This window comes from Maribellus maritimus (assembly GCF_022267315.1).
GTDB classification, from domain to species: Bacteria; Bacteroidota; Bacteroidia; order Bacteroidales; family Prolixibacteraceae; genus Draconibacterium; species Draconibacterium maritimum.
The window spans coordinates 1-57,671 of the sequence record NZ_JAIKLE010000016.1; the positions used below are offsets into that span (position 1 = coordinate 1).

A 57,671-nucleotide genomic window follows, 5' to 3' on the forward strand; every position below is an offset into this window, starting at 1 on the left:
GTAATAGAAATGCAACCCGAAACCATAATGTCAATAACCGGAAACAAACACTATCTAAAAATTTTCAATGCGGCATTTTGTATTTAAAATGGTATCAGAACCTGTTGGAGGAATTAAGTCACAACTTATTGATTCACAACGAACGACAGGCTAAACGAATTAAAAATCTAATTATTAGCCACTTATAATACAATTCAAGCAACGCATTAACAGGAATTATTGAACAAAACTTATGAGAACATTAAAAATTTTCATTCGCGGATTAAAAAAAGACAGTCGTTTAAACCTGCTGAATATTGCTTCAATGGCAATTGGGATTGCTGCTGCAATAATTGTTTTGGGATATGTTTACCAGGAATTTAATTACGATTCAGGATATGAAAATTCAAATCGCATATTTCATGTCCTGACTCAAAATGACAAAAATGAAATATCAGGGGCTGTAACTTACGGGCCAATGGCTCAGAGTTTGAAATCAGATTTTCCTGAAATTGACGATGCTACTCGCGCAAACTTTTATTGGGGGTATCTGGCTTTTACTGCAGGTGATAATATGTTTAACGAAACCAGCATCATTTTTGCCGACCCAAATTTCTTCACTTTGTTTTCATTTCCACTGATAAATGGTGATGCAGCCAAATGTCTGGAGTCACCAAACTCGATAGTTTTATCGGAAAATGCAGCAAAAAAATATTTTGGAGAAACCGATGTAATTGGCAAACAAATAAAAATTGGTGAAGACAGATTATTTAACGTTGGAGGAGTTTACAAAGATTTTGCAGCAAATTCCAACTTTCGCGGAGATATTATTTTACCGCTGGAAGTAATTTCAAAATTAACTCAGGTTTGGATTGAGCCATCATGGAATTATCCAACAGATATTCATACTTTTATTCTTGCTCAAAACCAAACCGAACAGGAAGCTATTTCTTCAAAAATAACAAACTATCTTTTGGAACACGTAGAAGAAAATCCCGAAAAATTATTGCTTCAGCCCTTAAAAAATGTCCATACCAAAGTATATCCCGATTGGGAACTGACACCACAAACAAACAAAAGCTATTTGTATTTGCTGGCTATTGTTGCCTTTATAATTCTTGCCATGTCGGCAGTTAATTTTCTTTTGTTATATGTGGGTATAGCATCAAAAAGAGCGATAAAAACAGGAATTCAAAAGGTATTCGGGGCTTCCCGTGTATCTTTATTTCATAGTCATCTTAGCGAAGTATTGTTCTTTATCTCTTTGAGTACAATAATTTCAATAATAATAGTTATCCTTTACAATTATATTTTAGCAGAAAAAATCTCCTTTCTTCCCTCTATTAAAGAGATTGATAGAATGTTGTTTCTTATTTTGTCAGGAGTAATTGTCGGGTTTACCCTTTTAACATCGATTTTCCCCGCCGTTTTTGCTTCACGCCAGAAGTCTCCGGAAATATATAAGAGAGATGAACAGTCGTTACAAAAACAACCACGGATTATCAATATTATGGTAACCGGACAATTTGCAATCAGCATGGCACTTATAGCGGTTACCACACTGTTTTACAAGCAAATGAATTTTCTGGAAAAACACAATCCCGGATTTGCTCGGGAAGAACTGCTGACCATTCCTTTAAACATGCATATCGGACATGGTATTTACAATGAAAACATGGACGTCTTTTGCCAGGAGTTGAAAAAACAATCGGGTGTAAAAAATGTTACTTTTTCCTATTCTTCTCCAACCAATATTCAAACATCAACCGAAAAATTCTATTGTGAAGGTATGCCTGAGGGAGAGACAGTTAATATGCAATGGAACTCTGTTTTTTATGACTACTTCGAAACAATAGGAGTTAATCTGGTGGCAGGACGTAGTTTTAGCCCTGAATTTCAAAGCGATAAAGTGGATTACGATAATGAAGGGAAATGTACTTATGTAATCAATGAAAAAGCGGCAGAAGAAATGGGAATCGATAATCCGGTTGGAAAAATACTCCATGCCTATCATGAAGGAACAATAATAGGTATTGTGGAAGATTTCAATTTTAGGTCATTACACAGCAAAATAACTCCCATCTGTTTTAATATTGATCCTATTTATTTTAACGAAATTATTATCCGAACCAATCCCGGTGTGCCTACAGTACAAAATCAAATAAAATCCGTGTGGGATAAGTTTGTCCCGGATTATCCTGTCGAATTCCATTATGTCGACGACCAGCTTCATCAATTATATGAATCGGAGGGTAAACTCACTGCCTGCTTAAATGTATTTGCAGGAATTGCCATTTTAATTGCTTGTATGGGATTGCTGGGGCTGACCATATTATCGATGCAAAAACGCACAAAGGAAATCGGCATCCGCAAAGTAAATGGTGCCAGAGTATCTGAAATTCTCACCATGTTAAATAAAAACTTTGTAAAATGGGTTATTATCGCATTTGTAATAGCAACACCTGCCGCGTACTATACCATGAACAAGTGGCTTGAAAACTTTGCCTTTAAAACAACACTTAGCTGGTGGATTTTTGCATTAGCGGGACTGCTGGCATTGGGGATTGCTTTATTAACGATTAGCTGGCAAAGCTGGCGTGCAGCAACCAAAAATCCGGTAGAAGTATTGCGGTATGAGTAGAAGCCCCTCCTAACCAAACTCTTTGTTTCCTTTAGATTAGGGAAGAGGCAGGTAAAACCAGATTAATCAATTTAAACTTTTGTTTACTTTTTGCTTGTTCTTTTGATGGGGTGTAAACGGCGGTGCATTTTATTAATACCTTTGCGTGGCCTATTGGAACAGAGCAGTTAATATTCGCTTTCCGGTATGCATTTTAATCAGTTAAAAATGAAAACAATTAAAACATTAATACTATTTCTGGTATTTGTATCTCTTTTTGCGTGCAGTAAAGATGACAATGAAGATTTCGATGTGGATTTTAGTGTCCTGGGTATAACATCGGTTACAGTTAACGGACAACAATTTAATATTAGTAACAATACAATGCTGGATATTGAAGGTAATGACACGATTGTAGTTACGGGTACTCAAACAACAATGTCGGTAAAACATATGCAAATTGACTATGCAGTACAAACAAATTCTACAGCCACATTTTCAGTGAACGTTAAAAGTGATTATCCGGATGTTTCTGTTGTTACAAGCGAGGAGACAAACAACAACTTTAAATCCGTTGTTGTCGTTATTTACAGAACCGGATACGACGAACAACTAACATATAAGTTTACTCCGTTTACGCTTTAATTATTGCATTAACAGAGAAGTGTTACGGACTCTTTCTTAAGTGCTACCACCCCTGAACAGCAAGTATCACAGCTGCTTAATCTGTTTCCTGAAAAAGCAGAAATACAAAATGTCGTTTATGAAGAATAATTATTTTATAGAGAGGAGCATCGTTTTTATTATCGGACTATTTATTATGGCTTTGGGCGTTACCTTATCGGTAAAAGCCAACCTGGGAGTTTCTCCAATTTCATGTGTACCCTATGTTTTCAGTATGCAGTTTCCTTTAACATTGGGACAAACAACAATCATTATGAATGTTGTACTTATTCTTCTTCAAATTGCCCTTTTAAGAAAAAATTATCAGCTGCTTCAGTTGGTACAGTTTCCGGTTGTTTTGCTTTTTGGTTTTTTTATCGATTTGACCATGCGTCTGTTTTTGTGGCTGGATCCAACTCATTATTTCGGACAAGCTCTTCTCTGCTTGTTAAGTTGTATTGTGCTTGCACTGGGTGTATTTTTTGAAGTAAAAGCAAAACTTACTTATCTCCCGGGAGAGGGGCTGGCTATGGCTATAACCAAAACATTTAATGTTGAGTTCGGAAAATCAAAAATTGGCACCGACAGCTCAATGGTATTGATTGGCATTATTAGTTCGTATGCATTTTTATCGGGAATAGAAGGAATTCGGGAAGGGACAGTTGTTGCAGCCGTTTTGGTCGGCTATGTTGTCCGTTTTTATAACAAAAGGATTAAACTTTTTGACAAATGGCTTATTACAGAGAACGTTGATACCAAAGCTGTAATACAAAAAAATCAATTGAGTAAAGGGAGTAGACTGGTTATTACCATTTCACGCGAATATGGCAGTGGCGGGCATGAAATTGGAAAAGCTGTGGCTCATAAACTCAGGCTTCAATTTTACGATAAAGAGTTGATACAGCTAACTTCGGAACAAAGTGGTTTTACCAAAGAATATATTCATCAGCACGAACAGAAACTGGCCCATTCTTTACTATACCAGCTTTACGAACAAAATTACGCTTACATTAACGAACGAAAACCACCATTGGATGCTTTGTTTTTGGTTCAAAGTAAAGTTATTCATGATGTCAGTCAGAAAGAATCATGCGTGATTGTAGGGCGTTGTGCTAATTTCATTTTAAAAGACCAACCCGGATGTTTCCATGTTTTTATTCATGCGGATAAAAATTATCGGGCACAACGAATTACACAAAAATTTGGAGTCGCCAGTGATACCGCATCCAGAGAAATGGAAAAGATGGATCGGGAGAGAGCGAACTATTGCCGGCATTATACCGGAAGAAATTGGAAGGATGCTGTCAATTACGATTTGACAATAAACAATTCTTTGCTGGGAATTGAAGAATCAGCAGATTTGATTATTTCAACTGTGTTACAGTTAAACAATAGGCAAAATGAAAATAAAAAGGCTACTCAACCAAAATTAAGCCCGGACTACAACCGGTAATGCAACGTCCGCCTTCAGGAGTAACTACAAATGTATTCTCAATACCAACCATTCCGACCCCTTCAATACCTTTTTTAGGCTCAACAGCAAAAACCATATTTTCTTCCAAGGGGGCTTTAAAACCTTTGGCTAGTACCGGGTATTCGTCAATCGTTAATCCAATACCATGTCCGAGAAATTTCACTTGCCGGTTGCCAAAGCCCATAAAATTTTTTAAAAACTCCGGGGTAAGCCCGTTTATGATGTTTTCATAAATAGATTCTGGGGTATTACCTGGTTTCAGTATTTCTGCAACTTCATTTTGAATACCGACACATTGGTTATGCAGGGACTGCACTTCCTTATCGAGTGGTTCGCCAAACATATAAGTCATGGTTTTATCGGAATGATATCCGTTTACTGCAACCGCTACATCCACAAATACCAGGTGCCCTTTTTTCAATTTAATGTTGCGATTTCCAAAGCTGGGAACAGCGGGGCTTACTCCCAGGTTACCCCCGGGGCCGTCAAAGCTGGTGGGATACAATGAGCTTTCTCCAAAACCCAGTTGTCCCAATGCCATTTCAGTATCGTGCATACCAAAACGTACACTTCCCTGATGTCCTTCCTGTACCATAATCGGGAACATTTCTGCTGCGAATTCAGCTTCCGACATTCCTTCCCGTAATAACTCAGGAACACGTTCTTCCAATACCCGCTGATGGATACCCGCAGCTTTTTCAATGAAGTTCAATTCCCAGACACTTTTTACGGCACGGATTTGGGCAATTTGAAAATCAATGGATTTATATGTAGAGAAAGGAAAGTGTTTTTGAAAACGCTGAAACATCGCCAATGGGACAAATTCGGTTTCAAGATATATTTCGTTGGAAATTTTTGGATAGGAAGGCGCAGCATCGCGGTAACTGCCCATGGGCATTATTGCCGGAAATTCCGATTCTTCCGCCGCACGCTCGAAGCCACGTCGTGCCCACAAGGTGGCATCCTTTTCCCGTTCGATAATTAACATTCCCTCGGGCATCGACCCTGCGAAGTACAACAGGTTTATTCTGCTAAAAATAACTGCCATTTTCCAATCGGGATGCTGTTCGTTCATCACCCGTCGAAACTTATTTATTCTTAACTCCAGCTCCGAAGCCGGTACTCTGTCATTCATATTCTTCTGGTTTAAGTGACAAAAGTAACAGAACCAGCAAAAAACAACGGACTATCAAAGGAAAGATCCACGAAAGTTAGCTCAGTGTAAATTTTTCAGCTTGATTATTGAAATGTTTGTTAAGCAACTAATAGAATTTCAGCAATAAAATAGCAACACATGTAACGAATCAATTTTTTTTATGTCTTTACATTATCTGTTCAGAGCAATAGATTAAAACCGAACTTCAAAAAAACACTCGTTATGCTTTTTAAAAATCTACGCATTGGCTGGAGAAACATCAAAAAAAACGGTATATTTTCAATCATCAACATTACAGGATTATCATTGGGAATTGCTGTAGTAACCCTTATTCTGTTTTGGGTAGTGGATGAAATAAATTACGACCGGTTTCATAAAAACATCGACCGTATTTACACCGTTTATGAACATCAGCAATATTCCGAAGGACAAGAGTTGTTTACGTATTGTACGCCGTTTCCGCTGGGAAAAGAATTCATAACAAATTTTAGCGAGGTTGAAAATGCCACAACATTTGCAAACGCTGGAGAACAACTTATTCGTTTTGAAGACCGGGAATACAAAGAAGGCCCTGTTGTGTGTACTGATAGTGAATTCCTGAATATTTTTTCTTTCGAAGTCGTTCAGGGCGATAAAAATGCGTTGGAAGCTCCCGACAAGATAGTCATTGATGAAGAGCTGGCTGCTGTTTTGTTTGGAAATGAATCTGCCATTGGGAAGATAGTAAAAATTAACGACAACCTCTCCTATTCGGTAGGCGCTGTTGTAAAAACCGAGAAACTCAATACAACCATCAATTTTAAGATTTTGGCTCCGCTAAACCTGGCAGAAAGTTTTGGTGCCGACCTCACACGTTGGGGGAACAACTGGCCGCGCACAAGTATACTTCTCTCTCAAAATGCAAACATCGGTGAGTTAAACTCTAAAATCACAAATTTTTTAAAAGAAAAAGGACAGGAAAACACAACGCTGTATCTTTTCCCTTTTCAAAACGAAAGACTTCACTCCTATTCAGGAAAAAACAACAGGATACAGTACATCTACCAATTTCTAGGAATTGCTTTTATCATTATCCTCATCGCTTCGATTAATTTTATAAATCTGTCAACCGCAAAAGCTGAGCAACGCCGCCCCGAGGTGGGTATACGTAAAGTTCTGGGAGCCAACAAAGTTTCTATATTAAGCCAGTTTTTGCAGGAAAAAGGAATTATGATTGTTTTGAGCTTGCTGCTGAGCGCTATTCTGGTTTTAGCTTTTACTCCGGCATTTCGTTCGGTCTCCGATAAGATAGTCACTTTTAGCCTTCTCGGGAACAAATATATGCTCCTCATGCTGCTTGGAGTTATCAGCACGGTTTTGGTTTTGTCGGTGGTTTATCCGTCGTTGTATATTTCATCGTTTAATCCTGCCCAGGCGATGAAAAAAACAAGGCTAAAAAAACAAGGAAAGGTGGGGGCAAAAAATTTGCTTGTAATTGTTCAGTTTGTTCTGTCGGTAGTCCTTATCAGCAGTACACTAATTATTACCAGACAGCTAAAATACATTAATAACTATGATTTAGGCTACGACCAGGCAAACCTGATTTATATTCCTTTGAACGGCGAGGCTAAAAACAATCATGAAGCTCTTCGACAAGAATTGACAGGTATTTCCGGAGTGGTAAGTTTAACCCGTTCCAGTCGCGTTCCTTTTTATGGAGGAAGTTCATCCTGGGGATACGACTGGGAAGGAAAAGATCCGGAAAACAGAGTACTCATCTGCTCAATGAATGCGGACAGGAACTATTTTGAAACACTGGGAATTCAGTTTGCCGACGGGAATAATTTCCCGGAGAATTACTCCGAAGTACTTGATTATGAAAACACACCGTCGCCACAAGTTATTTTAAACGAAGAATCCATTCGAAGGATGAAAATAAAAAATCCGGTTGGTAAATATTTTGGACGCAACGGAGGAGAAGAACGGGGAGTGATTGCCGGCGTAGCAAAAGACTTTCATTTTCAGTCGTTGCATAACGGGGTTGAACCAATGGTTATTATGCCCCTGTTTGAAAATCCTGGTTACATCATAGCCCGGATAAACCCGGAAAATTTTACGGAAACGATAAACGAAATAAAAAAGTCATGGGCGAAAGTGCTTCCGCAATCCATTTGCGAAATCAAATTCTTTGATGATAGTTTAGAGTCGATGTATAACTCGGAAGTTAAAATCTCAGCTCTGTTTAAGTATTTCTCTTTTATTGCCATTTTTATTTCCTGTATCGGTTTATTTGCTTTGTCGCTTTATATTATTGAGCTTCGCAAAAAAGAAATAGGTGTAAGAAAAGTAAACGGTGCAAAAATTGGCGAAGTAATCTTACTTTTAAATCAGGACTTTATCCGCTGGGTTGTAATTGCGTTTATAATTGCTTGTCCCATTGCCTGGCTGATAATGGATAAATGGCTCGAAAATTTTGCATTTAAAACCAACCTTAGTTGGTGGGTATTTTTGATTGCCGGTGCGCTGGCTTTGATAATTGCAATGGTTACGGTTTCCTATCAATCGTACCGGGCTGCGGTGCGAAATCCCGTCGAAGCATTGAGATACGAATAGTAAAGAAATGCAGAGGCCTTGGTTACTAATGATTGACAAACTTCGTTAAGAGTAGAGACTCTCAAAATCCCGGGAGAAAAAAATCAAAAATATTCTGTAAAAATAAATCGATTTCGAATCATCAGGAAGCAGTCATTTGGCATCAAAGAAACCGCCGTTTAGCCATTCTTGCGACCCGTTTCCAGTTTAGCATTTACTTCGCGAACCACACGGGAATGAAGTCTATCCTGATATTTCACGAGAAAATCTTCGACAGCCGGCTTGTCATTCTTAGAGAGCTCGCGCAAAGCCCACGACAACGCTTTTACAATTAAATCGTTGCGGTCGTCTATCACCTTTTCGCACACCATCAACGTTCGTTTTGTATCGCCCGTTCCTCCTTTTGAACGCAGATTTAGCGAAACTGTACAAACCACAGCTACACGTCGTAACCAGTGATTCCCGCTTTTCAGCCATTCCAGGATTTGAGAATCGGGCAATGTTCCTTCACGCCAGTGCCAGCCCGCAATCATTGTACTGTAGCTATCAACCGAAACCCAGTTGTCAAGCATGTTTCCAAGTTCCAAAATCTGCGTTTGATTTAATTTGGCAAGCGCTCTTTTATTCTTCCAAAGCAATTCATATGATAAAACCTGAGCTTCAAATATTTCTTTTCCAGCAAGTTCAATACACAAACCAATCCATTGCTGTGCTGAAAAATCATACAAAACCTTGCTCCAGTCATTAACAATCTTTTTTATTTGAGGTGAACTCACACCTAATCGTTTCATATTGGTTGTAAATCCCGGCACACCTAAAGTATTGTGTTTAAATGCGGCAGATTTTTTTAAATCCTCAACCATTAAATCAATTATTTCGGAATTTGTCATTGGCCGATTTTCTTAAATTTCGCTTATGTAAAAATAAAAAAGATCCAGAATGCCTATCGATTCCACTATTGTTCTAAAAACAAAAAAATTATTCTAAAAATATAAAAACCAAATAATTACATATAACATTCCATTGAGCTTAACATTATTGTATCCATTTTTTAATCTTTGGTAATCAAAATGTGAGGTCAAAGTGTTTATTTTGTCTAGAATTACTTTATTAACTAAAATTAATTTATTGTTCAGAATTAAAGAAACAAATCAAACAAATGAAAAAAGTTATCTCTTTCCTGGCTATGACAGTGATTTTCTTTTCCTTTTCAAAAGCACAAAATGATTCAAACCCTAAGTTGGCGTTTGATTCCAACGGAAAATTAAAAATCCTTCAGTTTACCGACATTCATTTTAAATACAATTCCTACCGTTCTGACAGTGCTTTAATGTTGATGAAAACAGCAGTTGAGGAAGAAAAACCTGATTTGGTTGTATTAACCGGCGATGTGGTTTGCTCGAAAAACACAAAAAAAGCATGGCTGGCTTTGGCAAAACCGTTTATCGATGCCAAAGTTCCATGGGCTGTAACGCTTGGAAACCATGACATTGAGTACGAACTGACCAGCGACGAAATTATCGAAACCATCAGCGAACTTCCATACAATCTCACCCAAAAAGGGCCAAAAGAAATTTCGGGTAGCGGAAATTATATTTTGGAAGTTAATGGTTCGAAATCAAAAGACACAAAAGCCATTCTTTATTTTTTTGACTCACATTCCGGCCTTCCAAAAGAAAAAGGTTTGGGAAGTTACGACTGGATAAAATCGGATCAGATAGAATGGTACCGAAACCAAAGCAAAAAACTTACCGGGGAAAACAAAGGGACGCCTTATCCTGCTCTGGCTTTTTTCCACATTCCTCTTCCTGAATACAATGAGGTTTGGGGTAAGGAAAAAACTGTGGGTGTAAAAGAAGAAAAAGTTTGTTCGCCTGATATTAACTCGGGAATGTACAATGCTTTTCTGGAATCAGGAGATGTTATGGGAATGTTTGTAGGGCATGACCATGTAAACAATTACATTGGCACTTTACGAAATATTGCAATGGTTTACGGTCAGGCAACCGGACGAGAAACCTATGGAGACATAGGAAAAGGATATCGTGTGATTGAGCTGCATGAAGGTCAGCGAAAATTTGATACATGGGTTCGAATAAAATATAATGCCGACCGTGATAAAGATATCTGGGAACCAACAAAAATTGCGGAAAAACAAAACTTTGTTACCTTCCCTGATTCATTTGCCGAAACAAAATAACTGCGAATAAATTTATTCAATAAAAAGAATGCAGTCCCAAAACCGGAGACTGCATTTTTTTACCCGTCAGCATGCTTTTCGTGCATTTTTTTACGTAATTCTTTTCGTTTTCCCTGATAAGTTTCAAACTGTATATCAGTCAATATTTCTTTCAGTTTTGTATCTTTTTCTTCTATAATTAGACGAGCCTTTTTGAGCTTGTTCAAACGTCCCGGCATACTTCTAATTTCTTCCATTTTCAAGGCATATTTTAGATTGAGTGAATCAATCACTCCCAACTGTTGTTCATCCAACTCAAGGTTGTCCTTCATCCATTGGGTTTGAAATTGCGCTCTTTCCTGGGGTGTACGCCCATCTCCTGCATTTTGAGAAAAGCTATCTACTACAAAAGCCAAGGCAACGATACTGAGCAAAATAATTCTTTTCATTTTCTTTCTTTTTTGTTTCTTATGTTCCGCTTTAAAAATTCCAGACCCTACTTTTTGATTTGACTTTCTATTTACCTTCAAACTCGCAAACCAAAAGCAGTACATAAAAACGGTAGGTTTCCGGTTGTGCGTCCACTTTTTTTTAAAAAAACAAGTAACTTATTTAGCTGACAAAAATTTATACACTTTGTGTAAAAAAATTTTACAGTAACTTAAACACAAATCCCAACAAATATCTGATAATATCACAGTTACAAATGAGGCATCAGATTTGGGGAATATATAAAGAAACCTTTTCTTTAATTGTTAATCATGAAAATCAAAACTGTTTTCAGAAGCCTTTTCCGATTTCGTTTAAACTCATCAATAATTATCGTAAGCCTGGCCATTGGAATTGCCTGCATGAATCTCATCACAATTTTTATTATCCGGGAAAACAACGCCGATGGATTTCAAAAAAATAAAAAGAATATTTATGCCCTGCAAGCCGACGACCCATTTCGTAAAGGCCAGAAAATGTATTACATCCGACAAGGGGCAGCAGAATACATGAAAGATAATTTTGCCGAAGTGAAAGATTTCTGCCGGATTATAAATGCCAGTCCATCGAAAGTAAACGCGAATAGCCAGGATTATTTTGACGACAAAAAAACAATTGCTGTTTCACCCAACTTCTTCACGTTTTTTTCCTATAAACTTATTTCAGGGAATCCGACACGAGTGCTGGAGACAAAACAAAATGTTGTTATTTCAGACAAGCTGGCAATGAAATATTTTGGAACGCTAAATGTGATTGGGCAAAAACTATTATTTCCCGACGGAGACAAAGACACTGAGATGTTTATAAGCGGCGTTTTTGAAAAGCCGGAAGAGAGCACGCAGCTGGAATTTGATATGGTAAAACTGATTGGAGAAAACGACTCGCGTTGTTACCTGCTTTTAAATGAAAATACCAATATTGCGCGATTGGAAGATAAGTTTGCCCAAAACAAGGAAAACATCCCGATAGTACACGACGGAACCCCCGGCACACATTATCTTAAAAATTTGAAGGCAGCTTATTTTGACACTTCCCGACGACAAACCATTGAAAACAGTCGTGAAAAAAACGATCTGATAGTTGCACTGGTAATCGCTTTGATGATTCTTGGAGTCGCTCTTTTTAACTATCTCGGTTTAATTAATAACCGGCTAATGGAAAAAAATCGCGAATATTCAATCAGAAGGGTAAACGGAGGATCAAAATCAAACCTCGTAGCCGGTTTTATGACGGAAACATTTATTTTGATTGGTATAGCTTTTACTTTTAGCCTTATTTTGATGATCTGGGCCGTTCCGTTTTTTAATCAGCTAACGACTACTTCGATAACAACAGCTTTTCTTTTCAGCCTGAAAAATATTCTTCTGCTTTTGGGAGTGCCCGTTTTAATAATACTGGCTTCCTTTTTATTCTCTCTTTTAAGAATGAACAAAAGTGTAAAAACAGAAGCCTTGAAAACAGGGAAACTACTGCTGCCCGGCAAATTTCAAATACCGGCATTTAATATCGTACAACTGGCCATTTCAGTAGTTTTAATTGTTGGTTCGATTATTATTCTGAAACAGATAAATTACATTACCAACAAAAATATCGGTATCGACAAAAATGTGCTGGAAGTAAAAATCCCGATGCAACACAAAAATCTCTCCCAGGTATTTAAAGCTGAACTGGAAAAAAGCCCGTCGATTGAATTGGTTTCGCTGGCAAATGCGTCGCCGGTTTTGGAACATGCGATGATTTTGTTGCACTACGATGAAAATGGTGTTGACAAACAATATACTCCGGCGCTTTTTTGGGGCGACGAAAACTATCCGAAAGCCCTGGGAATTGAAATTGTAAAAGGCGACAATTTTTCAGAAAATGCAGATGCCAACCAAAATAAATGTATTGTAAATGAATCTCTGGCGGCTCTTTTTCCTAACCAGGATTTAGTCGGGAAAAAACTACCCGGTACTGAAAATGACATTGTTATTGGCATTTGTAAAGATTTCCATTACGGAAGCTTAAAACAAGTAATTGAACCTGCCTACATTGCATTTGGAAGCGATGGATTTTTCCTTATGGTTAAACCCATTGCAAATCAGACTGCGCAGGCCCGAAAAGCAGTTGCTGACACATGGAATGAGCTCATTACAGAGTTTCCGCTAAATATGGAATCAATAGGTGATCGCTATGAGTGGATGCACCGCGAGAATAAAAACTATGCAAAACTCATTGGAGCATGCTGTATCATCAGTGTATTTTTATCTATGATAGGGCTGTTTGCTGTTTCTTTCCACACCAGCCGCAGGCGGATAAAAGAAATTGGAATCCGCAAAGTAAACGGGGCAAAAACTTCTGAAATACTGGCATTGCTAAATAAAGATTTTCTGATTTGGGTAGCCATTGCAACCATTATTGCCTTACCGGTGGGCTGGTATTTTATGCACAAATGGCTGGAAGGTTTTGTATATAAAACCAACTTAAGCTGGTGGATATTTTCCCTGGCAGGAGTTATCGCATTGACAATTGCACTGGTAACCGTTTCCATTCAATCTTGGAAAGCAGCTAGCAGGAATCCGGTGGAGGCATTACGATATGAGTGAGACAAAGGGTAAAATTACGGAGGATGAAGACACCCGGATATGAATAACAAAACCTAACTGTAGCTTCAGAGTCAAAGCACAGAGTATAAACAATGTAATTTTAAAAAAAACAAATACAATGTTTAAGCACCAGTTAAAAGTCAGCTTGCGAAAAGCGTTACGTAACAAAGTTTATTCCGTCATAAATATCGCAGGATTAACTATCGGGATAATTTCAACGCTGTTTATTTTTAACTATGTAACACATGAATTGTTAACTGATACTTTTACGAAAAATACGCAGAACACATACCGGGTCCTCTCCACTAATCCCAGGCTGGATTACCGTTCGTCAATGACAGCATTACCGATGGGTCCCGCTTTAAAGGATGCATCTCCGGAAGTTGTTGAATTTGCACGAATTGAATATATATCGCCTTCTTATCCGGTAGAAATTCAAAAAGGAGAAACCGTAATAAAAGAATCAAACTTCGTTTACGCCGACCCGCAAATCGTTAAAATATTAAATTACGATGTTCTTATGGGTGATATCGAGAGATTGGAGAACACTCCATTTGCTGTCGCAATCACTCAATCAACCGCAAAAAAATACTTTGGAAATAAGAATCCTGTTGGTGAATACCTGACTCTGAACCATAACATTTACGAAATTCAAAATCAGCCAATGTTGGTTGCGGCAGTAATTAAAGACTTTCCGACCAACTCCAGTGTATGTTACGATTTTATTGCCAATCTGCCCGAAGAAGAAAAAACATCAAATAATTGGGGTCAAAACTGCATAGAGTTACTGTTAAAACTAAATACACCAATTGGTGCAGCACAGGTTGAAAAATTAATCCCAGAAGTATTTCAAAAACATACTGGCCACGAAACGAGAAGTCGCTATCAGCTTCAAGCATACAAAGACATCTATTTTCACTCGGCTGATGTTAACGACCTGAGAAAAAAGGGATCTTTCCGTTTTATTCTCATCTTATCAGCAATTGGGTTAATAATAGTTTTCCTGATAATTTCCAACTATTTGGTTTTAAACACCGCATTAATAACCAAATATGTGAGCGATTTTGGAATTCAGAAAACACTTGGCGCCGGGAAAAAGCAACTTAAGAGTATAATTTATACCGATCTGTTTTTTCATTTGATTGTAGCAGTTGTTTTCTCAATTTTGCTAAGTAATTTATTCATTGAAAAATTTTATGAAATTATTGATCCCGGGAAAATAATTTCGTTCAAAGTAAACTTGTATTTATTCCTGCTCTTTTTCATTTTTATTGTTCTTACAGCCTGGTTAACAGGGACAGTTCTACTCCGGTTTATATCCGGAATTCAAACGGGAAAAATACTCAAATCCGGTTATCTGTCCACCGCAAAAATTTCAAATATCAGAAAGTCATTATTGGTTGCACAGATGTCTGTTTTTATCGCACTTATACTTTGTTCAATATTGATAATCAAACAACTCAATTACATCAAAAACAAAGACCTTGGGTTCGATTTTCACAATGTTGTAAATGTATTTATTCCCGAAGACGAAGAATTTAAACAAATAGCTGTTGAAATGGACCAATCTCCATTTATTTCTTCATTTAGCAACGGTGAGCTTCTGCCTCTTAAAAAATATAATCCTTATGAAATAAGCCTCTCAAATGGAACAAAAACAGAAAGTCAGATTATTACCGGGGATGACAAATTTATAAATACATACAATATCAAATTGGTGAAAGGAAGCAATCTGAATCCCATACTTTTCCCAAAAACTCTTGATGGTTTTTATGAAAACAGAGACAAGCGGGTGGTTGAAGTTTTGGTTAACGAAGAATTTGTAAAAAGAGCCAAAATCAGTAATCCCGAAGGCGAACTACTTAAAATTGGGAAAACACGTGCACGAATTGTTGGAGTGGTAGAAAACTTCAATTTTCTTTCGCTATACCAATCAATAAAACCGGCTATTATCGTTTACGATCTTCCCTCTTCCTTATACGGATACATAATTAAGCTAAATAGCAATAATTATAATAAGGGGATGGAGATGCTCAATAGCTTTTTCAACGAAAACCTGCCCGGATATCCATTTTACCCGGAAGAATACAGCTACAAAAAAGAATATCAAACCGAAATTGTACTTCGAAAAATGATCAGTTTATTTACGGCACTGGCTATTTTTATTTCATCTATCGGTTTGTTTGGACTATCTTTTTTTATGTCCAGACAAAGAACCAAGGAAATCGGCATCCGCAAAGTGAATGGAGCCAAAGTTTCAGAAGTAATGGTGATGTTAAACAGAGATTTTGTAAAATGGGTAGCCGTTGCATTTGGACTCGCAGCCCCGATTGCCTATTACTCAATGAACAAATGGCTCGAAAACTTTGCCTACAAAACCAATTTTAGCTGGTGGATATTTGCAATAGCAGGAATATTTGCGATGGGAATTGCCTTGCTAACCGTAAGCTGGCAAAGCTGGCGGGCCGCTGCAAAAAATCCTGTTGAAGCATTAAGATATGAATAACAAAACCTAATAAGTTTTAATCGTCATGTTAAAAAACTACCTCACATCAGCACTCCGTTTTCTACAACGAAATAAACTTTTTGCCGGAATCAACATCCTCGGACTTTCGCTTGCCCTGGCAGCATCATTTATAATTCTGCTGTTTGTTATCAACGAATTGAGTTACAACACCAACTTCAAAAACCGAAAACAAATTTACCGGGTTTTAGAACATTCTGTTGAATACAAAAGAACCAGTGCCCATACTCCATATATACTGTCAAAAAATATAACAGATGAATTTCCACAGGTAAAACATGTCGCGTCTGTTAGTGGCGCGGGAAGATTTAGCGTTAAATTGAATGATGAGCTAATCCCTGTACCTAATGCGATGAGTGCCAATTCAGATATATTTAAAATTTTTAATATTCCCTTTGTTGGTCAACAGAACAATATCCTTGACGAACCAAATTCAATTGTTCTTTCACGAAATTTGACTCAAAAATTATTCCCCGGCGAAGATCCGATTGGAAGGAAACTGATTACTCAGATAAATGAAAAAGAGGAAATTTTTGTGGTTAAGGGGATTTTTAATGATATTCCGGTTAATTCAACTATCAAGGCTGATTGTTTTTTCAGTTCAAAATACCTGATGAAGCGACTCACCCAGGGCATTAAAGACGAGAATTCTGAAACGAACTGGCATTCCAATTTTTGGATGACCTGGCTTTTACTGGACAAAAATGCAAATGCGGCTTCACTTGATGAACCGTTCAGAGCACTGGAGAAAAAGGCTTTTGGCGCAGAGCCTAAATACAATTTTTCTCTGCAGAATTTATCCGATGTGTATTTGCATTCACAAGGAATTGAATATAGCGGCCTGACAGGTAATTTGAAAAACATCCGTATATTTTCGGCTATTGCCCTACTTATTATTATTGTTGCTGCTTTTAATTACGTTATTCTTTCAACCGCCGTATCAACAGGCAGAACGAAAGAAATCGGAATTCGGAAAACCAGTGGCGCCAGTGTCCAATCTATACGAAAACAGTTGTTAAATGAATCCATCGTTTTTGCTATGTTGGTTTTACCTATCGCTTTATTTTTGGCTACACTGGGAAAACCTTATGCCGAAGACCTATTCCAAACGAAACTTTTGATTGTCAGATCAAACATTATTATTTATATCGTAGTTTATGTGGTACTTACACTGACCATCGGATTGGCGTCAGGATTATATACCGCTTCGTTTTTATCCAAATTAAATGTAATCAGCATTTTAAAAAATTCGGCACAAACCGGAAGGCGGAAATCCCGGGTTCGTTTTGCCCTGATTGTGGTGCAGTTAATCATATTTTGCTCTTTTGTATCTAGCACTTTAATTATTCGTTCACAATACAAATATGCACTCCAAAAGGATCCGGGGTATTATAACCATGATATTCTGTTTATTAATATGGGAAGAGACCAACAAAATTCAGCAGCATTTATAAATAGTATCAAAACTTACCCGAATATTATTTCAGCAGGTGGTTCATTGGATGCCCTTCCTCTGCCTTACCAATTTCAACACTTTAATATTGAACATTTACAGGACTCGGCAAAAAAAGTAACCGTTGAACTTTTTGGGGTTGATTATGATTTTATTGAAACCATGGGAATTCAAATTCTTGAAGGAAGAAGTTTTTCTCATGAGTTTGGCAGCGATGAAAGCAGCTCATTCCTCATAAACGAAGCAGCGGTTAAAGCACTGGGAATAACCGAGCCGATTGGAAAGCCGTTAAGCGATGGAAAAATTATCGGTGTAATGAAAGATTTTAATTTTCACCCTTTATATAGTGAAATTCCACCTTTAATAGTAGTTGCTTCAGACAACTATGTTTCGCAGGTAGGTGTTCATTACAAACCGGGCACACTCGAAGATCTTCTGCCTCTTATTAAAAGTGAATGGGAGAAAATTGCTCCCACACAGCCGTTCAATTATAAAACCATTGAAGAGTTTTTAAAAGAAATTTATATTAACGAGAAAAACCTAAGCGTAATAATTTCAGTTTTTGCGCTGTTTTCACTTCTAATTGCATCATTCGGATTGTTTGGATTAACACTTTTTATGGTAAAGAACCAGACAAAAGAAATTGGAATAAAAAAAGTTATTGGAAGTTCGGAGAAAATGATTGTATTTTCTTTCCTGCGAAAAAATTTGTTTATGGTAGCTCTTGCCAGTTTTTTGTCGATTCCTCCTACCATTTTTATTATGAATCGTTGGCTCAGCAACTTTTCTTTTAAAACCAATATTGAATGGTGGGTATTTGCTTTGGCTTTTGTAACTGCCGCACTTGTAGTGTTAGGTACAGTATTTTATCATTCTTTCAGAGCTTCTCGCGTTAACCCGGTGAAGGCATTAAGGTATGAATAAAACAAAACCTACTTTGAATAATTTTTTAATGTTAACGAACAAAAATATGCTTTCAGCGAAAAAGAATGAAAGCAAAATGAAAAGAACTTACATTTGAATAAAAACAATAATAAAATATAAACCAATGTTCAAAAACTATCTAAAAACCACCTTGCGTTTTTTAAAACAAAATAAACTTTTTGCAGGAATTAATATTCTTGGTCTTTCACTGGCACTGGCCGCTTCTTTTATTATTTTGTTGTTTGTTATCAACGAGTTCAGTTACGATCAGGGCTATAAAAACCGGAAACAGATTTACCGGGTGCTTAATACTTACCATGAATTTAAAACAACACAGTTAGGAACTCCTTATGTTTTAGCTTCGGCGCTGAAAAGTGACTTCCCGCAAATAGAGCATGCTGTAAGGGCAAGAAATATGCGGGGATTCAGCTTAAAAATGAAAGACGAGTTTATTTCTGTTTATCGAGCTGTTGCCACCGATTCGGAGATATTTGATATCTTCGATATTCCTTTAAACGGTGCTCCAAAAGGAATTCTGGACAACCCAAATTCTATTGTTTTATCAAAAAAACAAGCTGAAAAATTTTTCCCGGATCAAAATCCGGTAGGAAAAGAGATCATTGGTATTGCTAATGGTAAGGAACAATTGTTTGTAGTAGAAGGCGTTTTTGATGATATTCCTGTAAACTCTACGTTACAAGCCGATTGTTTTATCAATGGCAAATGGACTCTCGAACCTATCAACCAAACTTTCGGGGTTACAAATGCTGATGTAAACTGGGATCTGGACTTCTGGACCACATGGGTACTGCTAAAAAAGGGAATAGAGCCAGCCTCGGTTGAAAACCAGTTCCGAAATCTGGAAGTAAAAAATATAAGTGAAAACCCACCAAAAAGTTATTCTCTGCAAAATCTTACGGATGTTTATCTCCGTTCCAACAATATAATGAACTCAGGAATGAAAGGAAATATGAAAAATATCCGGATATTTTCGGCCACTGCCTTCCTGATTATTCTGGTCGCCGCTTTTAACTACATTATTCTTTCAACGGCAGTTTCTTCGGGTCGCACAAAAGAAGTTGGGATACGAAAAACCAGCGGGGCTGAAGTAAAAGCCATCAGGAATCAACTGCTTGGCGAGTCGGTTTTCCTTTCGCTCGCCGTGTTGCCTCTCGCTGTGGCCTTGGCTTTAATCGCAAAACCTTATGCCGAAAAATTATTTCAAACCAAACTTTATATTATTTCCACCAATATTCCTGTTTATATCCTGATTTACCTGCTGCTAACTGTCGTTATCGGTTTAGCTTCGGGACTATATACTTCATCATATTTGTCGCAGTTGAACATTATCAGCATCCTGAAGAATGGCTCTGTATCGGGGAGAAGGAAATCGCTTTTAAGATGGTCATTGATTGTGATTCAGCTGGTTATCTTCTGTTCTTTTATTTCAGGAACTTTAATTATCCGCTCGCAATATAAATTCGCCCTAAAGAAAGACTTAGGATATCAAAACAAAAATATTCTTCTGGTAGATTTAGGACGAAATTTCAAGGATTACACTGTTTTTATCAACAGCATAAAATCGTTCCCGAACATAAAAATGGCTGCAGGTACCATGGATGGCCTGCCGATGATGGGTTCTATGTCTTCTATGATTCCAAATTTCCAGGATCAGTCGCAAAAAATAAAGGTAGAAGGCCTGGCTGTTGATTATAATTTCTTGGAAACAATGGGAATTCCGGTGATACAAGGCCGAAGCTTTTCTGAAGAATTTGGAGCCGATCTGGAAAACTCAATAATCCTTAATGAAAAAGCAGTGGAACAGCTAGGAATTACCGACCCTGTTGGAAAGAAAATTGGCAACGGAACAATTATCGGAATAGTAAAAGATTTTAACCTGCATTCCATTCATTCCGATATCCCACCGTTGATGATAAATATGACCGACAGATACATTCAACAAGTGGCCATAAATTATACACCGGGAACACTTAGTAACATACTTCCCATCGTTGAAGGAGAATGGAAGAAAATAGCCCCCGAGCGTTCTTTCCAATATCAAACCATCGAAAATCTTATCAAGGACATTTATGCATCAGAAAAGAATCTGAGTATTATAATTACCATCTTTGCTGTCTTTTCGCTGCTCATTGCTGCTTTTGGCTTATTTGGGCTCACATTGTTTATAGCCAAAACCCGTACAAAAGAAATTGGGGTGAAAAAGGTTCTGGGAAGTTCAGAGAAAACAATTATCTATTCTTTTCTGAAGGAAAACATCGTTATCGTTTTTATTGCAGCTTTGCTCGCAATACCGGTGACATATTATTTTATGAACCGATGGTTAAGTAATTTTTCGTACAAAGTCAGTATTAATTTTTGGTTCTTTGTTATCGCCTTTATCATTGCAAGTACAGTTGTATTATTTACGGTTTTGTTTCACTCTTACAGGGCATCGCGGATTAACCCGGTTGAAGCTTTAAAATATGAATAACATCCCAGGGATGCGAGTGTAAAAGCAAGCATCCCTGTCAATTTTTTTTACACTTTTTGTCAATTTTTTTTACACTTTGGGTAATACATCAGAAACTATTAAGTTGAAAATCTTTAACTTGCAAAACAGGCACCGGATTTGAATCCCTGTCAACCAATAAAGGTAGAAATATGAATATTACCGACATAAAAATTGCTTTTCGAAATATTTTAAAAAATAAAATCGAGTCATCAATCAGCATCTTGGGATTGGGAATTGGCCTGGGCTGTATTTTTATTTTGGGAGTTTTAATTATTCATGAACATTCTTACGACCGTTTCATTCCCGACCATAAAAATGTGTACAGAGTTGTTGAAGATACCGATCCAAGAACACCCTATCCTTTAGCGCCGTCGATACAAGATAACATCCCCGGAATTCAAGACTTTTTCCGGTTTTATCAAACGAACCATGTTCAGATTAAAAACTCCGGCAACCGGGTTATTGAGGAAGACCTTTTCGCTTTTGCTGACAACAACTTCTTTTCCCTTCTGAATACAAAATTTAAATACGGAAAAGCTGCTGTCTCTCCTACCGAAATTGCCCTTTCTGAAGATATGGCCAAAAAATATTTTAAAACTCAAAATGCATTGGGTGCCTCCTTGAATGTTAAATTGAAAGACAATTTTTTACCCCTTACAATTTGTGGAGTTTACGAAAATTTCCCGGGAAACTCAACGCTTCACCCTGAATTTGTTGGCAATATAGAACTTTCAGAACAAGTTTTGGGGTTGTCGCAACGTATGTTTGGTGAATATGGTTCAACTCAAAACGACTATCAAAACTGGGATAACAACTATTTCTACAGCTATCTGTTTTTAAGCCCGGGCACTCGTCCTGAGACGGTAAGTTCAAAGATTAAAAACTTTATGGTTTCGTTTGATACGGAAAAGTACAAAGAAAAAGAATATCATTTACAACCGGCAACCGATATCTATTTAGATTCCAATAATTTGACAGGAAACATCTATAGCCGGACGGGAAATGCCAACGAACTCAAATATTACATCGGAATTGCACTGGTTATTTTATTTATAGCTATTCTCAATTATATTTTTCTGACCAAGGCAAAAATACTAAGTCGCCTGACAGAAATCGGGGCAAAAAAAGCGTTGGGAGCTTCAAATAATATTATAAGAAAACAGGTTTTACTTGAATCGAATATGATTTCTGCTTTAAGTCTGATGCCGGCAGCAATTATTATTATCATCGGTATTCCTTTTATAAATTCAACATTACAGAAAACTGTCGGAGAAGAAGTTTTTGGGATGTGGCAAACCTGGGGAATGCTCGTTGCTGTAACTTTACTTACCGGTACGCTTTCAGGAATATTTATAGGAACTAATATTTCCAGAACTTCAGCAGTAGTTTTGTTAACCGGAAAAATGCAGCGACAACAAAAAAGCCACAAATTAAACCATTCATTTTTAAGTTTTCATTTTGCTATTTTTATTATTCTTGTTGTAAGTGTTTTTACTTTTAAAAAACAGATCAATTACGGACTCACTAATTTTAAGGCAATCGACCCAAACAATGTTTTGGTTTGTGAGCTAAACAGTCCTGAGTTACAAAAACAGGCACAAGTAATTCAAAACGAATTGGAGCAAAATCCAAATGTAATTTCCACAGCTGGCTCTTCATTTATACCACCTTTTAATGCTTTTCTTCCTATTAAATTAAGAACAGAGGAAGAAACAGTAAGATTCGACGGACTAATTATGGGAAAAGGGATGATTCCTCTTCTGGGTATGGAAATTATAGATGGTGAAGCCTTTGGAGAATTCAAGCAGGATGGCAGAACAAATATAATTATCAACGAATCGACAGCGTTGGAATATAATATTAAAGCAGGTGATTTATTGAACGGATTTACAGTGCGTGGAATTGTTAAAGATTTTAATGCCCATTCGATGCATTCGCTTATTCAACCCATGGTAATACTACAGCAACACCCTGAAAAAATGCGATTGCTGGCTGTTAAAACAAACGGCAAAGATGATAAATCAATAATTGAAACAATCGACAGATTGGTAACCCAAATCTCACCCGAGTCGGTATCTGAAGTTATATATTTAACAGACGAGATTAACCAATTTTATGAAAGAGAACAAAATCAGGCAAAACTAATAACTGCATTTTCGTTGTTATCAATATCATTGGCAATAATGGGATTATTTGGTGTTGTTTTAATTACCATATCAAAACGAACCAAAGAAATTGGCATTCGTAAAGTAAACGGCGCCAGAGTTACCGAAGTTGTGGAGATGCTCAATAAAGATTTCCTTATATGGGTGATTATAAGCGTTGTAGTTGCTGTTCCTGCTGCGTGGTACGCGATGAACCGATGGCTCGAAAATTTTGCCTATCAAACCTCTTTAAGTTGGTGGCTTTTTGCCATTGCAGGAGTATTGGCCCTGGCCATTGCCTTGTTAACTGTTTCGTTCCAGTCGTATAAGGCAGCGACCCGAAATCCGGTAGATAGTTTGAGGTATGAATAAGAATCTCGGTTTCAAAAGAGTATGAACAAAAAATATCAAAGTCAATCATAAAATCAGTTAATCAAAGTTTAAGATATGATACAATTAAAAAAAATCGACAAGTATTACGACGCTAAATTTCAACGAACCTTTATTTTAAAAGGTGTTAACCTCGAAGTTAAACAAGGTGAGTTTGTAACCATTATGGGCCCAAGTGGTGCGGGCAAATCTACTTTACTTAATATTATTGGATTATTGGATGAACCAAGTGCGGGCGAGTATTATTTCTGGGATGAACCTGCCCACAAAATCAAGGAAAAACAAAAAGTACAATACCACCGCAGCCACATCGGTTTTATTTTCCAGGCTTTTCATCTCATCGACGAACTGAATGTATATGAAAACATTGAAACACCTTTGGTTTATCGCAGTGTAAAAGGAAAAGAACGAAAAGCTATGGTAGCCGACCTGCTCGACCGTTTTAATATGGTAGCAAAAAAAGATTTGTTCCCCAGCCAGCTTTCAGGCGGACAGCAGCAGTTGGTAGCCATTGCCCGGGCAATAATTGGAAGCCCAAAATTGTTGCTTGCCGATGAACCAACAGGGAACCTGCATTCCGAACAAGGAGAAATGATCATGAAGTTGCTGAAAAAACTGAATGAGGAAGGAATGACAATTATCCAGGTAACCCACAATGAAGATTTTGCACAATACGGAACCCGCGTTGTCAAATTAATTGACGGGCTCATTCGGGAAGATTATCAGGTAGAAAACAGGAAATAATTTTTTGAAGTACAAAAAGCAAATCGTAAATATCATTATTGTTGCGGGTCAAACTAATTTATCGATTTAAATTTTAATGATGTGCTTCATATTTTATATCATTAAATTTACGATCCGAAAAATCAGATGCAATGATTCTAAAAGTAGTAATACGAAACCTGCTAAAACATCCTTTTTTAAATCTTGTAAAGGTTATTGGGTTAAGCCTCGCGTTAACAGGAATCGTCTTTATAGCTTTATTTCTCAAAAATGAGCTGAGTTACGACAGCTATCATTCGAAATCAGACAGAATATACAGGTATACCATAACCGACCCTGATTTTTTAGGAGGAAAGCACTTTGCCCGAACAATTAATCCCGGCTACATTCCCGAATTAAAAGAAGCAATTCCTGAATTGGAAAACTTCACCCGCCTAATGCCTGTTAGAGGCGGGCTTATTAAATACGAAGAAAGATTTTACAACATCAATGAAGCATTCGAATGCGACAGTACTTTTTTCCAGGTTTTTGATGCCAGGCTCTTAATTGGCGACAAACAAAAAGTTCTGGGAAATCCGGCATCAATGGTCGTAACCGAGAGTTTCGCAAAAAGAGTTTTCGGAGAAACAAATCCTGTCGGGAAAGTTTTGACACTACCGGCCGGCCAGTTTTACGGCGAACAGCAGGACTTCACAGTGCAGGGAATGATGAAAGATTTTCCTTCAAACAGCCATTTCTATCCCGATTTTATAACTACTCCCGGTGCAGATCAGTTCGCCAATTCGTGGGCATGGACCTACCTTCTGCTGGCTGAAAATGCCAATCCTGAAAATGTAAAATCGGGTATTTCAGTCTACTTAAAGAACAACCGGGAGACAAATCCGGAGGAAATGGATACACAGGTACATTTACAAAAATTAAATGATATCCATTTAAAATCGCACAAACTCCGCGAAATAGAACCGGCCGGGAGTCTTACAAATATTTATGTACTGACAATTGCAGCACTTATTTTACTTCTTATTTCCATTAGTAACTATGCCAATTTAAACATGGGAATGACCGGATTTAGTGCAAAATACATGTTTGTAAACAAACTTTTAGGATCATCAAAATATTCTATTGCCAGTTATTTTTTTATTGAAGGATTGTTTATTGTCGTCACAACTTCCATACTTTCCCTGATGATAGCTTTTCCTATAAACTCCCTGATAGCAAAAATGTACGGATTGAATCTGTTAAACGGCAATACATTTTCTGTAGCTGTAATTGTTCTTTTATTCAATTTGTCCGCACTGATTCTTGGAATGACACCCGTTGTGAGTTTTGTATCTTCCTTATTCAGAAACAGAACAAAAAGAAATGTTTCTCCGAAAATGGCGAAAGGAAGAGTTAGCAGTGCGTTAATTATTTTTCAATACGGATTTTCCATTGCCCTGATTGTCTCTGTAATTGTCATTTCAAAACAAACAAGATATGCATTAAACAGTAGTATTGGAGTAAATGAAGATAACATTGTTTGCTTTGAATCGGTGCACTCAAGCATACAGCAAAAATTTAAAGTTTTAAAAGCAGAGTTGCTGAAATACAACAGTATTGAATCCGTTTCTGCCATGATGGAACCTCCGGGAGGCGAAGCGAACGACATGTTCCCTTTTGAAATGGAAGGTTATAAAACAGATGAACAGAACCAGGAATATGACAGGATCGGCGTATTTCCCTGTGATTATTCCTTTGCCTCTATTTTTAATCTGCAATTTTTAAGCGGAGAAAACTTTTCTAAAAAAAACACCGACGCTGATGGTTCAGGGGAATATATTATAAATGAAGCCGCAATGCATCGCTTAGGATATTCCGAGCCGGACAAGATCACCGGCAAAGAATTTAGGTTAATTTTTTCTGCTCCCGGCTCGGGAATCGAAATTCCTGGAGGTAAAATTATTGGAGTAGTGAAAGACTTTCATCTTCAAAGTCTGAAAAGTGCTGTTGAACCACTTGTTTTTTTTAAACGTGAAAATCTATGGCTGCTTAATTTTGTGATTTCTTATAAACCTGAAATGCAAGCTCAGGCTTTAAATGATATGAAAACCGTTTGGAATTCATTGTTTCCCGAATATCCTTTTCAGTACGAACATGTTGGAGCCATGTATAAAAAAGTTTATAAAGCCGAACTGTTGCAGGCAAGATTGCTCTCTGTTTTTACAACAATTGCTTTGTTTATAAGTTCCATGGGATTATTTGGTATGGCACTGATAAGTACCCAACGCCGGGTGAAAGAAATTGGTGTGAGAAAAGTAAATGGTGCACGAGTCTCTGAAATAGTTACCATGCTTAACAGAGATTATCTGATGTGGGTGGGTGTTGCGTTTATTATTGCCAGCCCGGTTGCCTGGTACGCAATGAACAGGTGGCTCGAAAACTTCGCTTATAAAACCGGTTTGAATTGGTGGATATTTTTAGCGACCGGGTTACTGGCTCTGGGAATTGCCTTATTAACGGTAAGTATTCAAAGCTGGAAAGCCGCTACCAGGAATCCCGTCGAAGCATTACGATATGAGTAAATAGTAAAATCCTGATAATGAAGAGACTCTGGCTAGAAACATTGAGTTGTGAATAGGTAAAATGAGGACTTTAGATGTTTCATACAATCCTTTAGAAATTAGGAAACGACATAAAAAAGCAAAAATATTTTAAACAAATTTTCATTATACTTTCTTTGTTTTCCACTTTAAAATCACCACCGAAAGAAACAAAATAAAGGGTAGGTTAATCAGAAGCAAAATCTTCCATCCCACTGCAAATATAAACCAACCGGCAGAGAGGGAAGCCACAGCTTGTGTTCCAAAAATTACAAAATCGTTTACCGCCTGTACCTTAAACCGTTCGCAGGGATTGTAACACTGCGGAAGTAAAGTTGTTGCCCCGATAAACAAAAAGTTCCAGCCCACACCAAGCAAAATAAGCGATACCCAGTAATTGCCTAAATCCTTTCCGGCAAATGCAATAGCTATACAAATCAAATACGCAACTAATCCGGTTATCATCATTTTAGACAGCCCCAGCTTTTTGATGATCCATGCTGTAATTAATGAGGGCAAAAACATAGCTACAATATGGCTTTGAATAACCCATTTTGTGTGGCTAAGCGAATGTCCATCCATAACGTGCATGCTAACCGGAGTGGCTGTCATTATAAAACTCATGACAGCATATCCAATGGTTGCACTCAATATAGAAACCCAAAATACACGTTGTTTAAATATTTCCTTTAATGGTCGCTGCGTACTTTCATTGCTTGTTTCCTGCGGGATTGGATTCTTGAAACCTGTTAGAAAAAACATCGCAATCACAAATAGTCCGGCCAATAAAATAAACGAACCAGCAAATTCTACTTTTAATAAATCCTTGCCGAAGACAGCTATTTCAGGTCCTAAAAACGCAGCAGCAATTCCCCCAACCAAAACCATTGACGCTGCTTTTGGAATCAACTCTTCTGATACACTTTCCATTGACGCGAACCGGAATTGCATTACACAGGAATAAGTTGCCCCAAACAAAAACGTACTAAAACAAAACAGATAAAAATTTGAAATAGAAATAGCATAACTGGCCAATATGGCAGCAAGCACCGAGTATAAACCAATAATAAAAAATGAACGTCGTCGTCCGATTTTGTTCATTAAAAAAGTAACCGGTGGAATTGTAACGGCAGTCCCCACAACAATACTTGCAACAGGTAATGTTGCCAGATTTTCAAGCGGTGCAAGCTGGGCCCCTACCAGTCCCCCCACAAACACCACCATTGAACTTACAGATAAAATTAAAGCCTGAGAAACGGTCAGAATCCATACATTTCGAGGGAGTCTGATCTTTGTTTGGTCATTCATTCGGTAATCGTTAATTTTCTGATGTTTACTATTTGAAACATAACACCAAAACAACGATTAACCTCCTGCGAATGTTCGGTAATAAGACAACCGGTTCTTTATTTTATCGAATAAACTCCCTTTTTTATGCGCGAAATAGCCTCTTCTTTCCCCAAAATTTCACAAATGACAAACAAGTCGGGTCCCATATTTCCACCAACCAGGCACAAACGAAGCGGATTCATGATTGCCCCGAAGCTCCACTCTTTTTCATTCATAAAAGCGGAAAATGGTTCTTTAATCGACTCTGCTTTCCAATCCTTTATATTTTCAAAAAGCTCTGCAATAGCAGAAAGCTTCCCCGGCGTATCTTCTTTCCAGCGTTTTTTTACTGTTTTTTCATCGTAAGATTCAGGCGCTTCAAAAAAGAAATGACTTTGCTCCCACAAATCGGAAACAAACTCACAACGTTCTTTTACTTCAGCTACAACACGCACAATTTTTTCATCACTCGCGACAACCCCCTTTCCCGTCAAAACCGGTTTAAAAAGCCGGGCTAATTCCGTTTCCGTTTTTTGCTGAAAATAGTGTTTGTTAAACCACTTGGCCTTTTCAGGATCAAAACGCGAACCCGATTTCACCACACGTTCCAGACTAAAAATTTCAGATAACTCTTCGATCGAAAAGAATTCCCGCTCCGTTCCGGGATTCCATCCTAATAAAGACAGCAAGTTTATAAAAGCTTCGGGGAAATAACCATCTTCACGATAACCCCGTGAAATATCTCCGGTTTCGGGGTCTTTCCACTGGAGTGGAAAGACGGGAAATCCCATCTTATCACCATCGCGTTTACTTAATTTCCCTTTGCCAACCGGCTTTAAAATAAGCGGTAAATGCGCAAACCGGGGTTTGGTTTCTTCCCAGCCCAGCGCTTTATATAACAGCACATGCAGCGGCATCGAAGGCAGCCACTCTTCTCCACGAATAACATGTGTAATTTTCATCAAATGGTCATCAACTACATTTGCAAGGTGGTATGTTGGCATTCCATCCGATTTAAAAAGCACTTTGTCGTCAAGACTTTTTGTTGTATTAAACGTCACAGTTCCGCGAATTAAATCGTCTTCCGTAACATCCAAATCTTCCGGCATTTTAAAACGGATAACGTAATTATCACCTGCTTCTAATTTCTCATGAACGTCTTCAGCCGATAATCTCAATGAGTTATTGAGATTATCGCGTGTTCCGATTCCGTAGGAAAAAGTTGCTTTATTTGCTTCGGCTTCCTTCCGGAGTATGTCAATTTCTTCAGGAGTATCAAAAGCAATATATGCCCAGCCCGATTCAACCAATTGATCGGCATATCCTTTATACAGCTCCTTTCTTTCGCTTTGCCTGTATGGTCCAAAATTACCACCAACTCCGGGACCTTCCACCGGATTCAAACCACACCAATTCAAACTCTCAATAATGTATTCCTCCGCTCCCGGCACAAAGCGGGTTTGGTCAGTGTCTTCAATACGAAGGATAAAATCACCGCCATTCTTTTTTGCAAAAAGGTAATTAAATAAAGCTGTTCTAACTCCGCCCATGTGCAGCGGACCTGTTGGACTTGGGGCAAACCGTACCCTAACTTTTGAGTTGCTCATTGCTCTTTTTTTGAATTCGGTGCAAAGATATAAGAAAGCATTTAATGTGGAATGAATATTTATTTATGTCTTTTATCACTCTTTATTTCCACGTCATTCTATAATTTTGTGTTGAACTTTAATAAGTCCTTATATGTACGGAAAAATCAAACAAGATCTGCAAAATACACTGGAAGAATTAAAAGAACAAGGTTTATACAAAACTGAAAGAATCATTACATCTTCGCAAAGTTCAGAAATTAAAGTCGGTGAAGAAAAAACCGTATTAAACTTCTGTGCCAACAACTATCTTGGTTTAGCCAATAACCCTGAAGTAGTTAAAGCAGCACAGGATATCATGACCGACTGGGGTTTTGGTCTTTCTTCTGTTCGTTTTATATGTGGCACACAACAAATTCACAAAGAACTGGAAGAAAAAGTGTCCGAATTTCTGGGAACGGAAGATACAATTTTATACTGCGCCGCGTTTGACGCAAACGGCGGAGTTTTTGAGCCCTTGCTGGGACCTGAATCGGCGATTATTTCCGATGAACTAAACCACGCTTCTATTATCGATGGTGTCCGCCTATGCAAAGCACAACGTTTCAGATATAAACATTCAAACATGATGGAACTGGAACAATGTTTGGTTGATTCTGCAGCTGCACAATATCGTATTGTGGTAACCGATGGTGTTTTCTCAATGGACGGAGATATGGCAAAATTACCGGAAATTGTTGCGCTGGCTGAAAAATATGATGCACTGGTAATGGTTGACGATTCGCATGCAACTGGCTACATTGGAAAAACGGGACGGGGAACAGCAGAACATTTTGGCTTGCTTGGCAAAATCGATATTATTACAACCACTTTTGGAAAAGCCATGGGGGGAGGAAACGGCGGTTGTACTTCGGGCAGAAAAGAAATCATAGAGATGTTGCGCCAGCGTTCACGCCCCTATTTGTTCTCGAACACCCTTGCCCCTGCTACGGTTGGAGCTACACTAAAAGTTATTGATATGCTTTCAGAATCAGGTGATTTACCTGCAAAAACCATGGCTAATGCTACACACTTTCGAACAAAAATGCAAGCTGCAGGTTTTGATTTGGTGCAAGGAGATACAGCAATTGTTCCGGTAATGATTTATGATGCTCCGCTGGCTGTTAAATTTGCTGACGAACTGCTAAAAGAGGGGGTTTATGTTATTGGTTTTGTTTATCCGGTTGTTCCGAAAGGAAAAGCCAGAATCAGGGTTCAGTTGTCTGCTGCTCATTCAACAGAACAAATAGACAATGCAGTTAACGCATTTATCAAAGTTGGAAAAAATTTGAATATAATATAAAGATCAAATCTGTGAAGAGAAATAAAAAGCTGTCTTTCTATTTACAAAAGACAGCTTTTTATTTTCAGAATATGATATGTTTCGGCTATTAAAAGGCACTTTCCAGTGTTCTTATTGTCAACACTTCATTTAAACGGGCCTCCGAAATGTCAGTTTTCAAATGGATTCCCACACTCTCCATCGGTAGCAGATCAAAATAATTATCAGAGAAGAATCCTTCTTCATTTCCAATTTGCAGATAAATATTTTTAGCCAGTTTGTCCGTTTTCAAATCAATTGTATAGCCATCCTCATCTTTTTCTATGGCATATTCAATTTTTGGCGTTGGAACCCTCAATTCCTTGTATGGCCTGAAATAGAAATTGTTTTTTGATATTATCTCTCCATTTTCTCTCAGTTCTGCTGAAAATACCAGGTTCTGCAGACTCTTTCTGTAGGTAAACTCCCATCGGTTAACATCAAAATAGTCATCGCTTGAGTTGGCCGGAATTTCCACCAGTGAAGCTTCTTCCCAAATTACCTGTCCGTCAAAATCCATCAACCGCAAATAGAGCTCAGCATTAACCGGTTGTAATCTGTCGTTCACAATTCCTACCCTAAATTTTGCCCCATCGATATACGGACTAACCAAAACCGGTTCAAAACCTTTTTTTACGTAATACTGCAAGGCCTTCCATTTTTGGTAATAATCGGTTGAACTCCATGATGCTACCGGCCACACATCGTTAATTTGCCAATACAAACTTCCCATACAATAAGGCATTGCCCGGCGGTGTCCTTCCAATCCAAATTTAATCCCTTCGGCCTGCAAAACATGATTAACATACAAAAACGACTCAAAATCTTTTGGTGAATTGTATTCCTGATTCATGTAATACTCGATTGTCCCGTTACCGATAGAAGAACGCTGATGAGATTTCATCACTTCTGAAAAAATATCATAGTCTTCCGGAAGAGCGTATTTCTCAACTGATGCCATTTCAGGGAACGACTGAAAACCATATTCACTCATAAACCGGGCTAAATGAGTTGCATAGGTTTCAAATGGCTCTTTCCCCCACCAAACGCCCCAGTAATGTTCGTCTCCGTTTACCAAATCGGCTGGGACGCCTAAACCCGAAGAGGGACTTGATCCCCAGTAACTCCTTTGCGGGTCATATTCTTTTACGACATCAGGTAAAACTTTATGGAAAATATCGACGTAAGATTGCCATATTTTGTCAGCATTTTCTTCACTTTTGGCCCGCTCGGCCTTTTCCCAACCCCAGCCTTTCCAGGCAGCAAGAATTTCGTTATTCCCGCACCATAAAGCAATACTTGGGTGATTCCGTAAACGTTTTACATTATCTATCGCTTCCTGTTTTACGTTGTCTAAAAACGCTTCATCGCCCGGAAACATCGAACAGGCGAACATAAAGTCCTGCCACAAAAGGATGCCAGCTTCATCACACAAGTCATAAAAAATATCATTTTCATAAATGCCACCTCCCCAAATACGCAACATGTTGCAATTCGACTGCCTGGCTGTTTCAACAACCTTTTTGTAATTATCATCGCTTACCCGAGGCAAAAAAACATCGTTGGGAATATAATTGGCACCTTTCATAAAAACCGGATGTCCATTCAATTTGAAATAGAATGATGTTCCATTCTCATCCTCTTCTCTAACCAATTCAAGAGTTCGAATTCCAATCCGCGTAGTCTCGGCAAGGTCGAGATCCTTTATTTTAACATTCGCTGAAATATTATATAAATAGGGTTCTCCCAAACTATTGGTCCACCACAGCTTAGGATTTTTAATTTGAAAGTCAACAGAATATTTATTTGTTCCGGCTTTTAACTGAACCGGAGAAGAAGCCAACTGTGTACTGTCGCTTTTTACAAAAAGAGTTGCTGTTTGATTCTCAAGCGCTGTAATTTCAAACACGGCTGTAAAAGCTGCAAGCTCTTCCGTTACATCATCTTGAATAATCTGAAGGCTTTCGATCTTCGCCAAATCCCATGCTTTAATATTAACCGGACGCCATATTCCGCTGGTCACCAGGCGAGGCCCCCAGTCCCAGCCAAAATGATACCCGGCCTTTCGCGTATACACACTTACTTTCTTACCATCTTCCACCTGTCCGATTTCAGCTAAATCGTTGTCGGAAACCGGAATTACATAACCCTGTGCGTCGTATTTTTTTATGCCCTCAACTACCGGAGAACGAAGAATAATAAGTAACTCGTTTTCTCTTTCCTGTATCACATCTTTTATGTCCGCAGTCCATTCCCTGAACATATTGTCAGCTTCCAGAACCTTTTCCCCATTTACAAAAACGTCGGCATATGTATCTAGACCCTCAAAATCAAGTTCTATTTTATCTCTCGCCAGCAAATCTTTATCGGCAGTAAAAGTGGTCTTGTACTCCCAATCTGCTTTGTCAACCCATTGAACGTCGTGTTCATTTAACCGGTAAAATGGATCTTCTATTTTCCCGTGCGCCATCAAATCGGTGTGAACCGTTCCCGGGACAGTAGCCGATAACCACTCAGTCTCTCCGCTTTGACGAAAAAACCAGTCATTATCCAATTCTGTTTGAATTGTTTTATTGGATTTTTTAGAATCACAACCCAAAACCGACATCAATATTATGGTGGTTAAAACAATAATTAAATTTCTGACATTCATAGTTTCATTTGATAATTTTGGAGCGGTAAAAATGTAAAAACAACTTTATTTCAGCAAATAAAAATGTGGATACAATTTAATATTTTTATAACCAAACGAACCAAACAAAACTTAAAAAGCTGATAAACAGTAGAACTAAGAAGAACTACAAAGTGTCTGCTACCGATTTTCAGAAGCCGATTTAGAAAAAAACGGGAAGCATTTACTCCCCGTTCTTTTTAAAATTTTTTTCTATTCTTTATTCTGATGTGTCGAAATTTTAAAAGGTATATACAAAGGACAAATTTTAAAAAGCCCCGTAGCCAAAGGGATAATTCCAATTAATCCCCACCAACTGTCAAAAACAACTCCTAAAATTGCGATAATTAAACCAAGAATTATTCTTAATAAACGATCTGTTGTACCTACATTATATTTCATATCAAATAAGCTTTAAATTCTACACAATTAAAAACAACTCAATAGAACTTTTGTTTTAATTAACAAATAGGCGCTATCTCAAATAACTATCGTTTTCAACTAAAAAACTTTAAACTATATTTTAAAAATGTTCCTCCAGAATTGTGCAGGCTGTTTTAATAAATTCAGGACATTTCTTTTGAAATACTTCAGCTTCAAGAGCAGCGTTGGCTCCTTCGGGTGTCGAAATATCAAAACCAGTAAGTACTTTACAGGTTAACGAACCATGTTTTTTTCGAAACAATTCGTTAAACCTTATAATTTTAGATTTGGTAATTGCTTTGTCGGTTGGATCTGAGCTTGTGTATCCGTGTTTCATCCCAATAACCATATAAGAACCGGTAACAGCCCCACAGGTTTCTGCGCAAGCCATTCCTCCTCCAAAACCACTGGCAATTTTTAAAGCTACTTTCTCATCCAGTTCCAGTTCAGGAGCAAAAAGAACAAACGTTGCCTGTGCGCAATTAAATTTTGGATACAATCCACTTACCAGATCAGCTTTTTTTGTCATTTTTAATTTAAAGATAATTCAATTTAACATCATAAAAAACCCGACTCGCAAAAAACGAACCGGGCTTTCAAATATATTGTTTGTTTTTTGTTTATTCGCCACGAACAGCTGCAACCCCGGGAAGAACTTTTCCTTCGAGGTATTCCAACAATGCACCACCGGCAGTTGAAATGTATGATACTCCCGGGGCAATTCCGAATTGGTTAACAGCGGCAACCGAGTCGCCACCACCAACCAATGAGAAAGCACCTTTTTTAGTTGCTTCAACAATGGCAGCACCAACTGCTTTTGTTCCGCCGGCAAATGTTTCCATTTCAAAAACACCAACCGGGCCGTTCCAAAGGATTGTTCCTGAATTTTCAATCACTTCTTTCATTTGAGCAACACTATCCGGACCAGCATCCAAACCTTGCCATCCGTCAGCAATTTCGTTGGCAGCACAAATTTTTGTGTTTGCATCGTTGCTAAATGCATCGGCGGCGACTACATCGGTAGCAATAATCAGTTTTACACCTTTTTCTTTGGCCAGTTTTTCAATATTTTTTGCTGTGTCAATAAAATCGTCTTCGCAAATTGAATCACCAACTTTTCCACCGTTCGCTTTTACAAAAGTATAAGTCATTCCACCCCCTAAAATCAGGTTGTCAACTTTACTCAACAGGTTTTCGATGATCGTAATTTTTGAAGAAACTTTTGCTCCGCCCATAATTGCAGTTAAAGGTCGTTGCGGGCTTTTAACAACTTTATCTAAACTTTCAACTTCGCTTTCAATCAGGTAACCAAACATTTTGTCGTTCGGGAAAAATTTAGCGATAACAGCTGTAGAAGCATGAGCACGGTGCGCAGTTCCAAAAGCATCGTTTACCCAGCAGTCTCCGTTTTCAGCTAATTTTTTTGCAAATTCTTCGTCGCCGGCAGTTTCTTCTTTGTAAAAACGCAGGTTTTCCAAAATCAAAACTTCGCCTGGTTTAATTTCATCGGCCATTTTTTTCACTTCGTCGCCAATACAATCCGGAGCAATTTTCACAGTTGCACCGTCAAGTAATTCCGACAAATGAGCAACCAATGGTTTTAAAGAAAATTTATCTTCCGGTCCGTTTTTCGGACGGCCAAGGTGAGACATGATGATAGGAGAACCACCGCCTTCAATAATTTTTTTGATGGTAGGAAGTGCAGCCCGCATACGGGTGTCATCGGTAATTTCAAAATTTTCATTTAACGGCACATTAAAATCAACACGAATGAGCGCCTTTTTGCCTTTAAAATCGTAGCTACTAATAGTTTGCATTTTATTATTTTTTTTGAGTTTTTCGAAAATCAACCAAAGATAAGAAATTAATCTCGTGGAAAACAGGAGTGATTTTTAAGTAAACCGAATTTAATGTTGTAATAAACTTTAAATACCTTAAACTGCGGGTAATGTAATGATAACTCTCGTTTATCTTTTCGTCATTCCGAAATGATGTCCGAATCTCTTTCCTACAATTAAGATATTGAAACACGTTCAGCATGACGCGCTGCAATTTTCGAAAATTGCGATAACGCTGCCAAATTTCAAACAATTACCAACAATTGTTATTTGGTCTTTGATATTTGGTTATTTTTAACCCATGTTTTTTAGCGACGTAATTGGACAAAACGATATAAAACAACGGCTAATCCGCTCGGTCAAGGACGAAAGAATCAGTCATGCCCAACTTTTTGCCGGCCCCGAGGGCACAGGTAAATTAGGGTTGGCTTTGGCTTATGCGCAATATATTTCGTGCCGTAACCGTACGGAAACGGATTCATGCGGGACATGCCCGTCGTGTCATAAATATCAAAAGCTGGCTCACCCCGATTTGCATTTTGTTTTCCCGGTATTTAACTCACCCAAATTTAAAAATCCGATGAGTGATGATTTTATAAAAGAGTGGCGTGAAATGGTGCTTAAAAACCATTATTTTAATCTTAGCCAGTGGCTTGGTTCAATTGACGCCGGAAATGCACAAGGTTTAATTTACGAGCGGGAAAGCGACTCTATCTACCGGAAATTAAATCTTAAATCGTTTGAATCGGAATTTAAAGTGATGGTGATTTGGCTACCGGAGAAAATGCACATCAGTTGTTCAAACAAACTACTAAAACTAATTGAGGAACCGCCAAACAAAACACTTTTCCTGCTCATTTCCGAAAATGAAGAAGCCATAATTTCCACAATTCGTTCAAGGGCACAACTTGTAAAGGTTCCGTTTATCGACAACGAATCGATTAAAAATGCCCTTTTGGAAAAAACAGATGCAGATCCTGATATAATACCTGATGCCGTTCACCTAGCAAACGGAAGTTATATTAAAGCGCTCGAATACCTTAACCCGGGAGAGGATAACCAGTTTTACTTTCTGAAATTCCAGGAAATGATGCGATTTGCTTACTCTCGTCAGGTTCTGGATCTAATAAATTGGGCTGATGAAATGGCTGCAATTGGCCGCGACAAACAAAAATCGTTTTTCGATGCTGCTCTCCGTTTGGTTCGTGAATATTTTATTTTCAATATGAAAAAAATGAACCTTGTATATTTAAACCGCGAAGAACAGGACTGGGGAAAAAAATTTGCGCCCTTTATTAACGAAAGAAATATAATACCAATTTCAAAAGAATTTGAACTGGGCATAAAACACATTGGGATGAACGGAAATCCACGTATTATCTTTCTCGACACTGCACTGAGAATGGTGCGGTTAATAAAAAGATAAATATTAATTTTTACACATAGCCCTTTTACGAAAGTCTCGTTTCCCGACAAATTCCCTTCTTAAACCAATTTTATTGTTAGGTTGTTGAAGTAACTAACTATTAGCCATTCTATTTCATCAATAAAAACAAGTTATGAAGATCCAAGGAATTGTGTGCCCGATTTCCATCGAGAAAATTGACAGCAAAGTTAGCCGGTTAACTGTTTTTCTCAATGTAATCCTCATGGGATTTTTTATTTATACTAAAAATCCGGTGTTTATTGGGGTTGTTGCAGCCGATTATTTTATCAGAGCAACCTGGAAGATTGAATACAGCCCCTTGCGTTATATTGCATTTTCAATAATTTCAGCGCTAAAACTGCCAAAAAAGCCCATCAATCTTGCTCAAAAAGTTTTTGCATCGCGCCTGGGAGTAGTTTGTGCCCTTACTTCTTTAATTTTACAACTGCTCGGATACACAACAGGTGCTTTAATTGTAGCCGGTATTTTAATGACGCTGTCATTTATGGATTCCGTTATAAATTTTTGTGTGGGCTGTATCATTTACAACTACCTTGTATATCCGTTTTACAAAGACAAAGACAACCAGATACCTGTTAAATAAATGCTTCCAGCTACAAATAAAATGGGCAAATAACTCCCGCCGGTTTAATAAATTCGTTTTAAATAAGTTACATTTCACCGGCAAATAGGTATAATTGTTATTTTTGTCCTGTTAGTTCTTTTAGAAATATTGATTTTTGAAATGATCTAACTATAAACAGACTTTATGAAAGAATTGGAAATCGATACGATAGAAAGAGGTATTTGCAACTCCGACCAGTGCGGATGTGCCAAACTTCATGTCAACGATTGGCTGGGCGATATAAAATCAACGGTTCCGAAACAGGATATTATTGAGGTCCGTTTTAAAAATACACGAAAAGACTATTATATAAACGTAAATAACCTCAAGTTGCAAGTTGGCGATTTAGTAGCTGTTGAGGCCAATCCGGGACATGACATCGGAATTATTTCTTTGACCGGAGAACTTGTGTTTGAGCAAATGAAGAAACACAAAGTTACACTCGTCAACGGTGAATTGCGAAAGATATACAGAAAAGCCAAACCAGTAGATATTGAGAAATGGAAAGAAGCCATATCTCTGGAACACCAAACAATGATACGTTCACGGCAGATTACAGCAGATTTGAATCTGGACATGAAAATTGGCGATGTGGAGTATCAGGGTGACAAAACAAAGGCGATTTTCTATTACATTGCCGATGGCCGGGTTGATTTTCGTCAGTTGATTAAAGTTTTAGCCGAAACATTCCGCATACGAATCGAAATGAAACAAATCGGAGCAAGACAGGAAGCCGGAAGAATTGGAGGAATCGGGCCTTGCGGACGAGAACTCTGTTGCGCCACCTGGATGTGTAATTTTGTTTCGGTTACAACCAATGCTGCCCGCTACCAGGAAATTTCGCTTAACCCTCAAAAACTGGCCGGTCAGTGTGGAAAACTGAAATGCTGTTTGAACTTTGAAGTTGATTCGTACATTGACGCACAAAAAGATTTTCCACCAAATCATATTCCTCTTGAAACCGAAAACGGGACATATATATTTTTTAAAGCCGATATATTTAACCGGAAATATTGGTACACACTCCAAGGGAATGCTCCGGCTTCGCAAGTTGAAGTTCCGGTTGAAATGGTGAAAAAAATCCAAAATTTAAACCGAAAAGGGAAAAGACCGGAAAAACTAGTTGTGGAAAACAGGAGTGATTTAAAAAATGAACTCGATACTTTCCACAATGTTGTCGGACAGGAGGATTTGAATCGCTTTGATCGTCCCAAAAGAAAATCGAGAAAAAAGAAAAGAAACCACAATAGGAATGTAAACCGAAAACCAAATTCCCGATGAAAAAAATAAAACACCTGTTTTTTTTGTTCGGTTTATTACTTTTTATTCTTTCAGCCTGCGATAAAAACAAAGTTTTTGAAGAATATAAAACCATTCCGGAGAAAGTGTGGAACCAGGATTCGCTGGTTCATTTTAGCTTTCCGGTTACCGATACACTTCAACACCACAATTTATACCTCAATATCAGGAATGAGGTTTCTTATTCTTACAGCAATTTGTGGCTGTTTATCGAAATTGTTCAACCCGATGGCAAATCAGTAAAAGACACATTTGAAGTCACGTTGGCAGATCCCTCAGGCAAGTGGCTGGGAGAAGGTTTCAGCGGGTTAAAAACCTTGCAGGCGGTCTATCGGCGTAACGTTTATTTTCCCGTTTCGGGCGAATATAAAATCAATATCCAACAGGGAATGCGCGAAGAAAATCTGGAAGGAATAAGCGATATTGGCTTCAGGGTAGAAAAAATTCAGTAAAGTGGGGAAAAATAAGCTTGCAAAATTTGAAGAAATGGAGCGCTTTGAGCATGTAGTTCAGGCGCCGTATCATAAAGTTCAGAACGATGATTTTTGTCTGAAAGGAAATTGGAACAAAGAATTCTTCAAAAATACAAATCCGATTGTTTTGGAACTGGGTTGCGGAAAAGGTGAATATACGGTTGAACTGGCAGAAAAAAATCCATCGGTAAACTTCATTGGAGTTGATATAAAAGGCGCAAGGCTCTGGAAAGGGGCAAAACAAGCTTTCGAGAAACAACTAAAGAACGTTGGTTTTTTGCGTACCAATATCGAAATTATTTCGCAGTTTTTTGGAGAAAACGAAATTGCTGAAATCTGGCTTACTTTCCCAGATCCACAAATGAAAAAAACGCGCAAAAGACTTACTTCGACAACATTTCTGAAAAAATATAAAACCTTATTAAAAAAAGATGGAATCATTCACTTAAAAACCGACAGTAATTTTCAGTATACCTACACGCGCGAATTGGTTTACCTGAATAAATTTGAAATTCTGGCAGAAACCGACAACCTCTACAAATCAGAAATATTAAATGAGACACTGCAAATAAAAACGTTCTACGAAAAACAGTGGCTTTCCCGCGGAATTACAATAAAATACATTGCTTTCATGTTGAATGACAAACCTTTTGAAGAGCCCGATATAGAAATTGAAAAAGATGAATACCGCAGTTTTGGAAGAAGCGCAAAAGACATACATTGAAAAAAATTCCAAATCACAAAATTCAACTAAACTTCAATTTCACTGATCGATTTTGAATTCTAAAAGAAAAAAGAACTATTTTCATTTCTAAATATTCAAGTTCAAAATCTAACAATCTCCTCGGTAATGAGCGTTTTTTTTGAAAAAGTTTACGATGTGGTTAAACAGATTCCTCCGGGTCGGGTAACCTCTTACGGTGCCATAGCAAAATATTTGGGAACAACAGGTTCTGCACGAATGGTCGGATGGGCAATGAATGCAGCAGGCAGCCACTCTGAATTCGTGCCGGCGCACCGTGTTGTCAACCGAAACGGGCTACTTACCGGGAAACATCATTTTGACACACCAAATGCGATGAAGGAACTGCTCGAAGCCGAAGGATTTATCTTTGAAGACGACCAGATTATCAATTTTAAAGAGCGGTTTTGGGACCCGGGAAAAGAGCTTGAATAATAAGCTGACTCAATCCGAAAGCCCCCCTGTAGCTCTTCCTTTCAAACAATTCATACAAAAAAGTATTTTTTAATCGATTATTTGTAAGTTTGCATTGATTTTAGATAAAAATGAAATTATTTTAAACTAAAGTTCAAAATAATTATTTTTACAGCTTATATTTTCTAAGTTGGATTTAAATTAACAGTAAGTTGTTATGGCAGAAATACCACGTAAATTAATCGTCCCCAAAAACGTTACAGATGCTTTACGCGACGTAAAATACCCCGGAAGTAATGAGGATATTGTTTCGCTTGATATGGCGCAGGAAATACGGATTGCAGGACAGCGCATAAGCTTTTCTCTTGTGTTTCAAAAAAGTAATGACCCTAATATTGAACAAGTGGTTTTAGCGTGTGAAAATGCCATCAAAAAACATTTGGGAGATGAAGTAGAAATTGAAGATAACATTGCGGTTAAGTTTTTGCACGACATGGAACGCCCGATTCTTCCGCAGGTTAAAAATATTATTGCAGTGGCTTCGGGAAAAGGAGGCGTTGGAAAATCAACGGTTGCGGTTAATCTTGCTGTTGCACTGGCAAATTCCGGTGCAAAAGTTGGTTTGATTGATGCCGATATTTTTGGCCCGTCAATTCCGAAAATGTTTGGAGCAGAAGATATCCGGCCAACCGGTGAAAAAGTGGAGGGCCGCGAGGTGATTAACCCTGTCGAAAAATTTGGTGTGAAGTTTTTGTCGGTTGGTTTTTTTGTTGATGCAGAAAGCGCGATTATATGGCGTGGCCCAATGGCGTCAAACGCCTTAAAACAATTGATCTCAGAAGGTAACTGGGGTAAACTCGACTACCTGCTCATCGACCTTCCTCCCGGCACCAGTGATATTCACCTTACACTTGTACAATCTGTTCCGGTTACGGGAGCAATAATTGTTACCACTCCGCAGGATGTTGCACTGGCCGATGTTATTCGCGGAACCAGTATGTTCCAGAGCAAATCAATCGATGTCCCGGTGCTTGGCCTCGTTGAAAATATGGCCTGGTTTACTCCTGCCGAACTTCCAGAAAACAAATATTACATTTTTGGCAAAGACGGAGGCAAAATACTGGCAGATAGGCTGGGGCTAAAGCTGCTCGGGCAGATTCCAATCGTACAAAGTATTCGCGAAGGAGGTGATGCAGGGACACCAGTTGCAGCAAACGGGGAAACGGTTACCGGAATGGCTTTTACCGAGGTTGCCAAAAGTGTAAAACATCAGGTACATCTCCGAAATATTCAAAAAGCGCCAACAAAAAAGGTAAAAATTACCCGGAAATAGTTGCGTATCAAATACATAATCGCTGATTTTGAATTGTAAGTCCTATTCTTAATTCTTTACTGCTGAAACAGTAAAAAAATATTATTTTTGTGCCTTTTGAAAATGGAATAAAATCAAAAGAATAGAGGCAATATTCTGATGAAAAAACAGTTTATTCCTAAAGCCAATAAAAAGATCTGTTTGAATAAGCTTTTTTTACATACCATAGGAGTAGTTTTTCTGGTAGCACTTTTTGCAGGTTGTTCAACTGAAAAGAACACCCGCGCCTCGCGTGCGTTTCACAACATGACATCGCATTATAATGTTTATTTCAATGCCAACGAAAGTATCAAAGAAGGTGTCCAGCGTATTGAAGACAACATTGAAAACGATTACACAAGAATTTTGCCGGTTTATAAGTCGAGTATTCCCTCATCGGCCAACATGGTTCGTTCCGATATGGATTATGCAGTTGTAAAGGGATCTAAACTGATAGAAGTTCACTCAATTACAAAAAAACCAAAACCAAAACGAAACCGCACAAGAAAATATATTGAATTTGCGAGCCAGGAAGAATTTAACAAATGGATTGACGACAGCTATATATTGATTGGAAAAGCGTATTTTTATCAACACAATTTTACTGCTGCCATCACCAATTTTTCCTATGTGGTGAGAAAATTTTCGGAAGAGGAAACCAAGTATGAAGCTTTTGTATGGCTGATTCGTTCTTATACCGAACTGGAGAGATACATAGAGGCTTCAGAAATCATTCAGGCTGTTCAGGGCGACGACAATTTTCCTAAAAATCTGGAAGCAGATTTGGCGCTGGCTACTGCCGATTTTTATAAAAGACAGGGGGACTACCTGGAAGCTATCAAATTTTTGGAGATAGCAAACTCAAAAATTTTCTGGAAGTCGAACAGGGCCAGATACAAATACATTATTGCTCAGCTTTATGAAGAACTGGGACAACATGCCAAGGCAGCCGAAGCATTTACCGAAGTAACAAAAATGAATGCCGACTATGCCATGCAGTTCAATGCGATGATAAATGCTGCCGGCGTTTTTTCAGGTGAAGGAGACGCTGAAAAACTCAAAAAAGAGTTAAACAAGTTATTACGTGATAAAAAAAATATAGACTTCAAAGACCAAATATATTTTGCGCTTGGGAACTTGTTTTTTAAAGAAGGCAACCGCGATTTGGCCATTGAAAACTACAAAAAATCGGTAGCTACCAGTTTCCAAAACCAGTATCAAAGAGCATTAAGTGCTGTTACTCTGGCCGATATATATTTTGAAGATTTAAACTATAAAGGCGCACAGGCATACTACGACAGTGCCATGATTATTGTTGATGAGACCTACCCAAACTATATTGAACTGGAACAAAAATACCGGAGTTTAACCAATTTGGTTGACAACCTGAATACCGTTGAACGTGAAGACAGCTTACAAAAAGTTGCCGGAATGTCGGAAACAGAAAGAAAGGCTTTGATTGCCAATATGATAAAAGAGGAGCAGGAACGGCAACGGAATATGGAAAATCTGGCTATGCAAAATAGCAGAGGGTCTAATCGTTCAAGTCGCTACAGAATGGGAATGGGAAGCAGTAGCTCCGGTGCCGGCTGGTATTTTTACAACCCGCAAACCGTATCATACGGAAAAGTCACTTTTCAGCAACGTTGGGGAAAAAGAGGGCTTGAGGACGACTGGCGGAGGTCAAACAAAAATACCATGTCGATTGATGAAATGGATGAGTTTACTGAAATGATTGATTCGAGTCAAATGGTGATTCGGGAAGACGACCCGCTAAAAGAAGAATTTTATACTCAAGACCTTCCTTTAACGGACTCCCTGATGAAAGTTTCGAATGAAAAAATCAGGGATGCGTTATACAATGCTGGTAAAATATTTAAATCGGAATTTAGCAATTACAAACGTTCTGCCGGATCGTTTGAAGAACTCAACGAGCGTTATCCCCAAAACATTTACCTTCTTTCAGCTTACTTCGATCTTTATGATTTGTATGAACTAATGGGCGACAAACAAAAATCAAATTATTATAGGAGTCTCATTATTTCGGAATTTCCTGACAGCAAATACGCGCAGTACCTTGTAAACCCTAACTATTTTATCGAAATGGAAGCACTGATGGACAGTTTAAACAACTTCTATCAGGAAACATTCCGAAACTATAAATCAGGAAGATACGGGAATGTAATTGAAATGACGAATACCATGAAAAGTCTTAAACCGGATAGTTTGATGCTTTCGAAAATAGACTTTATGGGAACGATTGCGCGTGGAACACAAACCGATGTTCATGGTTTTGAAAATCTGCTAAAAGGTTATATCGAGACTTATCCAAAAGCAGAGCCTGCTCCACTCGCCAAAGAAATTTTGACATTAATTCAGGACAGTACACTGGCCGATTACCAGAAACTGGTAGAAATGGGCTACATTAACGAGGAAATTCAAAATGAAGAGTTGCTGCCTGAAAACCGGATGGAAAATGACGAATTTGGAGGCAAATTCACCTATGAGGAAGATTTACTTCACTATTTCGTTATTGCTTACCCGCGCGATGCAGAAATCGATCTGAACCGCTTAAAATTTGACATCGCCAACTATAACATCGACCATTATACAAAAATCGATTTTGACATTGAAACCGAAAATCTGGATGAAAACACTGCCTTCCTGATTGTAAGAGCACTTGAAAATAAAGAGGACGCATTAATCTATCACGGGGCAATTATTCGCAGAGCCAGTGTTTTTAAAACCCTCGCCGGAATTAATTATGTGAACTTTGTGGTTTCTTCTACAAACTACCGGCAAATGATGACTGAAAAATCGATGGCGGATTACTTAAAATTCTTTGTTAAAAATTACAGCCGTTTTATTAAATCGAATTTCAGCGAAGATGAACCTGATGTTTTGCCGGAAGAACTAATGGCAAGGGCACAACAGGAAGAAGATGCTTTAAAAGAACGTGGAAACTTTGTAGTTGTTAATACGGGGGCAGGTTCGATGTTTAATACTGATATTGACACGACTCAAAGTTTTGTACTGGCAGTTAAAGATCCTAAGATGTCGATGCGCCAGGTTATGAATGAATTTTCACAGTTTAACCGTAATGAATTCAGAGTTTGGAATCTTGCTCTCCAGTTAAAAACAACCAACGATTACCAGTTAATGGTTATAAAGGGTATTCCCTCGTTAAACGAGTCGATGTCATATTTCAGAAAAGTGGTTCTAACAAGGAGTTTGTTTGAGTCGCTGGGAAGAACAACGTACCGGAACTTTTTGACAACAGACGAAAACCTGCAAAAAATGATCGATGAAAATGGTGTGGATGATTACATCGAATTCTTTAGGAACCATTACATTCAACGAAATCAGAATTCATCGTCTGCTGCGTCTTCTACCTCAACAAACGAAAGCACACAGGAAACAAGCCGGCAAACGGTTACACAGCAAACATCAATTGACGCAGAGCCAGTTGAAGCCGAAACTCCTTACAACCAGAACATTGAAGGTCAGCACTTGTTTATTTTTGTGATTCCGCTGGAAGGGATAGATAAAGCTGCATTTATAAACGGGATTAGTGAATACAACCAGGCCAATTACGGGAGTGTGTCGCTTACGCTGGAGGAGAAGCCTCTTGACAATTTCAGGGAGATTATAGCCGTAAGAGGATTGCCGGACAAAGAAACAGCGTTAAAATATTCGGCCAACCTGGTTCAAAATCGTGATTTGTACAAACCACTTGGGGAAGCGAGTTACAGAAACTTCCTGATTTCTGCTGAAAATCTTGATATCTTCCTTTCTGAAAAAAATATTATCGAATACATGGATTTCTACAAGCGCTATTATCTCAACCAGTAATAATTTGGTTAAAGTTTGTTAAGCACATACTTCCACGTCCGTTTTTTTGTTTCTATCTTTAACTGACAATTAATTCAGAAAATATGAGAAAGCCTAGGATACTTTGGGTGGACGATGAAATTGATCTTTTACGCCCACACATTATTTTTTTACAGGAAAAAAGCTACGAAGTTGAAACAGCCAACAATGGCTCGGATGCTGTTGACAAAGTAAAAGAGAATTTTTACGACATTATCTTTCTGGACGAGAACATGCCGGGAATGACGGGTTTGGAAACTCTGACTGAAATCAAATCGTTTTCGCCTAATGTCCCTGTAGTGATGATTACCAAGAGCGAAGAAGAAAATATTATGGACGAGGCCATCGGCTCAAAAATTGCTGATTACCTCATTAAACCTGTGAATCCAAAACAGATCCTCCTTACGCTAAAAAAGAACATCGATCAGAAAAGGCTGGTTACACAACAAACTACGTCGGCCTATCAAATGCAATTTTCCCAGATTGGAATGCGAATTAACGACAGGCTTACTTATCAGGAATGGATCGACATTTATAAAAAACTGGTGCACTGGGAAATAGAATTAAGCAATTCGGAAGATTCTGCAATGGATCAGATAATTGCCATGCAGAAAGAAGAAGCAAATAAAGCCTTTTTTAAATTTATTAAAGAAAACTATCTCTACTGGTTTCAAAAGGAAATTGGTGAACGTCCACTTCTTTCAACCGACGTATTCAAGCATAAAGTTTTTCCCATGCTTGATAAAGGACAGAAGGTATTTGTACTTATCATTGATAACCTGCGTTTCGACCAGTGGAGAACACTCAGCACCGTTTTTGAAAATTATTTCAGAACCGAAACGGAAGAATTATATTACAGCATTTTACCTACAGCAACCATGTATGCCCGGAATGCTATGTTTGCGGGGTTAATGCCGTCAGAAATAGAAAAAATTTATCCTGAATTCTGGGAAGATGATGATAATGAAGGGCATAAAAATTACTTTGAAGAACAATTACTTCAAAAGCAGATGGAGCGTCTCGGGCGCAAAGAGAAACTTTATTATGATAAAGTTTCCGGAATCCGGCTGGAAAAGAGGATTTCCGACAACGTAAAGAACATCCTTGCAAACGACCTTTCTGTTATGGTTTTTAACTTTGTGGATATGATTTCGCATGCCCGTACGGAAATGGATATGATTAAAGAATTAGCCGGAGATGAAAAAGCATACCGATCGTTGACACTCAGTTGGTTTAACAACTCTTCTTTGCTGGAATTAATCAAAAGTCTTTCGGAAAACGATATAAAACTTGTAGTAACGACCGATCATGGTGCAATTCGGGTTGACAATCCTGTAAAAGTGATTGGCGAACGCGAAACAAATACCAACCTGAGGTATAAACTGGGAAGAAACCTAAACTACAAAGCCAAACAGGTTTACGAAGTACGCGACCCCAGACTGGCTTTTCTTCCTGCTCCCAATGTGAGTACAAGTTACATTTTTGCTCAACCCACCGACTTTTTTGCGTATCCTAATAATTTTAACTATTACTCGAATTATTACAAAGACACTTTCCAGCATGGAGGAATTTCGATGGAAGAAATGATTATTCCTTTAATAACATTGGGTACAAAAAGTTAGTTTACATTTTGTTTTACTACAAAATCACCTTTTTTAGCACCAATTTTTTCGGCGATAACCGGGCATTTTATCATTAAAAGGAAAAACAACCGCGGATCCGATTCGTTCATAAGCCCCTCGTAATTTCCCATTCCTTTTGAGATAATCAGGTCTGCCGAGTTGTACACTTCTTTAAACTCGTGACTAACCCTGTGGAGAAGCGTTGAAGGGGCATCGTCGCCATTACTGATTATTTTCGCAGTTTTATCGATTCCAATGTCGAAGACTTCTTTGCAGGTTGCGTCATTTAAAACCGGTGCTCCGCGAAACGCAAACCAAACATTTGGATGGTTTATGGTCTCAAGAAAAAGTTTGTCAAGGACAATTTCACCGGAGTTGTCCGCGAGGTATAAAATAGTGCGGGCCTTTTCTATCTCTATTTTTAATTGCGCTGAATGATCAAATGCAAAGTCAGTTGTCAATACTCGTTGAATGGTTTCATCCACATCAAACTGATGCGCAGGGCCAAAATCAATAATATTTCCGGCAATGGCCAAACGAAGGGAAAGATTAAAAGGATCATCTGAATTCCGCAACAATTCCTGAAACTCTGAATATTTGTTCTGTAAATAAAAATTACTTTCTTCTTTTTCCTTTTGATAAGGGTCTTCAACCGTTGATTTCTTTTTTAAAAGAGCCAAAATGTCTCTGGTTATTTCCGGCGAATAACTATTTTCAAGATCAATACCGGCAATCTTTTTTATCAATTCACTTGCCACAGCATTTCGGTCTTTCCGGGGAATTTCATATTTATCAAAACGATGTGGCAGCGATTTAATCTGGCAAATCAAACATTCATAATTCATTTTTAAAAGCTAAGGACGGAAATTAGAAAACCTCAGACAAAAGTTAACCAATTAAAATCCGCAATTTTCAGATAAAAGTAAAAAGAAGCTAAAGAATCCACTGTTTACAATAAAACTTCAGATTATAAATTCAGAAAGAATTAATTTATTTTCCTTTCATCTGTGCATACAGCTTATTGGCAAAAATAAAGTCGTTTAGCTTTTTGCTGTCTGTTTTGAGGATTTCATCTTTTGTTCCCTCCCAGCCTTTTTCACCTTTTGAAATAAAAAGTACCGACTCACCAATTTCAATCACCGAATTCATGTCGTGGGTATTGATTATGGTAGTCATCTGAAATTCTTTTGTCAGGCTTTGGATCAGTTTGTCGATCACTGTCGCCGTTTCCGGATCGAGCCCTGAGTTTGGCTCATCACAAAAAAGGTATTTGGGATTCAATGCTATGGCACGCGCAATAGCTACCCGCTTTTGCATCCCTCCGCTAATTTCACTGGGAAATAAACTAAATGCGTGTTTTTCAATGTTTACGTGTTCAAGGCAAAATTCAACCCGCTCTTTCTTTTCTTTTGAAGACATTCGAGTAAACATATCCAGGGGAAAACGAACATTCCCTTCCACCGAAATACTATCGAACAGAGCCCCACCCTGAAAAACCATTCCAATTTCCCGTCGCATTCTTTTCACCTCTTTTTCGCCCATTTGAGTGAGATTCCGTTCGTTATACCAAATCTCTCCGCTATCAATTTCAAACAAACCCAAAATTGATTTTAGCAGCACCGTTTTCCCCGAACCGCTTCGACCGATTATCAAATTTGTTTTTCCGTTTTCAAATGTGGCTGACACATTTTTAAGGACTTCATTTCCATCAAACGATTTATATAAATTTTTAACTTCAATCATGTTAATAACAGGCGTGTTAGAATTAAATCAAACAAAAGAATCAGAATATTTGTATTAACCACAGCACGAGTGCTGGCCTTGCCAACTTCAAATGCACCGCCCTGTACATAATAACCGAAATATGCGGGGACTGTGGCTACCAGAAAGCCAAAAAACAGCGATTTAATAATTGAAAAGGTAACATAATAGGGATAAAATAAATAACGAATTCCATCAAGATATTCCGGTACAGTAATAACACCGGCAACGGGTCCTGTTAACAAACCGCCAAGCATTCCAAAAAATACGCTTATAATAAAAAGGAAGGGAAAAATAAAAACAACGGCTACAATCTTTGGAAGAATAAGATAGCTGGCCGAATTAACTCCCATAATTTCCAACGAGTCAATCTGTTCAGTAACCCGCATTGTTCCTATCTCCGATGTAATGTTAGACCCAATTTTCCCGGCCATTATCAACGCCAGCATGGTAGACGAAAATTCAAGAATCAATGTATCGCGGGTACCAAGTCCGACCAATTCCGAAGGGTAAAGCGGATTCGACATACTGTAAGCAAACTGGATAACCATAATTCCACCAATAAAGACAGAAATTACAATTACAATCCCAACTGAATTTACTCCCAGGTTATCAATCTCGCGGAAAAGCTGTCGGATATACATTTTATGCCGTTCGGGGCGGGCAAAAACGCGCTTTAACATTGAAAAATAGCGACCAACATTGAAAAAAAACTTCATAGCCAAGATTTTGGTTAAAATTACAACATTAATGGTTGAAACAAAATTTTGAAATAAACATAACAGTCGCAAGTTCCTTAAAATAATAATGACATTTTTACGTAATATTCCTATATTTAAACATCAAAGCAGAAAGATCGCAAAAATCAGATGAATAATAATTACTGTATTATAATGGCAGGAGGCATTGGAAGCCGCTTCTGGCCTCTGAGCCGTAAAATAAAACCCAAACAATTTCTAGATATTACAGGCACAGGAAAAACACTAATCCAACAAACATTCCAACGATTTTCCAAAATAATACCCACTGAAAATTTCTTGGTCGTAACCAGTATTAATTACAAAGATCTGGTAAAAGAACAACTCCCTGAATTAACAGAAGAACAAATCCTGCCTGAACCTCTGCGAAGAAATACTGCACCTTGTGCAGCTTATGCCGCCTATAAAATAAAGTCAAAAAATCCGAATGCCAATTTAATCGTTGCTCCTTCCGATCACTTAATCCTGAAAGAGGAAGAGTTTATCCGTCAGATTGAAAAAGGAATTGAGTTTGTAAAAAGCAAAAATGCATTACTGACCCTGGGGATTAAACCCTGCCGCCCGGAAACAGGATACGGTTATATACAGGTAAAAAGAAGAGAAGAATTTAATAATCTTGATAATTTATATAAAGTAAAAACTTTTGTTGAAAAACCGGATATTGAAATGGCAAAGGTGTTTATTGAAAGTGGTGAATTTTTCTGGAACTCAGGAATTTTTATCTGGTCGATGTCATCCATCATTTCAGCTTTTGAAACCCATCTTACTGACATAGCCTCACTTTTTTCAAGGGGGCTGAAATTATACAATACGGAAGATGAAATACATTTTATAAATAAAACCTACTCCGAATGCCGCGGCATATCCATTGATTATGGCATAATGGAAAAAGCCAAAAATGTATATGTCCTTACTGCCGATTTTGACTGGAGCGATTTGGGAACATGGGGCGCGTTGTATGAACATGAGGATAAAGATGCCGATGGAAATGTAATTAAAGGTGATAATGTTTTAATGTACAATGCGCAAAATTGTATCGTAAATATCTCGGATGAAAAAGTGGCTGTTTTGCAAGGTCTCGACGGGTATATTGTAGCCGAATCGAACGACACTCTTATGATTTGCAAAAGAGAAGACGAACAGCAAATTAAACAATTTGTAACCGATGTAAGAATAAAAAAGGGCGATTCGTTGGTTTAAAACCGCCAGCTGTGCCGAACCATTTACAGCAATTAAAAACTCTTGAATTACCTGTGCCATAAAGTAAACATCTCTTTCCCCCGCTGAAATAAACAAATCTTTCAACAAAAACAAACTTCGTTTACTTTCCTTGTTCTTTCGTATTCATTGTAGAAATGAATTATTCAAAAAATAAGAGTGCTGATCTTTTCATTTTTAGGTTATCAGGCATAATAAGATTAGCAAACAGAATCAATTTTTTTTAACAAAATGTTTGGCTAGACCCTAAAACTTTCTGTAGTTAAAAGTGTTGTACTTTCTGAACTATTCATTTTTACAGCGATGAAAAAAATATTCCTATTCATATTGCTCCTTATTTCAATTAACATTTTAGCGCAACACCAGGCAACAGTTAAAGTTGGAGACCAAGCTATCGATTTCTCATTGCAAACCATTGACAATAATAAAATTCACTTAAAGAATTTACATAAGGAAGGTCCGGTGGTTTTAGTGGTTTTGAGAGGCTGGCCGGGATATCAATGTCCTATTTGCACCCGGCAGGTTGGAGCACTGGTCGAAGATGACTTTAAATTTCGGGATTTGGGTGCAACCGTTTTGATGATTTATCCGGGGCCGTCTGAACAATTGCAGGAACATGCTAAAGAATTTTCTGAAGAGTTCCAATTCCCTCAAAATTTCATATTTACACTCGATCCTGATTATTCAGTAATAAACAAATATGGTTTACGTTGGAACGCGCCAAAAGAAACCGCGTATCCCTCTACTTTTGTAATAAATAAAAGCGGCAAAATTATTTTTGCAAAAGTAAGCGAATCACACGGAGGAAGAGCAGAAAATAAAGAAATCTTTGCTGCGCTGGAACAACTCAACTAATCCTTATTTTTGATTACTTCACTGTATAGTTTAAGTTGAAATAATATCTATCCAAAGAAGCACTTTTGGGAATAAAACCCGTTAGATCCTAAAATGCTGTTTCATCCGGAATCAACTCCATTAAAAAATAATCATTTCATTTCCCATGATTATTGGTCGTCACCATTTTAAGATATTTGTCATTTTTCATACACCAACTAAAGAATATAGAAAAAAAATTGCACATTTTGAGTACATTTTGAGCACTTCAAAAACAACATCCCTGAGTATTAACAACTCATTAACACCTTTTCAAAGCATTGACCATCAATATATTAATCAGCTTTAAGATTTTTTAGTCTTTTATTTATTAAACCAATTAAACGGGCAGAAGTCTTAATGTATGTGAAACAAAATTAGAAAACAATTAAAAAAAAGAGTCATGAGAAATGTAAAAACAAGTTTGGTTTTTTTAGCACTGGTTCTTGTTTCCGGTGCGGTTTTAGCGACAGGAAACCTAAAAGTAAACATTGTTCCCGGAGAAAGTGAAAAAGCGGTGGTTAATGTTACAAATGCTTCCCAAAGCCAGTTTCAAATTGAAGTGAAAGATAAGAATGGAGACATTGTATTTTACAAAGAAACCAATTCTCCTTCGACCAGTTACAAAAAAGTGTATGATTTCTCAATGTTGGAAGATGGACATTACACTTTTACGGTAAAGCTCGACAAGGAAAGGGAAACCAATATTTTAGATGTTAGTAACGGAAAAGTAAAAGTAATGAGCGAAAGAAAAGATATTGAACCTTTCTTCTCGTTCAAAGATGATGAGTTTAAAGTGTCATACCTGAATTTCTCAAAAGAAAATGTAAAGTTTTACTTGTATGATAATAACTCAAAGCAACTGGTGCTGGAAAAAGATTTAAAATCGGACTTTGCCATTAATTATGGTCTTGATTTTTCCAAAATCAAAAGAGGAAATTACGATGCAATTATATCAGATGAGAAAAATTTATATGAATATAAAATCGCAATAGATTAAGTATAGTTTAGTTAGGGAAAGATGTAAGGCGAATCCGGTTTTAGGGTTCGCTTTTTTTGTTTTTTAAACGTTTATAAACCCGTTAAAAACAAATGCTCTAATCAAAAAGGAACGTGCATAAAGTTTTGTAATTTTAAAAGAAAAAATGCAAGACAAAACGTTAACTATCCCGATTGACAAAATCAAAGACGATTTTCAAACTTTTCTGGCACCTGAACACAACCGAAGAATTATCTTTTCCGGGCCTTTTGGGATTGGGAAGACCTATTTTTTGAATGAGTTTTTTAATGGCAATAATAAGTACTATCCAATATTTCTTCGACCAATAAACTACTCATTGCTTACAAATGAGGATATTTTTAAATTAATAAAATATGACATTCTCATCCAACTAATTCAAGATAAAAACTTTAGCATCGAAGAAGAATTTGATTTCTCTAAAACTGACTATCTGAAACACTTCCTTAGCGAAAATAGATTTTTGATTTTAAGGAATTTATTGAAAGCCATTCCAAAAATCAGGAATGTAGTTTCCGTAGCAGACGAACTAGAAAAACTATTTTCAAAATATCAAGAAGGAATTTCGGAAATAAATAATAATCCAGAACTGGAACTATTGAAAGAATTTCAAGGCGAATCAGAAAACTATTTTTTGTTGGAATACGACGAGGTTTCAGATTATATTTCTTCAAAATTGGATGAACTGGCGGAACCGGAAAAAGAAGGAGAGAGCAAACTAAAAAAGGTTCTTATTATTGATGATCTTGATCGCTTAGATCCGGAACATATTTTTCGTTTATTCAATATTTTTAGCGCTCATTTCGATCAGGTTCATTATTATGAAAACTCAGATAAGAATGACAACAAATTTGGCTTCGACAAAATAATCTTTGTTTGCGACATCGAAAATATCCGAAAAATATTTGCACACAAATATGGAAGCGAAGTTGACTTCAGTGGATACATTGACAAGTTCTATTCGACGGAAATATTCTTTTTAAAACATAAGAATACTTTTGACCGCTCAATTAAGCCCCTGTTCGAAAATAAGTATTCATTTTTCTGGGATAGAAATAATGAAATCAATATTGATAGTTTATTAAAACTCACCCTCGAATTATTATATATTGGAAATAATCTAAGTACAAGAGAAGTAGATAGATTGATTCAATATATTCCAAGATTTGTATCGGAAAATAATGTTATAAACTACGTTCCAATTTTTTTGACAAAGTTGGGAGCCAAAGAAAACTCTATTCTAAAGTCATATAAACTATTGATAGTAATTAAAATATTAGAAAATGTATTAGGAGGAAGTACAGAAGAATTATACAATCGATTTAAAAAAGCTTATTTAAATTACACAGTAAACTATCAAAGTCATTTATTTTATCAATATAATCAGGTTATACCAGATATTTTACTATTCCTAACTACAGAAGATCACAAATTCTCCCTTGAATTATTAGAAGATGGAAAACCTCCTCAAAGAAGTTACAAAACCATTGAGGGGAAAGAAATTTTCTACTCTTTATACGGTGGATATTATAATCAACATTATGACGAAGGAGAAATGTGGTTTAAAATAAAAATAAAAGAGAATGGAGAACTAAAAACTACGAATGGAGAGTTTTTTAAAATGTTGGTTGATGCTATATCTGTAATTATTTCTTCTGGAATATTGGAAAGATAAGAAAATAAAAAGCTAGCTCTATGTCTGCTTAAACCTACCTATAACTTTCTTTTCGATGAAGTACACGACCAATTTCAATACAATCATCAACCACATCAAATAAAACCCGATAGTCGCCAATACGCAAACGATAAGCCGGTTCAAAATTTGTGAGTTTTTTAACGTTTGTAACTTCAGGAAAATCTTTGAGGGTAAGAATTTTAGAATGAATCTTTTTCTTGTGTTCCGGGTTAATCCGTTTTAAATCTTTTATAGCAGATTTACGGATTCTAATCTTCATTTTCAAGATATTCTTCAAAGGAAACAGATTCCTCGTCACGCGTCTTTTTCAGCAACTTCAAATCATTTAAATCTTCCTTTGATATAATTTCCAGTCCCTCATCTTTTAACGATTTCAGCATACGAATAACCTTATTTGCAAGCTTGTCGTTATTAATATTTACTGTAATTGATTTCATTTCAAACGAATTATTATTCAGGACAAAGGTATAAAATATTATCCCGGAAAGAAAAAAGCCGATCCCTTCCGGAACCGGCTTTTATATCTTCTTTGCAGGATGGGCAAATTAAAATTCGCCAAATGTGGCTAAAAACCGCATCATCCTATTTGTTCTTTTTAATTCTCCCTCTCCTTTGGAGAGGGCTGGGGAGAGGCTCCCTATTCTTTATACGCTTCAATTAAAACCTCAAGGATTTTTTTACCGGCAGCGGCAACGCTTGTTCCCGGGCCAAAAATGGCAACTGCACCGGCATCGTACAAGAATTGGTAATCCTGGTGAGGAATAACTCCACCCACAATAACCATAATATCGTCACGTCCCAGTTTTTTTAGCTCTTCAATAATGGCCGGAACCAATGTTTTATGACCTGCAGCCAAAGAAGAAACACCCACAACATGCACGTCGTTTTCAACGGCTTGTTTTGCCGCTTCTTCCGGAGTTTGGAACAGTGGCCCCATATCCACATCGAAACCAAGGTCGGCATAACCGGTAGCAACTACTTTTGCACCACGGTCGTGACCGTCCTGCCCCATTTTGGCAACCATAATCCTTGGCTGGCGACCTTCCATTTCCGCGAATTTTTTCGCAAGTCCCTGAGCTTCTTTGAACTCGTCTTTTCCTTCAATTTCTGATTTATACACGCCTTCAATAGTTCTGATTACTGCTTTGTATCTACCAACAATTTTCTCGCAAGCATCTGAAATTTCGCCCAACGAAGCACGTTTTTTTGCTGCATCAATAGCCAATTCCAATAAATTTCCTTTTTTGGTTTCCACGGCTTTGGTAATGGCCGCCAACGAAGCTTGAACTTCTGCTTCATTTCGTTCGGCACGCAGTTTCTTCAAACGTTCTATCTGCGACAAACGAACCGCAGTATTGTCAATGTCCAGAATGTCAATCGGGTCTTCTTTTTCCAAACGGTATTTGTTCAAACCAACAATCGTTTGTGTCCCACTATCGATTCTTCCCTGTGCACGCGCAGCAGCTTCTTCAATACGCATTTTTGGAACACCGGTTTCAATCGCTTTCGCCATACCTCCCAGTTTTTCAACTTCCTGAATCAAATCCCAGGCTTTGTGCGCCAGTTCGTTAGTCAGTGATTCCACATAATAAGAACCTGCCCATGGATCGAGTGAACGACAAATTTCAGTTTCCTGTTGAATATATAATTGTGTATTACGTGCAATACGTGCCGAAAAATCAGTAGGAAGTGCAATCGCCTCATCCAGTGCATTAGTATGCAAACTTTGCGTGTGCCCCAATGCTGCAGCCATTGCTTCAATTGCAGTACGACCAACATTATTAAAAGGATCCTGCTCTGTTAACGACCACCCCGATGTTTGCGAGTGTGTACGCAATGCCATCGATTTTGGATTTTTCGGATTGAATTGTTTTACAATTTTTGCCCACAACATCCGAGCTGCACGCATTTTTGCAATTTCCATAAAATGGTTCATACCAATTGCCCAGAAAAACGATAAACGTGGCGCAAATGCATCTACATCCAAACCGGCTTTAATACCTGTACGGATATAATCCAATCCGTCGGCCAGCGTGTAAGCCATTTCAATATCGGCGGTAGCTCCTGCTTCCTGCATGTGATAACCTGAAATGGAAATGGAGTTGAACTTCGGCATGTGTTGTGAAGTAAACTCAAAAATATCGGCAATAATTTTCATGGAGAATTCCGGTGGGTAAATGTAAGTGTTACGCACCATAAATTCTTTCAAAATATCATTCTGAATGGTTCCAGACAACTGTTCCAAAGTAGCGCCTTGTTCCAAACCGGTAACAATATAGAAAGCCATAATTGGAAGTACAGCTCCGTTCATGGTCATCGATACCGACATTTTATCCAGCGGAATTTCGTCGAA

The 57,671-nt window shown here is 37.7% G+C and carries 42 protein-coding genes and 1 pseudogene (1 of these 43 running past the window's edge); 28 read left to right on the plus strand and 15 right to left on the minus strand.

What is annotated here, in order from left to right; genetic code table 11:
- The 4 genes from K5G00_RS14905 to K5G00_RS14920 all read left to right on the plus strand — a co-directional run.
- Window positions 1-188, plus strand: a 188-nt coding sequence (locus K5G00_RS14905; protein WP_238766976.1) for a hypothetical protein, incomplete at its 5' end; no start/stop codon positions are given.
- 44 nt (window positions 189-232) lie between these two features.
- The gene (locus K5G00_RS14910; protein WP_238766977.1) at window positions 233-2,620 is read left to right on the plus strand and encodes an ABC transporter permease; all 2,388 of its coding nucleotides are present in this window, start codon (window positions 233-235) and stop codon (window positions 2,618-2,620) included.
- Window positions 2,621-2,827: 207 nt separating this feature from the next.
- A complete protein-coding gene (locus tag K5G00_RS14915) occupies window positions 2,828-3,244 on the plus strand; it encodes a hypothetical protein (protein ID WP_238766978.1) in 417 nt (138 codons plus the stop codon).
- Window positions 3,245-3,362: 118 nt separating this feature from the next.
- Window positions 3,363-4,715: a DUF6198 family protein gene (locus K5G00_RS14920; RefSeq protein ID WP_238766979.1), complete on the plus strand. Its 1,353-nt coding sequence runs from the start codon at window positions 3,363-3,365 to the stop codon at window positions 4,713-4,715.
- Here the strand turns inward: K5G00_RS14920 and K5G00_RS14925 are convergent.
- Window positions 4,678-5,871, minus strand: coding sequence for a M24 family metallopeptidase (locus tag K5G00_RS14925; protein ID WP_238766980.1), 1,194 nt, complete (start codon window positions 5,869-5,871; stop codon window positions 4,678-4,680). The genes K5G00_RS14920 and K5G00_RS14925 overlap by 38 nt on opposite strands.
- Window positions 5,872-6,114: 243 nt before the next feature.
- On the opposite strand from K5G00_RS14925, the gene K5G00_RS14930 reads away from it, so the two are divergent.
- Window positions 6,115-8,484: an ABC transporter permease gene (locus tag K5G00_RS14930; protein WP_238766981.1), complete on the plus strand. Its 2,370-nt coding sequence runs from the start codon at window positions 6,115-6,117 to the stop codon at window positions 8,482-8,484.
- Window positions 8,485-8,642: 158 nt separating this feature from the next.
- Here K5G00_RS14930 and K5G00_RS14935 read toward each other — a convergent pair whose 3' ends face one another.
- The gene (locus K5G00_RS14935; RefSeq protein WP_238766982.1) at window positions 8,643-9,353 is read right to left on the minus strand and encodes a DNA alkylation repair protein; all 711 of its coding nucleotides are present in this window, start codon (window positions 9,351-9,353) and stop codon (window positions 8,643-8,645) included.
- A gap of 269 nt (window positions 9,354-9,622) precedes the next feature.
- Here K5G00_RS14935 and K5G00_RS14940 point away from each other — a divergent pair, with 269 nt between their 5' ends.
- A complete protein-coding gene (locus K5G00_RS14940) occupies window positions 9,623-10,663 on the plus strand; it encodes a metallophosphoesterase family protein (protein ID WP_238766983.1) in 1,041 nt (346 codons plus the stop codon).
- 59 nt (window positions 10,664-10,722) lie between these two features.
- Here the strand turns inward: K5G00_RS14940 and K5G00_RS14945 are convergent, their stop codons facing one another.
- Window positions 10,723-11,091 (minus strand): hypothetical protein, encoded by a 369-nt coding sequence (locus tag K5G00_RS14945; protein ID WP_238766984.1) that lies wholly within the window; start codon window positions 11,089-11,091, stop codon window positions 10,723-10,725.
- 312 nt (window positions 11,092-11,403) lie between these two features.
- Here K5G00_RS14945 and K5G00_RS14950 point away from each other — a divergent pair, with 312 nt between their 5' ends.
- From K5G00_RS14950 to K5G00_RS14980, 8 genes and pseudogenes are all read left to right on the plus strand, one after another.
- Entirely contained in the window at window positions 11,404-13,716 is a 2,313-nt protein-coding gene (locus K5G00_RS14950; RefSeq protein WP_238766985.1) for an ABC transporter permease, read from the plus strand.
- Between the two features lie 118 nt (window positions 13,717-13,834).
- Window positions 13,835-16,222 carry an ABC transporter permease gene (locus K5G00_RS14955; protein ID WP_238766986.1) on the plus strand — a complete coding sequence of 796 codons (2,388 nt, stop codon included), beginning with the start codon at window positions 13,835-13,837 and terminating at the stop codon, window positions 16,220-16,222.
- Window positions 16,223-16,247: 25 nt separating this feature from the next.
- Window positions 16,248-18,617, plus strand: a complete 2,370-nt coding sequence (locus tag K5G00_RS14960; RefSeq protein WP_238766987.1) for an ABC transporter permease — start codon at window positions 16,248-16,250, stop codon at window positions 18,615-18,617.
- Between the two features lie 124 nt (window positions 18,618-18,741).
- Entirely contained in the window at window positions 18,742-21,108 is a 2,367-nt protein-coding gene (locus tag K5G00_RS14965) for an ABC transporter permease (protein WP_238766988.1), read from the plus strand.
- Window positions 21,109-21,278: 170 nt separating this feature from the next.
- Window positions 21,279-22,001: pseudogene (locus K5G00_RS30195) on the plus strand (ABC transporter permease); the annotation flags it as partial.
- A 171-nt stretch (window positions 22,002-22,172) separates the two neighbouring features.
- Window positions 22,173-23,645 carry an ABC transporter permease gene (locus K5G00_RS30200; protein ID WP_394800866.1) on the plus strand — a complete coding sequence of 491 codons (1,473 nt, stop codon included), beginning with the start codon at window positions 22,173-22,175 and terminating at the stop codon, window positions 23,643-23,645.
- Between the two features lie 75 nt (window positions 23,646-23,720).
- Window positions 23,721-24,407 (plus strand): ABC transporter ATP-binding protein, encoded by a 687-nt coding sequence (locus K5G00_RS14975; protein ID WP_238766990.1) that lies wholly within the window; start codon window positions 23,721-23,723, stop codon window positions 24,405-24,407.
- Window positions 24,408-24,538: 131 nt separating this feature from the next.
- Window positions 24,539-26,947, plus strand: a complete 2,409-nt coding sequence (locus K5G00_RS14980; protein ID WP_238766991.1) for an ABC transporter permease — start codon at window positions 24,539-24,541, stop codon at window positions 26,945-26,947.
- A gap of 144 nt (window positions 26,948-27,091) precedes the next feature.
- On the opposite strand, the gene K5G00_RS14985 is transcribed toward K5G00_RS14980, so the two are convergent.
- Window positions 27,092-28,273: an MFS transporter gene (locus K5G00_RS14985; protein ID WP_238766992.1), complete on the minus strand. Its 1,182-nt coding sequence runs from the start codon at window positions 28,271-28,273 to the stop codon at window positions 27,092-27,094.
- 98 nt (window positions 28,274-28,371) lie between these two features.
- On the minus strand, window positions 28,372-29,901 hold the full coding sequence (gltX, locus tag K5G00_RS14990) for a glutamate--tRNA ligase (protein WP_238766993.1): 1,530 nt from the start codon (window positions 29,899-29,901) through the stop codon (window positions 28,372-28,374).
- Between the two features lie 133 nt (window positions 29,902-30,034).
- Between gltX and kbl the strand changes: the two genes are divergently transcribed.
- On the plus strand, window positions 30,035-31,222 hold the full coding sequence (gene kbl / locus K5G00_RS14995; RefSeq protein ID WP_238766994.1) for a glycine C-acetyltransferase: 1,188 nt from the start codon (window positions 30,035-30,037) through the stop codon (window positions 31,220-31,222).
- A gap of 88 nt (window positions 31,223-31,310) precedes the next feature.
- Here kbl and K5G00_RS15000 read toward each other — a convergent pair whose 3' ends face one another.
- From K5G00_RS15000 to K5G00_RS15015, 4 genes are all read right to left on the minus strand, one after another.
- The gene (locus K5G00_RS15000) at window positions 31,311-33,893 is read right to left on the minus strand and encodes a beta-mannosidase (RefSeq protein ID WP_238766995.1); all 2,583 of its coding nucleotides are present in this window, start codon (window positions 33,891-33,893) and stop codon (window positions 31,311-31,313) included.
- Between the two features lie 231 nt (window positions 33,894-34,124).
- On the minus strand, window positions 34,125-34,313 hold the full coding sequence (locus K5G00_RS15005; RefSeq protein ID WP_238766996.1) for a YgaP family membrane protein: 189 nt from the start codon (window positions 34,311-34,313) through the stop codon (window positions 34,125-34,127).
- 121 nt (window positions 34,314-34,434) lie between these two features.
- The gene (locus K5G00_RS15010; protein ID WP_238766997.1) at window positions 34,435-34,863 is read right to left on the minus strand and encodes a C-GCAxxG-C-C family protein; all 429 of its coding nucleotides are present in this window, start codon (window positions 34,861-34,863) and stop codon (window positions 34,435-34,437) included.
- Between the two features lie 91 nt (window positions 34,864-34,954).
- Entirely contained in the window at window positions 34,955-36,151 is a 1,197-nt protein-coding gene (locus K5G00_RS15015; RefSeq protein ID WP_238766998.1) for a phosphoglycerate kinase, read from the minus strand.
- Between the two features lie 322 nt (window positions 36,152-36,473).
- Here K5G00_RS15015 and K5G00_RS15020 point away from each other — a divergent pair, with 322 nt between their 5' ends.
- The 9 genes from K5G00_RS15020 to porX all read left to right on the plus strand — a co-directional run bounded on the left by K5G00_RS15020 (window position 36,474) and on the right by porX (window position 47,994).
- The gene (locus tag K5G00_RS15020; RefSeq protein ID WP_238766999.1) at window positions 36,474-37,598 is read left to right on the plus strand and encodes a DNA polymerase III subunit; all 1,125 of its coding nucleotides are present in this window, start codon (window positions 36,474-36,476) and stop codon (window positions 37,596-37,598) included.
- Between the two features lie 133 nt (window positions 37,599-37,731).
- Window positions 37,732-38,202 (plus strand): DUF4395 domain-containing protein, encoded by a 471-nt coding sequence (locus K5G00_RS15025; RefSeq protein WP_238767000.1) that lies wholly within the window; start codon window positions 37,732-37,734, stop codon window positions 38,200-38,202.
- A gap of 165 nt (window positions 38,203-38,367) precedes the next feature.
- The gene (locus K5G00_RS15030) at window positions 38,368-39,504 is read left to right on the plus strand and encodes a PSP1 domain-containing protein (RefSeq protein WP_238767001.1); all 1,137 of its coding nucleotides are present in this window, start codon (window positions 38,368-38,370) and stop codon (window positions 39,502-39,504) included.
- Complete coding sequence (locus K5G00_RS15035) at window positions 39,501-39,974, plus strand: gliding motility lipoprotein GldH (protein ID WP_238767002.1); 474 nt, start codon at window positions 39,501-39,503, stop codon at window positions 39,972-39,974. The genes K5G00_RS15030 and K5G00_RS15035 overlap by 4 nt, the downstream gene beginning before the upstream one ends.
- Window position 39,975: 1 nt before the next feature.
- On the plus strand, window positions 39,976-40,719 hold the full coding sequence (trmB, locus tag K5G00_RS15040; protein WP_238767003.1) for a tRNA (guanosine(46)-N7)-methyltransferase TrmB: 744 nt from the start codon (window positions 39,976-39,978) through the stop codon (window positions 40,717-40,719).
- Window positions 40,720-40,845: 126 nt separating this feature from the next.
- Window positions 40,846-41,172: an MGMT family protein gene (locus K5G00_RS15045; RefSeq protein ID WP_238767004.1), complete on the plus strand. Its 327-nt coding sequence runs from the start codon at window positions 40,846-40,848 to the stop codon at window positions 41,170-41,172.
- A gap of 196 nt (window positions 41,173-41,368) precedes the next feature.
- The gene (locus K5G00_RS15050) at window positions 41,369-42,484 is read left to right on the plus strand and encodes an Mrp/NBP35 family ATP-binding protein (protein ID WP_238767005.1); all 1,116 of its coding nucleotides are present in this window, start codon (window positions 41,369-41,371) and stop codon (window positions 42,482-42,484) included.
- A gap of 180 nt (window positions 42,485-42,664) precedes the next feature.
- Window positions 42,665-46,354, plus strand: a complete 3,690-nt coding sequence (gene porW, locus K5G00_RS15055) for a type IX secretion system periplasmic lipoprotein PorW/SprE (RefSeq protein WP_238767006.1) — start codon at window positions 42,665-42,667, stop codon at window positions 46,352-46,354.
- An 83-nt stretch (window positions 46,355-46,437) separates the two neighbouring features.
- A complete protein-coding gene (gene porX, locus K5G00_RS15060) occupies window positions 46,438-47,994 on the plus strand; it encodes a T9SS response regulator signal transducer PorX (RefSeq protein ID WP_238767007.1) in 1,557 nt (518 codons plus the stop codon).
- On the opposite strand, the gene K5G00_RS15065 is transcribed toward porX, so the two are convergent.
- From K5G00_RS15065 to K5G00_RS15075, 3 genes are all read right to left on the minus strand, one after another.
- The gene (locus tag K5G00_RS15065) at window positions 47,991-48,839 is read right to left on the minus strand and encodes a damage-control phosphatase ARMT1 family protein (protein ID WP_238767008.1); all 849 of its coding nucleotides are present in this window, start codon (window positions 48,837-48,839) and stop codon (window positions 47,991-47,993) included. The genes porX and K5G00_RS15065 overlap by 4 nt on opposite strands.
- Before the next feature lie 145 nt (window positions 48,840-48,984).
- On the minus strand, window positions 48,985-49,737 hold the full coding sequence (locus K5G00_RS15070; RefSeq protein WP_238767009.1) for an ABC transporter ATP-binding protein: 753 nt from the start codon (window positions 49,735-49,737) through the stop codon (window positions 48,985-48,987).
- A complete protein-coding gene (locus K5G00_RS15075) occupies window positions 49,734-50,474 on the minus strand; it encodes an MlaE family ABC transporter permease (protein ID WP_238767010.1) in 741 nt (246 codons plus the stop codon). The genes K5G00_RS15070 and K5G00_RS15075 overlap by 4 nt, the downstream gene beginning before the upstream one ends.
- A 150-nt stretch (window positions 50,475-50,624) precedes the next feature.
- On the opposite strand from K5G00_RS15075, the gene K5G00_RS15080 reads away from it, so the two are divergent.
- From K5G00_RS15080 to K5G00_RS15095, 4 genes are all read left to right on the plus strand, one after another.
- Window positions 50,625-51,713 (plus strand): mannose-1-phosphate guanylyltransferase, encoded by a 1,089-nt coding sequence (locus tag K5G00_RS15080; protein ID WP_238767011.1) that lies wholly within the window; start codon window positions 50,625-50,627, stop codon window positions 51,711-51,713.
- Window positions 51,714-52,034: 321 nt separating this feature from the next.
- A complete protein-coding gene (locus tag K5G00_RS15085) occupies window positions 52,035-52,586 on the plus strand; it encodes a peroxiredoxin family protein (protein WP_238767012.1) in 552 nt (183 codons plus the stop codon).
- A gap of 421 nt (window positions 52,587-53,007) precedes the next feature.
- Window positions 53,008-53,604: a hypothetical protein gene (locus K5G00_RS15090; RefSeq protein WP_238767013.1), complete on the plus strand. Its 597-nt coding sequence runs from the start codon at window positions 53,008-53,010 to the stop codon at window positions 53,602-53,604.
- 145 nt (window positions 53,605-53,749) lie between these two features.
- A complete protein-coding gene (locus K5G00_RS15095; RefSeq protein ID WP_238767014.1) occupies window positions 53,750-55,297 on the plus strand; it encodes a P-loop NTPase fold protein in 1,548 nt (515 codons plus the stop codon).
- A 34-nt stretch (window positions 55,298-55,331) separates the two neighbouring features.
- Here K5G00_RS15095 and K5G00_RS15100 read toward each other — a convergent pair whose 3' ends face one another.
- The 3 genes from K5G00_RS15100 to scpA form a co-directional block, all read right to left on the minus strand.
- On the minus strand, window positions 55,332-55,577 hold the full coding sequence (locus tag K5G00_RS15100) for a type II toxin-antitoxin system RelE family toxin (RefSeq protein WP_238767015.1): 246 nt from the start codon (window positions 55,575-55,577) through the stop codon (window positions 55,332-55,334).
- Window positions 55,567-55,755 carry a hypothetical protein gene (locus K5G00_RS15105; RefSeq protein ID WP_238767016.1) on the minus strand — a complete coding sequence of 63 codons (189 nt, stop codon included), beginning with the start codon at window positions 55,753-55,755 and terminating at the stop codon, window positions 55,567-55,569. The genes K5G00_RS15100 and K5G00_RS15105 overlap by 11 nt, the downstream gene beginning before the upstream one ends.
- A gap of 200 nt (window positions 55,756-55,955) precedes the next feature.
- A protein-coding gene (gene scpA / locus K5G00_RS15110; protein WP_238767017.1) for a methylmalonyl-CoA mutase crosses the window boundary here: on the minus strand, window positions 55,956-57,671 show its 3' portion. It continues 438 nt past the right edge of the window; only the last 1,716 of its 2,154 coding nucleotides appear in the window; the start codon falls outside the window, past its right edge; the stop codon is at window positions 55,956-55,958.

What these genes read in the sequence shown, in the direction of transcription:
- K5G00_RS14910 (WP_238766977.1), top strand. Translation starts at nt 233, where the DNA reads ATGAGAACATTAAAAATTTTCATTCGCGGATTAAAAAAAGACAGTCGT.
- K5G00_RS14915 (WP_238766978.1), top strand. Translation starts at nt 2,828, where the DNA reads ATGAAAACAATTAAAACATTAATACTATTTCTGGTATTTGTATCTCTT.
- K5G00_RS14920 (WP_238766979.1), top strand. Translation starts at nt 3,363, where the DNA reads ATGAAGAATAATTATTTTATAGAGAGGAGCATCGTTTTTATTATCGGA.
- K5G00_RS14925 (WP_238766980.1), bottom strand. Translation starts at nt 5,871, where the DNA reads ATGAATGACAGAGTACCGGCTTCGGAGCTGGAGTTAAGAATAAATAAG.
- K5G00_RS14930 (WP_238766981.1), top strand. Translation starts at nt 6,115, where the DNA reads ATGCTTTTTAAAAATCTACGCATTGGCTGGAGAAACATCAAAAAAAAC.
- K5G00_RS14935 (WP_238766982.1), bottom strand. Translation starts at nt 9,353, where the DNA reads ATGACAAATTCCGAAATAATTGATTTAATGGTTGAGGATTTAAAAAAA.
- K5G00_RS14940 (WP_238766983.1), top strand. Translation starts at nt 9,623, where the DNA reads ATGAAAAAAGTTATCTCTTTCCTGGCTATGACAGTGATTTTCTTTTCC.
- K5G00_RS14945 (WP_238766984.1), bottom strand. Translation starts at nt 11,091, where the DNA reads ATGAAAAGAATTATTTTGCTCAGTATCGTTGCCTTGGCTTTTGTAGTA.
- K5G00_RS14950 (WP_238766985.1), top strand. Translation starts at nt 11,404, where the DNA reads ATGAAAATCAAAACTGTTTTCAGAAGCCTTTTCCGATTTCGTTTAAAC.
- K5G00_RS14955 (WP_238766986.1), top strand. Translation starts at nt 13,835, where the DNA reads ATGTTTAAGCACCAGTTAAAAGTCAGCTTGCGAAAAGCGTTACGTAAC.
- K5G00_RS14960 (WP_238766987.1), top strand. Translation starts at nt 16,248, where the DNA reads ATGTTAAAAAACTACCTCACATCAGCACTCCGTTTTCTACAACGAAAT.
- K5G00_RS14965 (WP_238766988.1), top strand. Translation starts at nt 18,742, where the DNA reads ATGTTCAAAAACTATCTAAAAACCACCTTGCGTTTTTTAAAACAAAAT.
- K5G00_RS14975 (WP_238766990.1), top strand. Translation starts at nt 23,721, where the DNA reads ATGATACAATTAAAAAAAATCGACAAGTATTACGACGCTAAATTTCAA.
- K5G00_RS14980 (WP_238766991.1), top strand. Translation starts at nt 24,539, where the DNA reads ATGATTCTAAAAGTAGTAATACGAAACCTGCTAAAACATCCTTTTTTA.
- K5G00_RS14985 (WP_238766992.1), bottom strand. Translation starts at nt 28,273, where the DNA reads ATGAATGACCAAACAAAGATCAGACTCCCTCGAAATGTATGGATTCTG.
- gltX (WP_238766993.1), bottom strand. Translation starts at nt 29,901, where the DNA reads ATGAGCAACTCAAAAGTTAGGGTACGGTTTGCCCCAAGTCCAACAGGT.
- kbl (WP_238766994.1), top strand. Translation starts at nt 30,035, where the DNA reads ATGTACGGAAAAATCAAACAAGATCTGCAAAATACACTGGAAGAATTA.
- K5G00_RS15000 (WP_238766995.1), bottom strand. Translation starts at nt 33,893, where the DNA reads ATGAATGTCAGAAATTTAATTATTGTTTTAACCACCATAATATTGATG.
- K5G00_RS15005 (WP_238766996.1), bottom strand. Translation starts at nt 34,313, where the DNA reads ATGAAATATAATGTAGGTACAACAGATCGTTTATTAAGAATAATTCTT.
- K5G00_RS15010 (WP_238766997.1), bottom strand. Translation starts at nt 34,863, where the DNA reads ATGACAAAAAAAGCTGATCTGGTAAGTGGATTGTATCCAAAATTTAAT.
- K5G00_RS15015 (WP_238766998.1), bottom strand. Translation starts at nt 36,151, where the DNA reads ATGCAAACTATTAGTAGCTACGATTTTAAAGGCAAAAAGGCGCTCATT.
- K5G00_RS15020 (WP_238766999.1), top strand. Translation starts at nt 36,474, where the DNA reads ATGTTTTTTAGCGACGTAATTGGACAAAACGATATAAAACAACGGCTA.
- K5G00_RS15025 (WP_238767000.1), top strand. Translation starts at nt 37,732, where the DNA reads ATGAAGATCCAAGGAATTGTGTGCCCGATTTCCATCGAGAAAATTGAC.
- K5G00_RS15030 (WP_238767001.1), top strand. Translation starts at nt 38,368, where the DNA reads ATGAAAGAATTGGAAATCGATACGATAGAAAGAGGTATTTGCAACTCC.
- K5G00_RS15035 (WP_238767002.1), top strand. Translation starts at nt 39,501, where the DNA reads ATGAAAAAAATAAAACACCTGTTTTTTTTGTTCGGTTTATTACTTTTT.
- K5G00_RS15045 (WP_238767004.1), top strand. Translation starts at nt 40,846, where the DNA reads ATGAGCGTTTTTTTTGAAAAAGTTTACGATGTGGTTAAACAGATTCCT.
- K5G00_RS15050 (WP_238767005.1), top strand. Translation starts at nt 41,369, where the DNA reads ATGGCAGAAATACCACGTAAATTAATCGTCCCCAAAAACGTTACAGAT.
- porX (WP_238767007.1), top strand. Translation starts at nt 46,438, where the DNA reads ATGAGAAAGCCTAGGATACTTTGGGTGGACGATGAAATTGATCTTTTA.
- K5G00_RS15065 (WP_238767008.1), bottom strand. Translation starts at nt 48,839, where the DNA reads ATGAATTATGAATGTTTGATTTGCCAGATTAAATCGCTGCCACATCGT.
- K5G00_RS15070 (WP_238767009.1), bottom strand. Translation starts at nt 49,737, where the DNA reads ATGATTGAAGTTAAAAATTTATATAAATCGTTTGATGGAAATGAAGTC.
- K5G00_RS15075 (WP_238767010.1), bottom strand. Translation starts at nt 50,474, where the DNA reads ATGAAGTTTTTTTTCAATGTTGGTCGCTATTTTTCAATGTTAAAGCGC.
- K5G00_RS15080 (WP_238767011.1), top strand. Translation starts at nt 50,625, where the DNA reads ATGAATAATAATTACTGTATTATAATGGCAGGAGGCATTGGAAGCCGC.
- K5G00_RS15085 (WP_238767012.1), top strand. Translation starts at nt 52,035, where the DNA reads ATGAAAAAAATATTCCTATTCATATTGCTCCTTATTTCAATTAACATT.
- K5G00_RS15090 (WP_238767013.1), top strand. Translation starts at nt 53,008, where the DNA reads ATGAGAAATGTAAAAACAAGTTTGGTTTTTTTAGCACTGGTTCTTGTT.
- K5G00_RS15095 (WP_238767014.1), top strand. Translation starts at nt 53,750, where the DNA reads ATGCAAGACAAAACGTTAACTATCCCGATTGACAAAATCAAAGACGAT.
- K5G00_RS15100 (WP_238767015.1), bottom strand. Translation starts at nt 55,577, where the DNA reads ATGAAGATTAGAATCCGTAAATCTGCTATAAAAGATTTAAAACGGATT.
- K5G00_RS15105 (WP_238767016.1), bottom strand. Translation starts at nt 55,755, where the DNA reads ATGAAATCAATTACAGTAAATATTAATAACGACAAGCTTGCAAATAAG.